Source organism: Oculatella sp. FACHB-28, from assembly GCF_014696015.1.
GTDB lineage: Bacteria > Cyanobacteriota > Cyanobacteriia > Elainellales > Elainellaceae > JAAUTN01.
This window is the reverse complement of sequence record NZ_JACJPJ010000054.1, coordinates 1-57,017: the sequence shown is the minus strand read 5'-3', so window position 1 is coordinate 57,017 and position 57,017 is coordinate 1. Positions and strand designations below refer to the sequence as shown.

The 57,017-nt window shown below is 50.0% G+C and carries 53 protein-coding genes (1 of these 53 running past the window's edge); 19 read left to right on the top strand and 34 right to left on the bottom strand.

The window, feature by feature from the left end; all coding sequences use genetic code 11:
• Window positions 1-425: the 5' portion of a Tic20 family protein gene (locus H6F88_RS11080; protein WP_190642811.1), read on the bottom strand. The gene continues 67 nt to the left of window position 1, outside the view; the window shows 425 of its 492 coding nt (coding positions 1-425); the start codon lies at window positions 423-425; the stop codon falls past the left edge of the window.
• 124 nt (window positions 426-549) lie between these two features.
• Window positions 550-747, bottom strand: coding sequence for a hypothetical protein (locus tag H6F88_RS11075; RefSeq protein ID WP_190642810.1), 198 nt, complete (start codon window positions 745-747; stop codon window positions 550-552).
• Between the two features lie 275 nt (window positions 748-1,022).
• Here H6F88_RS11075 and glyA point away from each other — a divergent pair, with 275 nt between their 5' ends.
• The 6 genes from glyA to larE all read left to right on the top strand — a co-directional run bounded on the left by glyA (window position 1,023) and on the right by larE (window position 7,180).
• On the top strand, window positions 1,023-2,309 hold the full coding sequence (gene glyA / locus H6F88_RS11070; protein WP_190642821.1) for a serine hydroxymethyltransferase: 1,287 nt from the start codon (window positions 1,023-1,025) through the stop codon (window positions 2,307-2,309).
• Between the two features lie 837 nt (window positions 2,310-3,146).
• The gene (locus tag H6F88_RS11065; RefSeq protein WP_190642809.1) at window positions 3,147-4,190 is read left to right on the top strand and encodes an MraY family glycosyltransferase; all 1,044 of its coding nucleotides are present in this window, start codon (window positions 3,147-3,149) and stop codon (window positions 4,188-4,190) included.
• A gap of 12 nt (window positions 4,191-4,202) precedes the next feature.
• Window positions 4,203-5,483, top strand: coding sequence for a competence/damage-inducible protein A (locus tag H6F88_RS11060; RefSeq protein ID WP_190642808.1), 1,281 nt, complete (start codon window positions 4,203-4,205; stop codon window positions 5,481-5,483).
• Window positions 5,484-5,576: 93 nt separating this feature from the next.
• Window positions 5,577-5,750: a hypothetical protein gene (locus H6F88_RS11055; protein WP_190642823.1), complete on the top strand. Its 174-nt coding sequence runs from the start codon at window positions 5,577-5,579 to the stop codon at window positions 5,748-5,750.
• A complete protein-coding gene (aroQ, locus tag H6F88_RS11050; protein WP_190642807.1) occupies window positions 5,734-6,237 on the top strand; it encodes a type II 3-dehydroquinate dehydratase in 504 nt (167 codons plus the stop codon). Before H6F88_RS11055 ends, aroQ begins: the two co-directional genes overlap by 17 nt.
• Before the next feature lie 118 nt (window positions 6,238-6,355).
• Window positions 6,356-7,180, top strand: coding sequence for an ATP-dependent sacrificial sulfur transferase LarE (gene larE / locus H6F88_RS11045; protein ID WP_190642806.1), 825 nt, complete (start codon window positions 6,356-6,358; stop codon window positions 7,178-7,180).
• Here the strand turns inward: larE and H6F88_RS11040 are convergent.
• The 6 genes from H6F88_RS11040 to H6F88_RS11015 all read right to left on the bottom strand — a co-directional run bounded on the left by H6F88_RS11040 (window position 7,171) and on the right by H6F88_RS11015 (window position 11,077).
• Window positions 7,171-7,644, bottom strand: coding sequence for a DUF202 domain-containing protein (locus H6F88_RS11040; RefSeq protein WP_190642805.1), 474 nt, complete (start codon window positions 7,642-7,644; stop codon window positions 7,171-7,173). The genes larE and H6F88_RS11040 overlap by 10 nt on opposite strands.
• A gap of 5 nt (window positions 7,645-7,649) precedes the next feature.
• Window positions 7,650-8,141, bottom strand: a complete 492-nt coding sequence (locus H6F88_RS11035; protein WP_190642804.1) for a YajQ family cyclic di-GMP-binding protein — start codon at window positions 8,139-8,141, stop codon at window positions 7,650-7,652.
• A 42-nt stretch (window positions 8,142-8,183) separates the two neighbouring features.
• Entirely contained in the window at window positions 8,184-8,603 is a 420-nt protein-coding gene (locus tag H6F88_RS11030) for an MAPEG family protein (protein WP_190642803.1), read from the bottom strand.
• Between the two features lie 8 nt (window positions 8,604-8,611).
• Window positions 8,612-9,115, bottom strand: coding sequence for a DNA recombination-mediator protein A (locus H6F88_RS11025; RefSeq protein WP_190642802.1), 504 nt, complete (start codon window positions 9,113-9,115; stop codon window positions 8,612-8,614).
• 104 nt (window positions 9,116-9,219) lie between these two features.
• Window positions 9,220-9,927: an FHA domain-containing protein gene (locus H6F88_RS11020; protein ID WP_190642801.1), complete on the bottom strand. Its 708-nt coding sequence runs from the start codon at window positions 9,925-9,927 to the stop codon at window positions 9,220-9,222.
• Between the two features lie 271 nt (window positions 9,928-10,198).
• Window positions 10,199-11,077: an alpha/beta hydrolase gene (locus H6F88_RS11015; protein WP_190642800.1), complete on the bottom strand. Its 879-nt coding sequence runs from the start codon at window positions 11,075-11,077 to the stop codon at window positions 10,199-10,201.
• Between the two features lie 321 nt (window positions 11,078-11,398).
• Here H6F88_RS11015 and H6F88_RS11010 point away from each other — a divergent pair, with 321 nt between their 5' ends.
• On the top strand, window positions 11,399-11,809 hold the full coding sequence (locus H6F88_RS11010) for a peptide chain release factor 1 (protein ID WP_190642799.1): 411 nt from the start codon (window positions 11,399-11,401) through the stop codon (window positions 11,807-11,809).
• Window positions 11,810-11,811: 2 nt separating this feature from the next.
• Here H6F88_RS11010 and H6F88_RS11005 read toward each other — a convergent pair whose 3' ends face one another.
• From H6F88_RS11005 to H6F88_RS10975, 7 genes are all read right to left on the bottom strand, one after another.
• Window positions 11,812-12,696, bottom strand: a complete 885-nt coding sequence (locus H6F88_RS11005) for a hypothetical protein (protein ID WP_190642798.1) — start codon at window positions 12,694-12,696, stop codon at window positions 11,812-11,814.
• Between the two features lie 248 nt (window positions 12,697-12,944).
• Window positions 12,945-13,103, bottom strand: a complete 159-nt coding sequence (locus tag H6F88_RS11000) for a hypothetical protein (RefSeq protein WP_190642797.1) — start codon at window positions 13,101-13,103, stop codon at window positions 12,945-12,947.
• Window positions 13,100-13,582: a hypothetical protein gene (locus tag H6F88_RS10995; protein ID WP_190642796.1), complete on the bottom strand. Its 483-nt coding sequence runs from the start codon at window positions 13,580-13,582 to the stop codon at window positions 13,100-13,102. The genes H6F88_RS11000 and H6F88_RS10995 overlap by 4 nt, the downstream gene beginning before the upstream one ends.
• Window positions 13,554-13,949, bottom strand: coding sequence for a hypothetical protein (locus tag H6F88_RS10990; RefSeq protein WP_190642795.1), 396 nt, complete (start codon window positions 13,947-13,949; stop codon window positions 13,554-13,556). The genes H6F88_RS10995 and H6F88_RS10990 overlap by 29 nt, the downstream gene beginning before the upstream one ends.
• Before the next feature lie 72 nt (window positions 13,950-14,021).
• A complete protein-coding gene (locus H6F88_RS10985; RefSeq protein WP_190642794.1) occupies window positions 14,022-15,029 on the bottom strand; it encodes a hypothetical protein in 1,008 nt (335 codons plus the stop codon).
• A 229-nt stretch (window positions 15,030-15,258) separates the two neighbouring features.
• A complete protein-coding gene (locus H6F88_RS10980) occupies window positions 15,259-15,855 on the bottom strand; it encodes a zf-HC2 domain-containing protein (protein WP_190642793.1) in 597 nt (198 codons plus the stop codon).
• 201 nt (window positions 15,856-16,056) lie between these two features.
• A complete protein-coding gene (locus H6F88_RS10975; RefSeq protein WP_190642792.1) occupies window positions 16,057-16,713 on the bottom strand; it encodes a sigma-70 family RNA polymerase sigma factor in 657 nt (218 codons plus the stop codon).
• Window positions 16,714-16,984: 271 nt separating this feature from the next.
• On the opposite strand from H6F88_RS10975, the gene H6F88_RS10970 reads away from it, so the two are divergent.
• Window positions 16,985-17,155, top strand: a complete 171-nt coding sequence (locus H6F88_RS10970) for a hypothetical protein (RefSeq protein ID WP_190642791.1) — start codon at window positions 16,985-16,987, stop codon at window positions 17,153-17,155.
• Window positions 17,156-17,207: 52 nt separating this feature from the next.
• Here the strand turns inward: H6F88_RS10970 and H6F88_RS10965 are convergent, their stop codons facing one another.
• Both H6F88_RS10965 and H6F88_RS10960 read right to left on the bottom strand, forming a co-directional pair.
• Window positions 17,208-18,251, bottom strand: a complete 1,044-nt coding sequence (locus tag H6F88_RS10965) for an isochorismatase (RefSeq protein ID WP_190642790.1) — start codon at window positions 18,249-18,251, stop codon at window positions 17,208-17,210.
• 286 nt (window positions 18,252-18,537) lie between these two features.
• Window positions 18,538-19,533: a DALR anticodon-binding domain-containing protein gene (locus tag H6F88_RS10960; RefSeq protein WP_190642789.1), complete on the bottom strand. Its 996-nt coding sequence runs from the start codon at window positions 19,531-19,533 to the stop codon at window positions 18,538-18,540.
• A gap of 288 nt (window positions 19,534-19,821) precedes the next feature.
• Here H6F88_RS10960 and H6F88_RS10955 point away from each other — a divergent pair, with 288 nt between their 5' ends.
• Window positions 19,822-20,514: a Crp/Fnr family transcriptional regulator gene (locus tag H6F88_RS10955; protein WP_190642788.1), complete on the top strand. Its 693-nt coding sequence runs from the start codon at window positions 19,822-19,824 to the stop codon at window positions 20,512-20,514.
• A 295-nt stretch (window positions 20,515-20,809) separates the two neighbouring features.
• Here H6F88_RS10955 and H6F88_RS10950 read toward each other — a convergent pair whose 3' ends face one another.
• The 4 genes from H6F88_RS10950 to H6F88_RS10935 form a co-directional block, all read right to left on the bottom strand.
• On the bottom strand, window positions 20,810-21,889 hold the full coding sequence (locus H6F88_RS10950; RefSeq protein ID WP_190642787.1) for a substrate-binding domain-containing protein: 1,080 nt from the start codon (window positions 21,887-21,889) through the stop codon (window positions 20,810-20,812).
• Window positions 21,890-21,985: 96 nt separating this feature from the next.
• Window positions 21,986-23,413: an ABC transporter substrate-binding protein gene (locus tag H6F88_RS10945; RefSeq protein ID WP_190642786.1), complete on the bottom strand. Its 1,428-nt coding sequence runs from the start codon at window positions 23,411-23,413 to the stop codon at window positions 21,986-21,988.
• 29 nt (window positions 23,414-23,442) lie between these two features.
• Entirely contained in the window at window positions 23,443-24,948 is a 1,506-nt protein-coding gene (locus H6F88_RS10940) for a serine/threonine-protein kinase (RefSeq protein WP_190642785.1), read from the bottom strand.
• A 12-nt stretch (window positions 24,949-24,960) separates the two neighbouring features.
• Window positions 24,961-25,980 carry a LysR family transcriptional regulator gene (locus H6F88_RS10935; protein ID WP_190642784.1) on the bottom strand — a complete coding sequence of 340 codons (1,020 nt, stop codon included), beginning with the start codon at window positions 25,978-25,980 and terminating at the stop codon, window positions 24,961-24,963.
• A gap of 233 nt (window positions 25,981-26,213) precedes the next feature.
• Between H6F88_RS10935 and H6F88_RS10930 the strand changes: the two genes are divergently transcribed.
• From H6F88_RS10930 to H6F88_RS10905, 6 genes are all read left to right on the top strand, one after another.
• A complete protein-coding gene (locus H6F88_RS10930; RefSeq protein ID WP_190642783.1) occupies window positions 26,214-27,146 on the top strand; it encodes a hypothetical protein in 933 nt (310 codons plus the stop codon).
• 23 nt (window positions 27,147-27,169) lie between these two features.
• Window positions 27,170-27,655, top strand: a complete 486-nt coding sequence (locus H6F88_RS10925) for a 2Fe-2S iron-sulfur cluster-binding protein (protein ID WP_190642782.1) — start codon at window positions 27,170-27,172, stop codon at window positions 27,653-27,655.
• 94 nt (window positions 27,656-27,749) lie between these two features.
• Complete coding sequence (locus H6F88_RS10920) at window positions 27,750-28,226, top strand: phycobilisome protein (RefSeq protein ID WP_190642781.1); 477 nt, start codon at window positions 27,750-27,752, stop codon at window positions 28,224-28,226.
• A gap of 264 nt (window positions 28,227-28,490) precedes the next feature.
• Entirely contained in the window at window positions 28,491-29,039 is a 549-nt protein-coding gene (locus H6F88_RS10915) for a GNAT family N-acetyltransferase (RefSeq protein WP_199313771.1), read from the top strand.
• Window positions 29,040-29,640: 601 nt separating this feature from the next.
• The gene (locus tag H6F88_RS10910; protein WP_277882160.1) at window positions 29,641-31,251 is read left to right on the top strand and encodes an NAD(P)H-quinone oxidoreductase subunit 4; all 1,611 of its coding nucleotides are present in this window, start codon (window positions 29,641-29,643) and stop codon (window positions 31,249-31,251) included.
• 183 nt (window positions 31,252-31,434) lie between these two features.
• Window positions 31,435-32,076, top strand: a complete 642-nt coding sequence (locus tag H6F88_RS10905; protein WP_190642780.1) for a hypothetical protein — start codon at window positions 31,435-31,437, stop codon at window positions 32,074-32,076.
• Between the two features lie 6 nt (window positions 32,077-32,082).
• Here H6F88_RS10905 and H6F88_RS10900 read toward each other — a convergent pair whose 3' ends face one another.
• From H6F88_RS10900 to H6F88_RS10880, 5 genes are all read right to left on the bottom strand, one after another.
• Complete coding sequence (locus tag H6F88_RS10900) at window positions 32,083-33,021, bottom strand: COP23 domain-containing protein (RefSeq protein ID WP_190642779.1); 939 nt, start codon at window positions 33,019-33,021, stop codon at window positions 32,083-32,085.
• A gap of 74 nt (window positions 33,022-33,095) precedes the next feature.
• Entirely contained in the window at window positions 33,096-35,216 is a 2,121-nt protein-coding gene (locus H6F88_RS10895; RefSeq protein ID WP_190642778.1) for a protein kinase, read from the bottom strand.
• A 128-nt stretch (window positions 35,217-35,344) separates the two neighbouring features.
• Window positions 35,345-38,935 (bottom strand): CHAT domain-containing protein, encoded by a 3,591-nt coding sequence (locus tag H6F88_RS10890; RefSeq protein WP_190642777.1) that lies wholly within the window; start codon window positions 38,933-38,935, stop codon window positions 35,345-35,347.
• Window positions 38,936-39,074: 139 nt separating this feature from the next.
• Window positions 39,075-39,359, bottom strand: a complete 285-nt coding sequence (locus tag H6F88_RS10885) for a WGxxGxxG family protein (protein ID WP_199318551.1) — start codon at window positions 39,357-39,359, stop codon at window positions 39,075-39,077.
• A gap of 139 nt (window positions 39,360-39,498) precedes the next feature.
• On the bottom strand, window positions 39,499-39,804 hold the full coding sequence (locus H6F88_RS10880) for a WGxxGxxG family protein (protein ID WP_190642775.1): 306 nt from the start codon (window positions 39,802-39,804) through the stop codon (window positions 39,499-39,501).
• A 754-nt stretch (window positions 39,805-40,558) separates the two neighbouring features.
• On the opposite strand from H6F88_RS10880, the gene H6F88_RS10875 reads away from it, so the two are divergent.
• A complete protein-coding gene (locus H6F88_RS10875) occupies window positions 40,559-41,326 on the top strand; it encodes a YebC/PmpR family DNA-binding transcriptional regulator (protein WP_190642774.1) in 768 nt (255 codons plus the stop codon).
• Here H6F88_RS10875 and H6F88_RS10870 read toward each other — a convergent pair.
• The 4 genes from H6F88_RS10870 to H6F88_RS10855 form a co-directional block, all read right to left on the bottom strand.
• Window positions 41,309-42,190 (bottom strand): DUF928 domain-containing protein, encoded by an 882-nt coding sequence (locus tag H6F88_RS10870; RefSeq protein ID WP_190642773.1) that lies wholly within the window; start codon window positions 42,188-42,190, stop codon window positions 41,309-41,311. The genes H6F88_RS10875 and H6F88_RS10870 overlap by 18 nt on opposite strands.
• Before the next feature lie 30 nt (window positions 42,191-42,220).
• A complete protein-coding gene (locus H6F88_RS10865; protein WP_190642772.1) occupies window positions 42,221-42,982 on the bottom strand; it encodes a DUF928 domain-containing protein in 762 nt (253 codons plus the stop codon).
• 115 nt (window positions 42,983-43,097) lie between these two features.
• Window positions 43,098-43,886 (bottom strand): DUF928 domain-containing protein, encoded by a 789-nt coding sequence (locus H6F88_RS10860; protein WP_190642771.1) that lies wholly within the window; start codon window positions 43,884-43,886, stop codon window positions 43,098-43,100.
• Between the two features lie 467 nt (window positions 43,887-44,353).
• The gene (locus tag H6F88_RS10855) at window positions 44,354-46,990 is read right to left on the bottom strand and encodes a chloride channel protein (protein ID WP_190642770.1); all 2,637 of its coding nucleotides are present in this window, start codon (window positions 46,988-46,990) and stop codon (window positions 44,354-44,356) included.
• A 470-nt stretch (window positions 46,991-47,460) separates the two neighbouring features.
• On the opposite strand from H6F88_RS10855, the gene H6F88_RS10850 reads away from it, so the two are divergent.
• Complete coding sequence (locus H6F88_RS10850) at window positions 47,461-50,355, top strand: GAF domain-containing protein (RefSeq protein WP_190642769.1); 2,895 nt, start codon at window positions 47,461-47,463, stop codon at window positions 50,353-50,355.
• A gap of 15 nt (window positions 50,356-50,370) precedes the next feature.
• On the opposite strand, the gene H6F88_RS10845 is transcribed toward H6F88_RS10850, so the two are convergent.
• Entirely contained in the window at window positions 50,371-51,333 is a 963-nt protein-coding gene (locus tag H6F88_RS10845) for a GGDEF domain-containing protein (protein ID WP_190642768.1), read from the bottom strand.
• Between the two features lie 354 nt (window positions 51,334-51,687).
• Between H6F88_RS10845 and H6F88_RS10840 the strand changes: the two genes are divergently transcribed.
• Window positions 51,688-52,998: an FAD-dependent hydroxylase gene (locus H6F88_RS10840; protein ID WP_190642767.1), complete on the top strand. Its 1,311-nt coding sequence runs from the start codon at window positions 51,688-51,690 to the stop codon at window positions 52,996-52,998.
• Between the two features lie 216 nt (window positions 52,999-53,214).
• On the top strand, window positions 53,215-53,871 hold the full coding sequence (locus tag H6F88_RS10835; protein ID WP_347277690.1) for a MotA/TolQ/ExbB proton channel family protein: 657 nt from the start codon (window positions 53,215-53,217) through the stop codon (window positions 53,869-53,871).
• 118 nt (window positions 53,872-53,989) lie between these two features.
• Here the strand turns inward: H6F88_RS10835 and H6F88_RS10830 are convergent, their stop codons facing one another.
• From H6F88_RS10830 to ispE, 3 genes are all read right to left on the bottom strand, one after another.
• Complete coding sequence (locus tag H6F88_RS10830) at window positions 53,990-54,712, bottom strand: TrkA family potassium uptake protein (protein ID WP_190642765.1); 723 nt, start codon at window positions 54,710-54,712, stop codon at window positions 53,990-53,992.
• Window positions 54,713-54,730: 18 nt separating this feature from the next.
• A complete protein-coding gene (locus H6F88_RS10825) occupies window positions 54,731-55,075 on the bottom strand; it encodes a DUF3082 domain-containing protein (RefSeq protein WP_190642764.1) in 345 nt (114 codons plus the stop codon).
• Between the two features lie 179 nt (window positions 55,076-55,254).
• Complete coding sequence (ispE, locus tag H6F88_RS10820; protein WP_190642763.1) at window positions 55,255-56,214, bottom strand: 4-(cytidine 5'-diphospho)-2-C-methyl-D-erythritol kinase; 960 nt, start codon at window positions 56,212-56,214, stop codon at window positions 55,255-55,257.
• Window positions 56,215-57,017 lie beyond the last annotated feature (803 nt).

Here is a 57,017-nt window from a genome sequence, read left to right as displayed (position 1 = left end):
TGAATAATGGAGTAAACAACTGCGGCAATCATGCCAAAGAAAATGACGTTATAGACTGTTTCAATAATCAGTCCGCCACCTAGACCTGAACCAAACAGGCTTAAAATAAATTTGCACAAAACTAGAATGATGTCTAACAAGATCGCTTGCATTGCATTGAACCGGATGAAGTGGTTAATGCTTTCGTTCCTGACTACAAGCAGGAACAAGGCAAAGAATACGATCAATCCACCAAATCCAAATAAAGCCCTATCTATGGTGCTGTAAACTAGCAAGATTGGAGTTAGGGGCAGAAGAATTACTTCAAGTGCAGGAAACTGCCGGAAGAAATATATACCAAAAGCTAGCCCATCAATCAGGGGCAAAAGATAGGGCAGACAAGCGAAAAAGCGATCCTTGGGGTTAGTGGAGCCACGCCAGCTCATGTTTTGCTCTCCTCAAATTGGGGCTACTTTCTTACATTTCTACACTAAGACCAGGATAGCGCAGTCGCCCAGTCAACAAAAATCTGTCCAAGCGGGTACTTGGAGTAGGACAGGGCTGATTCAATCACTCAATGTTCGCAATTCGGAACCCCATTTGACACTCAAATTGAGCGGGTTGACTGTCAGTCAACTTACCAAGAGAACGACCGCACAAAAGCTGACCTTGCTGCCAGCGAGGTTGCCCGGTTTGACTAGCCATCAAGCAAGTTTGACAAACTTGATGGGGAGAGAGCAGTTGATTTTCCATCAAGATGACTAGCATGAAGCACCTACCTTAAGCGGGTAAGCCTAGCCCACTAGCTCTAATCTTAAGCTACTCCTTTGGAGGAGTTGTCAAGGGTATTACATACTTTAACGAGTCCTTAATGAAAAGACTTGAATGGCTGATCCAACTCATGAAGTCGATGCAGTGAAGCGTTATGATCATTAACTCGGGATAAATTTAGCTTGTGAATTGTGAGCAGCCAAGAACGGTTGATCATCAATCCGGCTACCGTGAATGAAACTGTGCTGAATTGTGGATTTGGGGGTTTGTCTGTGACTCAAGCTGTAGCTAAAACGACCGTTCAAACTAATTTAGATTTTGTAGAAAAAACCGATCCGGCGGTTGCTGGCTTGATTCAGAACGAACTCCAGCGCCAGCGTGATCACCTAGAACTGATTGCGAGTGAGAATTTTACGTCTCCCTCAGTGCTGGCTGCTCAAGGTTCCGTATTGACCAACAAATATGCAGAGGGTTTGCCCCAAAAGCGCTACTACGGCGGTTGTGAATTTGTTGATCAAATCGAGCAAATTGCAATCGATCGCGCAAAAGAGCTGTTTGGTGCAGCCCATGCCAACGTCCAACCTCATTCTGGCGCACAGGCAAACTTTGCGGTTTTCCTGTCCTTGCTAGAGCCAGGTGACACAATCATGGGCATGGATTTGTCTCATGGTGGGCATTTGACGCACGGTTCCCCAGTCAATGTGTCGGGCAAGTGGTTTAAGGTGCAGCACTACGGCGTTAGTGCAGAAACAGAGCAGCTTGACTACGACCAGATAAGAGATCTGGCGCTAAAACATCGTCCTAAGCTATTGATTTGCGGGTATTCGGCTTATCCACGAGTGATTCGGTTTGACCAGTTCAGGGCGATCGCTGACGAAGTTGGGGCCTTGCTGCTAGCCGACATTGCCCATATCGCCGGATTAGTCGCAACCGGACATCACCCCAATCCACTACCCTATTGCGATGTCGTCACCACCACCACCCATAAAACGCTGCGTGGACCACGGGGTGGCTTGATTTTGACCCGTGATGCAGAACTGGGCAAAAAACTGGACAAAGCTGTCTTTCCAGGTTCTCAGGGTGGGCCACTAGAGCATGTGATCGCAGGGAAAGCCGTTGCCTTTGGTGAAGCCCTTCAACCTGAATTCAAAACCTACTCAGCTCAAGTGATCCGCAATGCTCAGGCAATGGCAACGCAACTCCAGGAGCGTGGATTTAAGCTAGTTTCAGGCGGCACTGACAATCATCTAATTTTGGTTGACTTGCGCTCTGTCGGCATGACGGGTAAGCGGGCAGACCAACTTGTAAGTGGAGTCAACATTACGGCAAACAAAAATACGGTGCCCTTTGACCCAGAATCACCTTTTGTCACGAGTGGACTGCGACTTGGCTCACCTGCAATGACCACTCGCGGCATGGGTACACCAGAGTTTACCGAAATCGCTAATATTATTGCCGATCGCCTTTTAAACCCAGAAGATGAGGCAGTAGCTCAAAACTGCCGACAGCGAGTTGCAGCCTTGTGCGATCGCTTCCCCCTCTATCCCCACTTGGGCTAATTACCTAGCCAAGGTTGCTTTATAAAGTTGATTTTTCGTGTTCAATGCTCGAAAAATCAACTTTTTTTATTTAAGTTTTTAAACACATCTCAGGGGTTGAGAAAGCCACACCTTGTGTCAAGAAGCCCCATTGGAAAAGAAAATTGAAAGCCTGCCTCTTTGCAAGAACGATGCTCTTAACTCTACAAAGAGCTTTTGTTAGACAAGTCGTCACCCTGAGTTCAAAAAATGGCATTGCTGATTTGATGTATGAAATTCGTAGAGTCATGCATTGCCATGACTCTACAGAGGGAACTGAGATTCGCGAATCATACCTGCATTCAGCAACGCCCAAAAAATATTTCTCGCAACTTTTCCTATTAATTAAACGAATAGCAGTTAGCAAGTAAGTCCAGGTAGAGTTGCTACTGATGTATACAAGCACTGCACTACAGATCGAGTGAATGCTCGATTGTGTAGTCTCATATTGAATATTGGAATAACTGCTGCTGAAGCCAGGATTTAATTGCTTCGGTATCACGATTAAAACAATAAATCTAGGCGAAAACTTGCTGAAAACATATTCTATGTCTGGCTTTGAGAAGCATTAAACTAATGCCTCGGCAGAATTCTCAAAGCCCTAAAATTAAAGTTCTGAAATTCTACGGCTCAGAACGTTTAGCTATATCGCTGCTCTCATTTCAGGCGGATTGCAAGTATCCGGTCATGAATCAATGTAAGAGCACTTACCTTGAGATGTCACAATCATCTTAGTCAAAGCCCTAGCATTGAGCCGACAGTTCATGTAGACTCTGCCTGAAACTTAGTTTTGTCTGCACCCTATCTTATAGTTATCAGATGCCTCCTCAGTTATACCACCTGGCTGCGTTCCTGGTTTCGGCTGTGGTTGTTCTTATTAGCACGCCGATTGTCAAAAAAATTGGACTCAAGAGCGGGCGCGTAGACATGCCGGGTGGACGCAAAGTTCACCAACGACCAATGGTACGCTTGGGCGGAGTTTCCATATTTCTAGGAGCGCTAGTGGCGCTGCTAACCATTTGGGGGCTGGGCGGATTTGGCTATCTGCCACCCGACAAAGAATACGAAATTTGGGGCGTTACCGTTGGCGGTTTGGGCTTTTTTCTAATTGGGTTAGCCGATGACCTATTTGGTCTACCTGCAGTGGTCAGGCTGTTGCTACAGGCGATCGTAGCAGGCTGTGCTTGGCAAGTAGGGGTCCAAATCGATTTTCTCACCGTGCCCTTCCTGGGGTTAGTCTCTCTGCCCGTTTGGATTAATCTGCCCATTACGATTATCTGGTTGGTTGGCATGGCCAACGCCATCAATTGGATTGATGGGCTCGATGGGCTTGCAGCAGGAGTCTCCGGGATTGCCGCCGTCGTCATGCTGGTCGTCAGTCTCTTCATGAATCAACCCGCCGCTGCTTTGATTGCCGCCGCCCTTGCCGGGGGTGCTCTGGGATTTCTCCGCTATAACTTCAATCCAGCCCAAATTTTTATGGGCGACGGGGGGGCTTATTATATGGGCTTTACCCTGGCTGGCGTAGGGGTAGTCGGGTTAGTCAAGAGCGTTACTACAGTTGCTGTCCTCTTGCCCTATCTCATTTTGGCAGTGCCAATTTTAGATATGTCGGCAGTCATCTTGGACCGTTTACGTCACGGCAAATCTCCTTTCGTTGCAGACAAACGCCATCTGCACCATCGCTTACTCAACGCGGGGCTTTCTCATCGGCTAACGGTTCTATTTATCTATGCACTGACACTTTGGGTTGGCAGTTTAGCGCTAGCCTTTTCTAATATCCCTAGTGGGGTTGCTTATGCAGTTGGGGCGACTGCACTGCTCAGCTATATGAGCTGGCAAGTTAGAAAACATGCCCGTTAGTAGGTGAACTTGATGAGCCATAGTGCCGAAACGAATAGTGCCGAAATTATCTGTGTGGGCACAGAGTTGCTGCTGGGTGAAATTCTCAACAGCAATGCCCAATTTCTGGCCCAACAGCTCGCTCAGTTAGGGATTCCTCACTATTACCAAACGGTTGTGGGAGACAATCCGCTGAGGCTACAGAAGGTACTGGCGATCGCCTGTGAGCGATCGCGCCTTCTGATCTTTACAGGTGGCTTAGGTCCAACTCCTGACGACCTGACCACCGAAACCCTGGCAGACTTCTTTGAAGTTCCTCTCATTGAGCGTCCTGACATTCTCGAAGACATTGCTCGTAAGTTTGCTAGTCGCGGCAGAGTCATGTCACCTAGCAACCGTAAACAAGCACTTGTTCCCAAGGGCGCAGAAATCTTACCCAATCCCTGGGGCAGCGCTCCTGGAATTATCTGGCAGCCCCGGTCTGGGCTAACCTTGATGACCTTTCCTGGTGTTCCCAGTGAAATGCAGGCAATGTGGCAGCAAACTGCCGTTCCTTATCTTCAAAGCCAGGGATGGGGCAAGGAAATTATCTACAGCCGCACATTGCGCTTTTGGGGCATTGGCGAATCAACTTTGGCTGAAAAAGTGGTTTCCTTTTTTGACCTAAAAAATCCGACCGTCGCTCCTTATGCCGGAAAAGGAGAAGTCAGGTTGCGAGTTTCTGCCAAAGCCAGTTCAGAAGCGGCAGCACTGGAACTGATTGAACCCGTCACTCAGCAACTTCGTGAAATTGCTGGGGCAGATTATTACGGCAAGGATGACGATACCCTTGCTGTGGCAGTTGGCAAACTGCTTCAGGATGCTGGACAAACTCTGTCGGTAGCGGAGTCGTGCACAGGGGGTGGATTAGGACATCTGCTGACATCAGTTTCGGGCAGTTCTAGCTACTTCAAGGGAGGAGTCATCTCTTATGACAACCAGGTCAAGGTCTTGCTGCTGGACGTTAACCCAGAAGATTTAGCGCAGCACGGGGCAGTAAGCGATGTTGTCGCGAAGCAAATGGCGCTAGGAGTTAAGCAGCGTTTAGCGACCACTTGGGGACTCAGCATTACGGGAGTTGCCGGACCAACGGGCGGCACAGAAGAAAAACCTGTAGGCTTGGTTTACATCGGCTTAGCCGGACCAGATGAGCAGGTCGAAAGCTTCGTTTATTCCTTCGGTTCACAACGCAGCCGTGACTGGATTCGCTGGATTAGTACCTGCAATGCGCTTGACCTGCTGCGGCGCAGGCTCTTGATCCCCAGCAATCCTTAACAAATAATTAACCGACTTGATCATTCTGAAAGATTCGTTATGATCAAGGTGAACACTTTACGTTGACTTTATTTAAGCTAAGACTTTCTTGGCTTGATTAAGTTCCTGGTCTACGGCGAAGGAGCCTTTGGGTTAATGGATTACATCGAAAACATACTGGACAAGCTGAAAGAGTGGGCACGCAGGCTAATTGATGCTCTGTTAGGCCCAGAAGCTGAGCCTGAACCCGAACCCATTCCAATTCCTGTTAATGACCGCCGCCGATAGTCGTGAACCTTCTGGGTTAAGTGCCTCTTCAGAATCAAGCGCTCAATGGTTGAGCATTTTAGTTCTGCATGGCCCTAATTTGAACCTTTTGGGTAAGCGCGAACCAGGCATTTACGGGCATGAAACGCTGGATGGCATTAATCGCTCTCTAGATCAGGAAGGGCGATCGCTCCAGGTAAATGTTTCGAGTGTCCAGTCTAATCACGAAGGTGTACTGATTGACGCGATTCAGGAAGCGCTAGGTGAGCATCACGGTATTCTGATTAATCCTGGTGCGTATACCCATACAAGCGTTGCTATTCGAGATGCGATCGCGTCTGTCTTGCTACCAGTTGTAGAGGTCCATCTTAGTAACATTTACCGACGCGAGGCTTTTCGGCATCACTCTTACATTGCACCAGTGGCAATTGGGCAAATTAGCGGTTTTGGAGCTGACAGCTATCGTCTGGGGCTTCATGCGTTAGTTCACTACCTGAGACGGAACTAGTACTCAAGTTTTTACAAAAATTCGTTACGCTGGAGAAAGGCTGAGTGTTAAACCACTTGGTCTTTTTGATTTTGAGACCGTTCAGGACGGGACGGTGCGCTACTGGCATGGAGGAAAGATGCTGACAGAAAAACTTGAGCAACTCAAAGCTCTATTTACCGAAATGGGACAAGCGCTAGTTGCTTATTCTGGTGGAATTGACAGTACGCTGGTGGCAAAAATTGCCTTCGATGTGCTGGGCGATCGAGCCTTAGCAATCACAGCTGAATCTCCCTCCTTATTGCCCGAAGATTTAGAAGATGCCCGAATCCAGGCAGCAGAAATCGGCATCGCCCATCAGGTGGTACAGACTCATGAGATGGACAACCCCAACTACACCTCGAACCCAGTCAATCGCTGCTACTTCTGCAAAAGTGAACTGCACGACACACTCAAACCCCTAGCACTCAAGTGGGGCTATCCTTACGTGGTAGACGGTGTTAATGCAGATGACTTGTCAGACTATCGTCCCGGAATTCAAGCAGCGAAAGAACGAGGAGCGCGATCGCCCCTAGCAGAAGTCGGTGTGACCAAAGCCGAAGTTCGCGAACTCTCAAGACTGCTGGGCTTGCCCTGGTGGGACAAACCTGCCCAACCCTGTCTTAGTTCCCGGTTTCCCTATGGTGAAGAGATCACCGTTGGCAAACTTCAGCGAGTTGGCAGATCTGAACGCTATCTGCGCAACCTGGGGTGGCAAAACCTGCGAGTGCGTTCAGAAGCGGATACTGCCCGCATTGAGTTGCTGCCTGATCAAATCAAAGACTTTGTCTTGAAGACTGATTTACCAACTCTAGTTTCTGCCTTCCAATCCTATGGATTTCTCTACGTCACGCTTGACCTGGAAGGCTATCGCAGCGGTAAACTTAACCAGGTTTTGCAGCCTGAACTTCTGGCTCAAAACTGATTGATGATATTGGCTAATTTTGAAGAGAAATAATCAGCAGGAGCGACCCCACTTTGAGAATTACGAGCTGGGTCCGGAGGGGGCTGTCGCCATAGGACAAAAGGAATGCTGAGCAGCCCCAAAATTAGCACTGTGCCTGCCGTGAGCCAGACCATCAAGCGACTAGGGCGATAGTCTGCTTGTTCAATTTGCCAGAATACCTGGTTGTAGCGCCACACGGACAGGACGATTACTACCAGTCCAACAACAACCAGCGCGATACCGAGAGTTTGATAGCTAAATATGGAACAGGCAGCAAGTCCGTCCTCAACAACAGCAGTCTGTAATTCTCGCAGGAACAAGCCAAATCGAGCGATCGCCAGCCCAAAGCCAATCAAGGCGATCGCCGTTCTCAGCCACGCCAAAAAAGTTCGCTCATTTGCCTGATGTTCTCGCTGGCGATCGATCTTGGGTTGCTCGTTCACACAGATCAGCGATAGTTGGTAAATTGCAGTGCGACAGGCAAGTCTTCCTGCTTTAAACGCTGAATCACTGTCTGCAACTCATCCTTAGATTTAGCAGAAACCCGTACCGCATCACCCTGAATTGAAGCCTGAATTTTATTAAACTCATCTCGAATCAGCTTTGAAATCTTTTTGCCAATTTCTGCACTGATTCCCTTTTTCAGCTTGATTTCCTGACGCACTCGGTTACCACTGGCAGATTCGATTTTGCCGTAATCAAAAATCTTCAGCGGCAGATTACGTTTAGCAGCTTTAGTTTGCAGCAGCGTATGCACAGCCTGAAGGGTAAAGTCGCTGTCAGTGTTGATGACGATCGCCTCATCACCCAACTCCACAGTCGTTTTAGTGTCTTTCAAATCATAGCGACTGCCGATTTCCCGCACAGTCTGGTCAATCGCATTGACCAATTCTTGGCGGTCAAAGTCGCTGACAATGTCAAATGAATACGTAGAAGCCATGAGTAAATTGAGATAACTACGAGAACTACTAACTATTAACTTTTAGCTAACTTTTAGCAGACTCATCACCATAAGCGTAGTAATACTAGCGGAACCGACAAGAAACATCAGCGATCGCAGTAACGGCACGCTCACAATATAGAAAACCGAGTAGAAGAAGCGAGCAGCCAAATAGGCGATCGCCGCTCCAACGACCAGGGTTGAATTCAATTCCGTTACATACGCCATTAGCGCCGCTGCTGCAAATAGCACAAAAGACTCAAAGGAATTTTGGTGTGCCCAGGTTGCTCGCTGTGCCACCGCAGGCAGCTTATCAAACATAGCCCGTGGTGCAGCCATGTCATACCCTGCTGACAGCCGACCGTATGCCACAACTAAGAAAGGCAGATAAACCAAGATAGCTGCCCCAGCGATCGCATAGAGCAGCGTCGTAGACACAGGTAACTGTTCTAGAAAAGACATCACGCAGGCTAGTCAAAGTAAAACAACGTCACTAGCTTACGCTGATCTTCAGCATCCTGGCAGGTTTTTAACAGCGTATGGCTGTCATGAAAAGCAAAGCAAATAAGCTGCTGGCAGCGTGACACGATTTCCTGATTACAGACGGCGCTGGCTTCTGCTAGAGATAGCGTGTCATTAGCAGGATTTTCAACCAGGTGCATGACCTGATCAAGCTGATCACGAGATTCACGGGGTTGACGACTCAAGCTCTGAGGTAAAATCACCGTCAGCAAATTGGGGTCGGCCCGCATCGCTCCACGAATTGCAGCGGAATTAGTGCCTGTAGCGCCAGAGGTAAGGAGGCGATTACCCGATAGCACCAAGGCATAACTCATCAACTCAATCAAATGCTGATGAGTAATGGGTACATGACGCGACCCTAGCACCGCAATCCGCTTTGATCCAGCTTGCTGAATCGTTGCCAGCTCTTGCAAGAATTCATCTACGTTGGGCAGATCTACTGATTGGCTCAAAGACGGTATTGGGCTGAACGACCCAGCTATTTTAGCAGGTGTAGCGTGTCATCGAAACTTACCTTTAAGCTGAGAGAAAATTCTCAGCACAATCACAAACTCCACTACATTGAGAATTTGTCTCTCATAAAGGTCATAGTTTCTTCTAAGGCAGTGACCGGAGGACGCTTTACCGAAGTTAAATCAGGTTTACCAGCACAGTGCGCGCAATATTGGGGTTGCCCTGAAGGCAGCGACTCTGCCAAGCTGAGCCGTTCTATCATTTCAGCAGACAAATTTTCCATGGATTGGCTTTCATTTCCACTTAAAAAAACGAGCGTTAGACTTCCTAGCCGAACGCGATCGCCATCTTTGAGCAAAAGGCTCCGTTGCACCTTTTCCCCATTCACATAAGAGCCATTACTGCTATTTAAATCAGTCAAGTAGAAGCCTTGATGGTCAACGTATCGAATCACAGCGTGACAGCGGGACAGTCGCTTATCGGCGATCGGCAAAGTCACCTGACGAGAATCGCGACCAATAATCCAGGTATTTTGAGGCTGAGAGAGCATCTGTGTAGTGCCATCCCGCAAATTAGTTGTTAGATAAATTTGGCGATTTAGCACCACTCCCTGAATGTAGGGAAACATCATTCCTGGTAAAGCACTACCTCTTGAATTCTCCAGGTTAAGAATTTCATCCAATAACCCTCGATGGTGTTCATAGAGCTTTAGAAACAACTGATACAGCCCTAGACGCTGCTTCAATTCTGTATTCTCTACGGTATCTAATAATTCTGATGAGTATTCGGCTAAAAAATTTGCGTTAATCATATCTAGCTTGTGCTGGCTGGGCGTAAAAAGTCTCACTGTCCTCCTTCTAATGGCTGAAGCGGGTGAGGACAGTGACGAGTAAGCTTGACGAGCGTTAAGACCTTGTGGGGATGCCCCTGATCTGACTAATCATTCCATTCGTAGATGCTCAACTAAACTGAGGTTCTGTGAGCACCAAACTTAGACTAAGACCTCTCTCTGCTGGAGATAACCGCAAAATTACGATCAAATACAGAGTTGCAGGCATTTCGGGTAGTGAGATCTACGGAATTTAGACTTTGCGCAAAAAGCTCAATAGCTCTCGGTTCACGGTTTGAGGAGCTTCTTGTTGAATCCAATGACCACAGTGAGGCACTAACTTGATTTGAAGAGGAGCATTGACAAATTGACTGATGCCTTCAGTTAGGGTCTGACTCAGCAAAAAGTCGTCTTCGCCCCATAACACTAAGGTCGGGACGGTAATTGGATCAGGCGATCGCCCCCAATTACGAAACCAAATCTGGGGAGCCAGCCATTGGCGGTAGTGGTTAATCGCTGCAGACAGGACACCTGGTTTTGCTAGAGCTGCCCGATAAATCTCGGTATCTTTAGCAGTGAATGCACCTTTACGGATCGCCTGCTCCTGAAACAGATTTTTGACAAAACTCTGTAAGTTCTGCTGAATCAACCACTCTGGCAATCCAGGAATCTGAAACGCTAAAACGTGCCAACTGCGCCGCAGTTGATCCAGATTGCTGACCATTTCCTGCATGAAGTGCTGCGGGTGAGGTGCATTGAGGATGGCAAGGCGATCAAGGTACTGGGGAAACTTTTGGGCCATGTGCCAGGCGATCGCCCCACCCCAGTCATGTCCCACGACGTGTGCTCGTAAATAGCCCAATCCTTCGATCAAGCCGCGAATATCGGCACTGAGCGTATCCAGGTCGTACCCACTTTGAGGTTTGTCGGAATCGTTGTAACCACGCAAATCGGGCACCACCACCTTAAAATGGCGTGCCAAAGCTGGAATTTGATGTCGCCAAGAGTACCAGAATTCTGGAAAACCATGCAGCAAAATGACTAACTCCCCTTCGCCTTGAGTAACACAATGTAAGCGAATCCGATTTGTCTCAATGAAGTGGTGCTGCCATGCAGAACTAAGTGCGGTCATAGAAGTTGAAGAGAACAGAATATTAGGTCTTTTTCGCTACTGAAGCCTAAATCTCCGGACTACTTGCATGACGCTGGCAGACCAGAGCAAATCTGGAATTCTAGCAAGTTAGCTGCTTTCGGCAGTTGAAAGTTAGCAAAAGCAGATGGTTATGAACAATACGGCTGTCAGTGCTGTCAATATTGTTACATCTCACAGCCTACTTCTGATGATATTCAGAACTAGCTACAGCATTGTCACTAAAAAGCATCGTGGTAAACTCAATCTCAAATCTCAACCAGAACTCGGCTCTGAGCTTAAAATTCTTCTATCCCTTCTTCCATGAGTAATCCGCTTCGGAGACTCAAATTTCTGCCCTGGTTGCCTCTTTTTCAGGTAGCTGCATTGGCTACAGGTTTAGCTTTTGTTGTAGAAATTTTGTTAATTGCAGGAACCCAATTCTCTCCTATCGCTGAGACGTTGGAAATCCTATTTCAGCCGCCGCTCGCTTTATTCGTTTTACTTGCGGCTGCAGTTGGCTTGGGAGCATTGGCTACCCTAATTTTGGAGCGCTTTCACCAAAGAGTTGTAATTAACACGTCTGTGCTTTGGGCACTGATCTTGTGTGTCATGGTAATGCTGATGGCGCGATCGCTTCTACAACTTCCTGTCCTTTTTCTTGCACCAGATTACATGACCTTGATGGGAGTTTTGCTGGGTGTGTTCTGGCAAGGAAAAGCATACTGGCGGTGATACTAGCTACCAGAATCAAGCTCGGCTTCTTCTGGTAAATCTAGATCCAAGATGGCATCTACGGTTGACGGGCTAGTTGCGTCGTCTAGAGTAGTTGTGGCGACCTCAGGATCGGGCTGAGCTGAATCTGGAGTGGAAGTGGGTGCAAACGTCGGGGGAACTTCCTGGGCAAACAGACGGGCGATCGCCTCTTCTTCGGCAATTTCTTGAGGTGGTTGGCTAGCAGCAACTTCGGGTTGAGTTGGAGGCATTTGGACTGGCTGAGGTCTAAGACGATCCGCTTCAATGGCGCGGGCGATTGCCAACAGCCGCCGTTCCTGATCGCTGGAAATGCGGTGCAGATTATTGCCTAACCCTGGAGCATCCCACTTGCTAGTATCTGGATCAAGGAAGGAGCGAGTTCGTGCCCAAAGGACTGCATCTGAGCCGCGCATTCCCATCTCGTGCGCCTGTTCCAGCCAGTCAATATAACCTCCTCTGCTCAGAGCCGCCCTTGGGGCTTGATTTGCGAGATCAATGCCGTTTAGTCTTTCCTCTAAGGTCAATTCGAGATTGCGGGCGATCGCCTTCTGCTGTAGGACCTGGGCTTGTTGTCGCAACCTTGCCAGTTGCTTTGCATCTGCTTCTTCAGGTGAACTCGCTCCGTGCTGGTAGGAAAAACTGCCCAAATTCCAAACGCCATTACCCGGATCAACGTGCCCATAGTAAGCGGGGTTGCGATGTCCATCTGGGTTGCGGGTGCCTTCTGCGCTACCGACTGCCCTGGCAACCAACGAATCAGACCCCCCCTCAAACAATCTGGCTTCTATGTCTTGTTCTTGATTAGGGAGTGTAGGAGTGGAAGAGAGAGCAGAATTAGGGGTGAAATTGCCTGAACTCGCTGCCAATTCTGCTGAAGGAGACGCCTGTGGAGCAGGAGCTACAGCAGGAATGTCGAAGCTCAGATCCGCAGGCTTGATGGGTGATTCAGTTGAAATAGCTTCAATTTGCGGTGGCGCATCTGAAACGGGTTGGGGAGGCGGCGGTAAGGTGTTCGTAGCCTGATCTGAGACTCCAACTGGTATTGCAGTTGCCTGAGCTGGAATTTCTAGCGGTTTTACCTGAGGTGGTGCAGTATCAACAGGAAGCGCTGATGCTACAGCAGGCGCTTGCTCGACCCTTGGCTTAGGTGAGCGAGATCAAAGCTGAGAGCTAAATCATCTGCCCGAGCAGCCACACCGTTGGTTAGCGCAATTCCAACAGAAAAAGGGGCGATCGCCACCCAGCGCAACAAAGACTTACAGAGGGTTTTCATGGTTTTTTCAAGGTTCGCTCCAGGATGTCTACGGCGGGCTCAACGAGTGCCCATCTGCCATCAGGCTGTCTTCTTAGTGCAGCGAACTGAAGATATTCACCCGACCCAATCACTTCTCCCTGGCTGACTTGCCCTAAAGTAGGACGCTTTAGCCCACATAGGCGAAACAGGTAAGCCGGAATCTGAGGTGTAGAAAAAATGACACATCCTTTGACATTGGGTTGAACTCTGCCGTCGAATGGGGCATAGACCGAATCGCCTTTCAGCTCAATTGAGATATCGCCCAATCCGCCCAATACTCGGTGTCCGGCGATCGCATCTCCAGGTGCTAACTCCCAGTCCTGGTAAATCTGAATTGCTCGGACCTCTTCTGTAGGACGGTTGGTACAGCCCGTAACCGATAGCAACAACGCTAGCGCCAAGCCAACTTGTTTAAGTTTGCCGATAAACTTACTGATGGCTAAACTGATACCCCGCATACTCATCGTCCTCGTAGAGAATGACCAGCCAGGTCTGAGGGTCAAATTCAAGAGGATACGCTTCTCGTTCGGCCGCAACGCCAGCCCGAACTTCTAAGCTCGGCAATTGGCAATAAGGCTCTTCTAGAATGTCTCGAACTCTTGCTTTTGGATCTCGCTCTGGCACGATGAGCAGTTGAAGCAGTTGCTCTCTTGATAGCGCAACCTCTGACTTCACGCTGCTCGGGCAGACTTCACCCTTACTGCTACTGGAACTGCCCGAAGGAACCATACCGCGTACATCTATCAGCAGCCCCACAAGCGCAAACATCAGCCCGCCTGCAAGCAATGGTTTTAGAGTAGATCGTTCAGAATCATGGTGCTTCATCTTGTCCCTCAACTTCTAGAAACAAAAAGCAGGACAGCACAATTAAGAGCCACGCGCCTAAGAAGATAGGTATCACAGCAGCCTTCCCCCAATTAGCAAACCAGCCATGACGAGAAATAGACGGTAACCCCAGATCGATCCGGTTTCAGGAGAAACAGCAATTTGGTAGATGGCGATCGCTGCTGGCGTTAGAATTAGAGCCACGATTGGCAGCCACAGCCCTGGAAATGATGCCAGCACTAGATTGATTCCCACTCGCGCGATCGTCGAGCCAATCACCCAGATCACTGCATCTGGCAAGCTAAAGGAAGGTACTGCTACAGGTGCAGCGTGATTTCGGGAAGCTTTGGAGGCTTTACGGCGACGAGCAATCAACTGGCTGGTCAGTTTGGAGAGTCGTTGCCACAGCAGTTTTCCCCAGACTCCAGCCATTTCAAGAAACAATTCAGGTTCGGCAGCGCGACGTCTTGACACACCAACATGCTTTTGAGGTGAAGCAGAACCCGGTCTGCCTGCTCGGTAACGTAGCGATTGAGCCATCAAAGTTGCTTCTCGCTCTGCCTTAAACAAATCGATTGTTCGCGTCGTGATGATGAACGCCCCGTTGGGTTCTCGCTCTACACAGGGCACTACTTCTGTTAAGTATTCACAAACAGGAATTTCAGATGAAAATTCCTCTGCATCTTCTGGAAGGGTCTGGCGATCGCGCTCTAGCCTTTCAGCGATTGCCCTGAGTTCTAGAAGAGCTGCCTCTTGCGCTATAGAGAGTTGATTAACTCGTTCAGCCTGAGCTTCTAAGCGTTTAATTTCTTCAGCGATTTGCTCTGCAGACGTGACACGAGGTGGCTTCAGGTTTAGCTGCTGAATCTGAAGCTGGGAAGCCGGACGTTGCGGCAGTACTTCAATGGGCACAGAAAAGTTGTCAGGTCGACTACTTGCTAGAGTTGCTGAAGCAGAACCATTCCTCTGAGGAACATGAACTTGGGACGGAGGAGAATACTGATAAGCTGGTTTACATCCGCTCTGAAGCGCCTGAAGCTTGGCTTGAATGGCTTTAATTTCTGCTTGCGACTCTTTCATATCAGCTCCTTTGGGGTACCTGACTACTCTGATATTTGCTGATGCCTTAGAATTAGTACAAGTGTACTATAAATAAACTCTTTTGCATCCCCCTAGCAAAATTTGTGGCAGCCGTATTTTGGGGTAGGTTTTCCCTGCTTCAGCCCAACGAAAAAGAAATAGAGGGAGTGACCCACAGGTCACTCCCTCTATTTCTTTTCTATTAAGTTGTAGTTAAACAATCCGTCTGTTAACGGACATCATCATTGTTCAGATATGACCTAGATTCGTAGGGTTTGTCTCCCCCGTTCACATCAGGTGAAGAAATTGGAGCTTTAGGAATCTCGATGACCGGACGGTCTACAGCAATCATCAGCGCAGTGGTAGAAACATCAGGGACATCGGGAAACTCAGCAACCTGTGGTGCAGGAGATTGGTAACCCGGAGAAAACACGTTCGATAGTACACCCACAAATGTTGCGGCGATCGCCACCCCTGCCCAAGCCAGAGCTATTTTGGGTCGGCGGCTCAGCCGAGAAAAGACCTGTTCCGCAGCTTGTTCTGCGGATTGTTCGGGAGCAGGGATGGGAAGAGACTGCATTCCCTGACGCAATCTTAAAAGACGGCTATATAGGCGCTGGACTGTTGGATCATTCTGTAACCAGCCTTCAACCTGGCGACGCTCCGCCGCAGTTACTTCGCCATCCAGATAGGCACTCAGCAGCTCAAAGCGATCACGCTTTAAGTTATCTAATGCACCCAAGGGCTGCTGATTGTCCATTCCATCCACCACATCACGGTGTGACGGTTGATTGGAATCGTTACGAGCACCAAAATTAGAGGTCATTTTCAGATTGGAAAGTCAAGTACCAGGTCATACGTAGCAACGAAATCGAGCAAGTGACTGACGTAGTGGCAAACGATGCTCATCTAGTCAGATCATAGGTTAAGTGGCTTGAAACAAGCACCAACCTGAAGCAAAATCATTAATTCGGCGTAATCGTCTCTAACCTGGTCCATTGCTCATCCACCTCCTCAATTGACCTTGTTATCGACCATCAAGATAATTCTGTAACTGATACTGTAGCCGCTGACGCGCCCTAGCAATCCTAGATTTTACGGTTCCTAAAGAAACGCCTGTAATCTCGGCGATCTCTTCGTAGGCCATCCCTTCAATTTCCCGGAGTACAATTGTGGTCCGAAAGACTTCGGGTAAGTCGGCGATCGCCTCGCGCAACTGGTCATAAAACTCGCGAGTGATTAAATCTTCTGCTGGCCCAGGATCATCCGAGGCAATTTCCCAATCCATCTCACCATCTTCCACAGACCGAGGTGCATCAAGAGACAATGGACTGCTGATGCGCTTACGTTTGCGGAGTTCATCATAAAACAGGTTGGTTGCGATACGACTCAGCCAACCGCGAAATTTAGAGGGTTCTTGCAATCGGCGAATATTTCGATAAACCCGAATCCAGACTTCCTGAGCCAGATCTGCGCGATCTGACCAATCAGGAGCCAGATGGTATAGCACCTTTTCGACGTGGGACTGATAGCGGCGAAGCAGTTCAGCGAAAGCGGCTTTCTCAGGGCGTAACCCAACTTGACATTGCAGGATCAGGTCATAGTTAGAGAGTTTTTCAGCTTGCACTGGAACTTGAGGCATTGCCCCAGCCACTGACCAAGATACGGGAAAAGGATGACTCATCGGCAACGCTTGACTATGAGAGGTTCCGTCTTTTGATGACGCTGGCATGTCTGAGAAGTTCCCACAGATACTGCATAAGGTTTACTAGGCTGCAAATTCGCATCAGGTCTTTTTCAAGTTTGGCTGAGCGGTACAGCTAGGAGTTCACGACTCAGAGTGTCTGAGAACTGAACTGATCAGAAGGTTTGCTCATCCTAAAACTTCCAGAAATTTTAAGCTTTAGTTTTGAGTTTTCCACCTGAAGCAGCTTAACTTTATCGTCTTCAGCCAAATGGCTGAGCCAATCTGTGGGACGGTTTTTGATCTGCACACTGATCAAGCTTTGGCTCTGGCTCTAGTTTTGAGCGATCGCCAATACTCTATAACTAGCTTCAGCACGGTGATTGAGGCGCTGATTCACAAAAGCTTTATTAAGATGGCTGGCACCCTATCGCAACGATGAACCTCTTAATAAGAGGACTCAAAGTGAACTTTGCAAGTTTCCCAAAAAATGCTCAAGTTAAATTTAGTCCAACCCAAACCTCAATCGGGTCAGTTGACTTAACAAGGTGCATTCCGGCTTCTGCAAACCGCTGAAAGGCAGACTCTCCCTGCTCGGTGAAGTCAACCACATCAGGTACCACAACTGGAGACGAACAATCTTCTAGCAGGTATACTTTGCTTGCCAAGGCTGGATCAGTTGCTTGAATTTCAGTTAATAAATCATCGATCGTCCAGGCAACACAGTGGCTTTTGGCTTGACCTGCGATCGCGATCGCATCAAATTTCAGCAGCTTTTGTAGAAATTGAGTGTTTTTCTGGGCGATCGCTCGCTTTTCCTGGTCCTCCAGCACCTCAGGCTGAAGCACCGAATAGTTTTCTGTCAGAGGATTGCTGCCCTTGATTTCCAGGTTGGTTTGGCTTTGACGAGCTAAATTGTGAAAAAAACAAGCTTCCTCAAACGCAGACACCAAAGCGTGCCCCACTCCGCCCAGCATGGAATGGTAAGGCCAAATCGTCAGAGGATATTTACCAACTAAATCAAGCTTGCGAACGTAATGCAACGCATAGTTTTGTAGTGCGGCGTAGTCCATCTGCACCACTCCATGAGCAATCGCTGGATTAACCTGCCAGACTCCCTGCTCCACATCCGCTAGGGAAATCATCGTCATTGCGGGCGGGTGCTCCCCCGCCTGATTCACCCAAAACACCGCATGAAAAATTTGAGTTGCAGTGTGAGTGTCCATCGTCGGTGCAATTTCGCTAATTACCCCCAAATTGCGATAAATGAATTCACATAAGCGCACGTTGTCCTCCACGGCACCCATGCCTGATCTGCCGCCTACAAATAGCTCAAACCCAGGAATACAAAACGTGTTTTGGACATCGATTGCTAGCAGACAAATTTTTGTCTTGTCATCCACAGCAGATTGCAGTTCGTGCTGTCTTGCCCAACTTGCAGCCTCTTTTGCCCGATCCTGATAGGGAACGCGCCACACTTCTCCTACCTTTGCTGAGTCAAAGTGTGTGGGAATCGGAAGTTGGGTTTTAGCACTCATCGTCTTCTCCTGGTTTTAGGATCTTTTGAAGCTACGTAGAATGAAGTTTATGCAAATTAGCAAAGTGGGCGTGGGGAACTACTTCCCCACGCCCGTTCTACTTATATTCGATCTAATCAAATACAAAAAATCTTGGAGACCTTAAGAAATCAGAAAGGGCATCGACGACTGACCGTGTTTCGTCTCGATGCCCTTGCTGGTTCGCTCCTCACACTGACATAACTCTAGCAGACCCCCTCCGATTTGTCATTAGTTTGAAGGAAATTTCACAACGGTGTGACACGCTTCACAACTTCATAGGTGCACAAACATCTAAGCCTTCTTCTAGTAAAGCTTTTAGAACAGCTTGAGTTGCCAGTACGAGTCCTAACCGAGCTTGAGCTAATTCTGGTTCAGCGGTTTTAATCTCTGCAAAGACACGACAGGCGGCGTGGAATTTGATGAAGTTTTGGCTAAGGTTTTCGCCTACCTTCAGGATCGAGCGCTGAGAAGGTGCATCAGAAAGTGTATCTACCGTGGCTACAAGTTGAGAAATGAGCTTGTGTTCAGCGGGGTGTTGGAACCGCAGTAACTGCCTTGAATCGAGCCAGGGAAAAGGTTTCGGTGTTAAAACAGACTCCAACTGAAATTCACTAAAGCTACATTCAGATGAATTTTTTGACAAACTCAGCAGTCCTACTTGTTGAGCCAGATAAATTTGAGAACAACATCGCGCGTGAGCGTACTGCAATTCAAATAACCTGGTAGCATTACGCAAAAGTTGGTTATCATTTTCATGAACATTTTTCTGCCTAAGGCGATCGCCCAGGCGAATAGACCGTTCAGTTAGGATTTGTAGCCAGCTAGCCAGCCCCAAGTCACTGAGTTGCAGATGAATCCATCCTGAGGGGACAACCTTAACAGTGAAGTTGCGCCAAAGCGCATCAGACAAAGGTTGATGGACTATAGCTTTGTCTCCAACAGCTTTTATTGAATTGGTTAAATACGCACTGATTGTCTGAGCATCGATTGTTTGAACAACGTCCACTGATTCACCTGGTAGCCTTGAGAGCTTTAGAGCGATCGCGGATACGTACTCAATCTCAGAAGTGCCTCGATTAATTCGGTTGAGCGGAACAGTTTGAGGCTGCTCTATATCTTTAGATAGATAGCCTTTACAAGATAGATCCGATACCTTGTCTCTGCGTATTATTTCCTTCGACAAACGAATAGCTTCTTGTATTTGCCTGATCAAAATTGGCTTTAGGGCGATATGTGCAATATCGGTCGAGAGCAATTTCACTGCAATCTGTTTGTTACTTACGACACACAGGAGCTTTCCTTGTTTGCCTAATAGCAAAATTTGTCAAAAAAAGCTCACTTTCATAATAAGGAGTAGTTCTGTAGTTCAGTCTGCGTCATGCAATAAGAGGACCTACGTATTTTTCCCTACCTGGATAGGGTGAGATGAAGTTAAGCTTGGCTTACCCTGTTGGCCAATTTCGGTTTGAGGAGTTGAGTCCAGCCCCCTAGCGCACTCAATTCATAAATGATTTCCCAGAGTATTCACTGATTCTTCGAGCTTCCGACTATGTACTCAGTATCCTCACAACAACCCGAGACAGCCCGTCCTTTCCTCACTTGGCAAAGAATTTTGGACTGGGCTCAAGAACATTATCGCTGTCGGACTTTTGCCAAGGATGAGAAGATCCCGGCTCGACCTGGACTCCTTTATTTAGTTCAACGAGGAGCTGTGCGATTAGTGGGCGAAGCTCAGGTGAGCGCAACTGCCAGCAACTCTTCTCGTCTGCCCCGAATTAATTCTGAAGAAGCATTCTTAGGGTTTGTGGGTGCCGGACAGCCTTTTGAGATTGTGGCTCAGTCGCCTTTTACATTGCAGAGTTTTGCCCATGTTGACAACACTGCTGTGATTTGGATGTACTGGCACGACCTGGATAATTGGCCACATTTTCGCCGTGAAGTGCTGGATGCTTTTCGCTATCAGCATCAACGCAAGCTTTTGTGGCTAAGTACGCTGGGGCAGCGTCGCACCATTGACCGCCTGTTAGGGTTTTTGACCCTGCTAATTGAAGAGTTTGGTGAACCTTGCGAGGAGGGATATTGTCTGCCTTGGGCATTGACTCACGCTCAAATTGGTAGCGCCATTGGCTCAACTCGGGTTACAGTAACCCGCTTGATGGGTAAACTCCGACAGCGATCGCTAATTCGTACCTATGGCGACAATTTACTTTGTTTGCCTGCTGAATCTGTTATCCAGCGATAAGCCAAACATTGCTGTAGCCTCGCAGGCTCGGACAAAATAGCTAACGTGAGTTCGGGATAAGAAATCGTCAGAACCCCTGATTTTTCGTACCTCATTTCGTTGCAGTGAATCAAGCTATTGTCAGCAAGGTCCACAGATGCAATTTTTCTCAATAAACAACCTTATTGAGAAGAGCCTACAGCAATACCCTTTGCCTAAAGCCTTTTATACCAAACCTTGCAGCGTTTAGCTTAACCCGAACTCACGTTAGCTAGGAGCGCCTCTGCTGATAGAAGGGGCGCTTTTTTTGCCGTCTTTAACGAATTCGGACAAACCCAGACTCTTCAATTAGTGCCTGCCCTTGATCAGTGAGCAGTAAATTGGCGTAAGCTTCTCCAGCTTGCTGATCAATTTGACCGTTTTGCTTAACCACAACAAACAGTCTGCGGGTAATGGGGTATGCACCAGTTTGAAATGCATTGGAGTTGAGTTGAGTCCGCTCAGCCGAGCCGCCACATTGAGAACCAACAATCAACGGCTCAACGTAGGGTGCAACAAAAGAATCGCCAGAACGGGCACCCAAGGGAAGGGGCTTCACTGTGCATTGACCTACAATCTCCGGAGCCGAGGCATAGTAAATTCCACCTAGATTAGTTGAAACTTCTCGCAGGGCTTGCGTGGTGGTGTCGATAAAGCTGATATTGCTGCCAAAATTTTGTCCACCCAGAATGTTTGCGACAAAAAATTCTACGGTGCCACCATCGTTGACCCGACGGGAGTAGGGGGTGATGGGTAGGTTAGGGCCGCCAACCTGGCTCCAGTTTGTAATTTGCCCGGTATAAATATCTCTCAGTTGATCCAGAGTTAGCCCAGGAAGGTTGAGGTTAGGGTTGACGGCGATCGCCATCCCTTCCAGTGCTACCGGAATTTCTCTCAAGGTAAAGCCGCGCTGTTCTGCTTCTTGATACTCTTGGGGATTGAGAGAACGCGAAGACTGAGCAAACGTAAGCTGATTGTCGAGCAGCATCCGAATGCCGCTAGCAGAGCCAGGTGTTTCTCCTAAAGGAGGGTTGGTGTAGCGCAGTTGATAGCCAGACCAAACACTCTGAATTACCGGATCGATCTGCCCACGAATAGGTGCCCAAGTTGTGCTGCCACCATAGCTAAACAAACCAGAAGGAACGTTGGGCACTCCTGCAAAATTGTCTGCAACAGGGACAGGCGGCGGTGCAGACGACGAACTGGAACCCGATGTGGAAGAACCTGGAGTTCCTCGCCCAAGCAAATCGCCAACCCCAGAACTGGAGCGGGTAAACCACCAAGCGCCAGCGCCAATCAAGCCGATCGTGATCAGCAGAGAGAGGATCAAGGCAGGTGTCTCGTTCTTTTGAGCCATAGTTGCTGAGGTGCGATCGCACACCCTTTATAGTTCTACAGAATAGTTCTATAGATTTAAGGCTTGATTAACCGATTTGAATTGTTGAAGCAGTCGCTACTGCACAGGCACGAAATCGTAACCATAACCAGAACGAGATCCTGGTTCAATGATCACAAGCTGCTCTGCCTGATTGCGATCGCCCGATGGCAAAAACCGAATCGTACCCGTTGCGCCCTCGGCCGCAAAGTTGCTAGCACTTAGCGTTTGTTCAATACCTTCACGGGTCGGGTTACTTTTCAGACCCGCAACTAAAGCCTGCGTTGCGTCATAGGCCATAGCTGTTCGCCAGTTAACATCGCCTCCCCAGAAGTTTCGAGAAGATTGAACAAACGCTGCTTGGGGGTCCGAGAGAATGTGCCAGGGCACTGCAACCACCATATCAACAGCAGCTTCTCCACCTACCTGAAGCGTCTTGGGATTGTAAATACTATCTCCACCGAGCAAGCGCAATTGCCCACGATTGACCGTTACGACTTGCAGCGCTTGATCAAGCGTAGCCGTATTAGCAATCAAGACTAAAACTTCAGCGTCCTGTGAAGCAGCTTGTTGAAGCGTATCTGCGGCGCTAAAAGCGGGGTCAGCCAGGTCAAACTCTGCCAAAATCTGTCCGCCATCCCCGTAAAGTGCCGTTGTGAATTCATCCTTGAGTGACCGGCTGTAGTCACTCTCAGAATTAAAGTAAATTGCAGCATTTTGAGCTTGCAAGGTGTTGACCATGTAGCGAGAAAGCGCTGCAGCAGTAAAGCGATCGCTAGGCACCGTACGAAACACATAGTTACCAACTTCTGAAAGCTGCATTGATGTACTCGTGGGCGAAATCATTACCAGCCCAGAATTCTGATAAATTTCTGCCGCTGCCAGCGTAGCCTCACTACCAAAGTGCCCGATCACACCCAACACCTCTGAGTTTTCTGTTAGCGCTTCAGCAACCTGTCGGGACACCTGGGGGTCGTTGTCATCATTGGCGATCAGCACCTTTAGCGGCACACCGTTGATGCCACCTGCCTGGTTGATTTCAGTTTGAGCCTGAGCAACACCCCGAAGAATTTCTAGAGCTGGATTTGCAGAAGTTGCTGCTGGAACCGGAACGGCAATGCTGTAAGCGGTCTGATCGCCGATCTGAGCGTTGTTGAGATAGATCAATGCCTCCGGATCGTTTCGATTAGCTTGGAGCGCGGCTTCTAGATCGGAAACGGCCTGCTCAAAGTTACCGGAGGCGATCGCTTCCACGCCTGCCTGTTTTTCAGGCGATGTCTCCGCAAACAAGACTCTTTCTCCTGAACTCAGGCGCTCTTGAGTCGGTGTATTGCTTGCATTTTGAGGAGAATCAGAATCACCATTTGCCGCTGTTGGATTTTGAGCTCCTGGAGTGAGCGATCCTGGAGCTAACCGATTCAACACCCACCAGGCTCCACCACCAAGCAGCGCTAATGTCAGCAACAGAGACACAATTAAAACAGGGGTTTCATTTTTCTGAGCCATAGCAAGTTCGCACCTCTCCTACATGTCTCTTAGATGAAGCGGGACAGCAGCGCATAAATCAGGCGGAAAATAACCGTAATAGCGATCGCCAGCAGTCCTACCAACCCTGCCAGAATGATCAGGGTTGAAAGCGATTCTCCTGTTCGCAGCACCACAAAGGCAACCACCGCTAGCGTCACTGCCCCAATAATCGGCAAGTCCCATCCTTCGATGACGCGACGGGTTTGAAGCAAGACTAAAACGGCGATCGCCAATAGCGGTAACCCAGCACTGAAGAGCAAAGACCCAGAAAAGCTATAAATGGCGATCGCCAGCAGCCCTGCTTCAAAGCCAGTAAATCCAGCGCCTCTAATCAATTCCAAGGTCGAAAAGGGGCGTACAGCAGGCTGCATTCCGGGTTGAGCAGCCGGGCGCATCGCGACAGGAGCGGGTGTAGGCGCAGGTGCAGGGGATGGCGCAGGCGCAGGACTAGAAGGGGGGGGAGGGGGTGCCTTCTTGCCAGCAGCGGCTGATCCAGATGAGGGAACTGGGGGTGGCGGAGGCGGGGGGGGGGGTGGAGGCGGTGATGCAGGTCTGGCAGTTGGGCCGGCAAGCGCTTCTAGCACCTCATCCGCCGACTGAAAGCGCTGTTTAGGAGACTGCAGCAGCATTCGGTTGAGGATCGCTTCCAGGCGATCGCTCACCTGAGCATAGGCTCGCCACGTCCATTCGTTGCCATACGAGTCATACAGTTCATCGGGTTGCTTTCCCGTCAACAGCGTAATGCAGGTAACGCCAAGCGCGTAGAGATCAGTCGCTGGATAAACCACGTTACCCGCCATTTGCTCGGGTGGCGCAAAACCCATTGAGTAAATTCCAGTTGAGGCCTTGCCTCCTTGAACTGCGGCGGCTGAAGTCAGCTGCTTGACCGCCCCAAAATCTAGCAAAAACAGCCGACCGTCCCGGTGGCGCATGATGTTAGAAGGCTTGATGTCACGGTGAATTGAGCCGTTGCTATGAACAAACCTCAGCACCTTGAGAATTTCGGTCAGCACTTCCAAGACTTCTGCTTCAGAGAACTGTTTCTTTTGCTCCAGTTCCCGCTCCATGTCCTGCCCATCGATGAACTCTTGCACCAGATAAAAGAAGCGATCGGGCTTATTAGGAGTGCGACTGGGTACATCTAATTCAAAAAAAGCCAGCAGATCAGGAATCTGAGGATGTTTATTGCCCAATTCCTCCAAGACCTCGCCTTCCCGCTCAAATAGCTTTTGAGCCATTTCTAGCTGGGTCGGACTGAGATCACCCGCAGGCTGAAATTGCTTCACCACACACTGGCGCATTGCAGGCGTGTAGCGATCGCGGGCCAAATACGCAGCCCCAAAACCACCCCTGCCCAGCAGCTTTAGCGGTACATAGCGCCCCACCAAAATCAACGGCATCCCGCAGGCTGTGCAATATTTTTGCTGCACTGTCTTCAGCGTCGCGCTGTTATCCAGGTCAGCAAAATGGTTGGCGGGTCGAGGGCAAACTGGACGGGTGCAGTGGACTTCCATAAACCTCGTGACTTACTTTCCCCCAGGCTTGGAGGTGGTCGCCTCCAATGAGAGCGGTTCAACCGGCTCAGCTGCATCTTGATTAATCCTATCGTCTACCGCAACAGGCTTATGGCTGGCAAACTGCGGCAAGATCTCTTTAAAGAAAGCCTCTGCCGCCTTAGAGCGATAGCGATTGGGATTGATAATCACCGAAAGTGTGCGATTGACAACCACATCTTCAATCCGAGCGCGATGCAATACGCCCATTTGCAGCTCTTTTTCGATCGCTGAGATTGATACAAAAGCAGCACCTAACCCAGCCTGAACTGCATTCTTAATTGCTTCAATCGAATTTAGCTCCATTTCGATCTTGAGGCGACGAGTTTCGATGCCGCAGCGCGTTAAAACTTGGTCAATCACTTTACGAATCGTGGATTGAGAATCGAGGGTAATGAACTGGAGTTTATAAAGATCTTCTTTTTGCACAGTGCTCAAATGGGCAAGAGAATGCAAAACAGGTAAAATCAGCGCAAGTTCGTCTTCTGCGTAGGGAATAATTTCTAGCGAGTCCTGTAATTCAGGAGGCACTTCACCGCCGATAATGGCCAGATCAATCTGCCCATTTGCTACGCTCCAGGCAGTGCGGCGAGTGGAATGGACGTGAAGCTGTACCGCTACATCTGGGTAATTCTGCCGAAACAAGCCAATCATGCGGGGCAGCAAATACGTTCCTGTAGTTTGGCTTGCCCCCACAATCAAGGTGCCACCTTGAAGATTCTGTAAATCTTCGATCGCTCGACAGGTTTCCTGGCACAGCGTCAAAATCCGATCGCCATAGCTGAGCAACAGATGCCCCGCTTCGGTCAACTGTGCCCGCCTGCCACCCCGGTCAAACAAAGGCACATCCAACTGTCGTTCCAGGTTTTGCACCTGAAGGCTAACGGCAGGTTGGGAAACATAGAGACTATCAGCGGCACGCTTAAAGCTTCCCTCGGCAGCGATCGCCTTAAGAATCCGCAACTGGTCCAAAGTAAAAGGAAGGTCAGACATGAGTGCTAAACCTGAAAGGAGATAAGGCCCAAAGGCTGAGAACGAATAGACCGATTAGGAAAATGGGACGGTGGAGAACCATAATGGATGGATATCTGAGTCGGTAAGCAAGTCACCTGATAAGCAAATCACCTGAGTTGATCAAAAATCACAATGAGCAGATTAGCCCTCCCTGGATTACCGTTTGGCATATGCCGCACTGAAGTAAACAACTTATTGCTTAGAGCGTCCTTATGAAGCGGGAGGTTGTCCAGGACTTTCTGAATTTACCAGGAATTGCGGGAGTTGCCCTAATGGATGGGCGATCGCGCCCGTACTTTTTTGGTGTGGATCAATCCCTTAACTTTCAGCAGAAAGAGGCCCTGGCTCAAGGCATCCAACAGGTTGTAGAGACAACCCCAGCAGACTTTGAATTCTTTGAATTTCAGTTTACCGGGCATCAAGTCTATATCTACAAGCTAAATCACGGCATTATCCTTCTAGTTTTAACAGGGAGCAGTCTGGTTTACCCAGCTTACCTACAGGCGGTTGAACAGCTAAAAATCGAGCTTCAGGAAGACATCGCCAACACGATCGCCACCTTTCGTCTCTTAGCTGGCAACATCACCTTATCCAACCAAAACTACTGGAAACAGCGTCCTGAGGTGAACGCGGCGGCTGAAGGTCAATCCCCTTCAGGGTCCACTAAACTGGAATCTCAATTTAAAACCCACACTAAAAATGGCACTCCGACCCCATCGTTAAACTCAGCTAACAAACATCTAGATAGTCCTCCTACTCAAGCGCAATCTACAGCTTCTGCCCCTCTCACCTCCCCTATAACCGACCAGATCAACCTCAAAGAATTGTTGCTGGCGCTTAACCACCTTAGTCAGTTCACCACTCAATATTTAGGCACAACCGTCGTCAACAACTACTGGAAATCTAGCCGCCCTGCCGTGGAATGGCTGAACAACTTTCAGATTGATCGGTCTGCTCAAATTACCTTCTCAGCCTCTATTGCCAGCTCCGACTTCATCACCATTAATCAACATCAGTACATTCAACAGTGGGTATCTGCCTTTATCGAACGCTGTGCCAAAGTAATCCGTGATTTCCCCCTCATCATTCGGCAAGCGGCACTCGATGATGAACAGAAAAGGCTCTTATTAGCGGATAAAGCTTAATTATTCTTCAAGGAAGATTCACCATGGCAAAAGTGGTCAGGCTAGAACCGATCGCCCAGGAAACCTCTGTTGAAACCAACGGTAATTTGCTGTCTGTCTTGATCAACAAAGACCTGGACGTGTTGCGGGAATGTGGTGGTCGTGGCATGTGTGCAACCTGCCATGTCTATGTGACAAAAGGAATGAACGCACTCACCCCGATCAACCGTCGAGAACAGCGCACCCTGGAAGTCATCACCACCTGCAAAACGAACTCTCGGCTAGCTTGCCAGGCCCGGGTCATGGGCAACGGGGTGGTTGTAGAACTACCACCCGGTATGTATATCAATTCCTTACAAGACATTGAAGCGCTGATCGGGCGACGTGCTGACCAGGATTTGCTTCACCCGATTACAGGACAAGTGCTTGTTGAGTCAGGCAAACTAATTACTCGCTCTACACTCAAGCAAATTGCAGATACCACCAGCTTTAAGCTAGGGCAGTACTTCTCACACACAACCGATGCTTAAAGTAAATAACAACTGTTGCTGAGCAACAGTTGTTATTTACATTTCAAGCTAGGGAATTCTTGATAAAAGTTAACCGACTGGAGAGTGAGCCGGAATGTTGAGTCAACTGGAACGCCTGAGCTTGAATGTAGATGGTCGGTATGCTGCAGACGACGAACTTCAGTTTGTCAGCGACTATGTCCAGTCTTTCTATTTAAGAGTTGAAACCTATCAAAAGCTTCAGGCGGCAGAAGCATCCATTGTCCAGCAGGTGCAAGCGCGAATGCGGGCGATCGCCCCTGAGCTGCTGAAGAACGGAAATGAAGACCTCAGCGCCAAGTGGAAGCGCGACACGATTCGCGTTTTGCGTTATTCAGCCATTGCCATGCTGTTAAATGACCCTGATAGCTTGCGCGATCGCCTCTTGGTCTGGATGCAAACCATCATGCGGGCTTTTGGCGCTCAACGAAGCTGCGACATGACCTACCGGATTATGCAAGAAGTTGTCAAACAGCACCTCACTCCCATTCAAGCCAGCCTCTTCTGCCCTATCTTGGAACTAAATCGTCGCTCACTGGGAGTGACGGCTTAACTTCAGCAGTTTTAAGCAGTTTTAGAAAAATCAGTTTTTAACCGGAGGTATAGCCTTGCTATGCTTCCGGTTTGCTCTTTAAAGTTTAATTTTTAGGCAAGGCATAACTCACTAATAACGTTTCTCTAAAAGGAGGCTACAGATGGAAGGGCAACTCGCGGAGTGGAGTGCCCTTCCATCTGTAGCCCTAATTTTTGGAATTGGTATATACAGGTAAAGTATGTAAGTTCTGATAGTTTCTAAGTGAAGTAGGGATAGAAGCAATTGGACGAACAGCCCAGACAGAACATTGAGGTAACGCGAACCTACCTGCAAATGACTCATCCTGATGATCTGAAACCTGCCAGGATTGAGGAGGATTTTCAGAACTCTGTTGAGCGTGCGCGAATTGAACGGGTGGTTGACTGTCCTGCTTCTTTTTATCGCTATTTCTACACAGAGGTAGGACGCGAGTATTATTGGTGCGATCGCCTCCCCTGGAGCAATGAGCAAATTCTTACCCATCTAAATCAAGCTGGTGTATCCGTCTGGGCACTGTATTGTGACGGCGCACCTGCTGGATTTTTTGAGCTAAAACAGCACCCCGATCGCTCCACCGAAATCGCCTACTTTGGGCTACTGCCAGAATTTACCGGGCGTGGACTTGGCAAGCATTTACTCACCTACGCAGTTGAACAAGCCTGGAGTATGAACCCCGATCGGGTCTGGCTACACACTTGCACCTTAGATTCACCTGCGGCTCTCCCCAACTACCTCAAGCGCGGCTTCCAACCTTTTAAGCAAGAGCAGTACGTCACTTCTATAGAGTCGTAGAGATATTAGTTGGACCGAAGCCCCTGGCAGATACGCTCCTATTGTTTGGTTGGCGATCGCTAATCCGACTAGGAGAAAGGGGCATAGGAATTTTATAGAGTTTTCACCACTCAGCAACCTCACGTCGCGAACCTGGTAGCCACCTTAATGCCCCAGGCTACCAGACTTTTGGGAGTATTCTTTGCCTCAAGCTTGCTTTACGCGGGCTTTATAGAGTGACATCTTTAGTGACAATCATTAAAAATCTGCAATAAACTAGTACCGAACTTTACTTTGCTTAATAAAACTGGGGTATCATCGTAATTGACTAGGTAATTGTTCTTACCGGATCTAATTTTCCAGTGTTGACTCGATCTGTCAAGGATAACTTCGTGGAAGTCCTGCAAGGTTACAGCCTCTTGATTTATAGGTTCGCGATACCTGCCATCTATCTGCTCTGTCGTCTTGGGCAGAGCCATCTCATCCAGGAGCGCCTGTTCTCTTCCCGCTTCCTCACTTCAGCTAAACGCGCTTCTTTACAGATCGAGCCTGTGTTGCTCTGTAGCAAGCCTACTCTGCAACCCGAATGTCCTTCACGCTTAGAACTTTTGGGTAGGCTCTCATGATGAGTACTGAATTTCCTTGGTTAACAGTCCTGATTCTGTTCCCCCTTCTAGCATCCCTGCCGATTCCCTTTCTGCCCGATCAAGAGGGCAAGGTGGTTCGCTGGTATGCGTTGGGAGCAGCCTTAACAGAATTCGCGCTGATTATTTACACCTTCTGGCAGCATTACGACCTTCGCAACCCAGAATATCAACTGGTTGAAACCTATAGCTGGCTTCCTCAAATTGGGCTGAACTGGTCTGTTGCAGTAGATGGGCTGTCGATGCCCCTGGTTATCCTGACGGGTCTGATTACGACGCTGGCGATCCTGGCAGGCTGGCAGGTGAAGCACAAGCCACGCCTGTTTTTCTTCTTAATGCTGGCGATGTATAGCGCTCAGATTGGCGTTTTTGTCGCTCAGGATCTCTTATTCTTCTTCATCATGTGGGAACTGGAATTGGTTCCGGTTTACCTGCTGATCTCGATTTGGGGTGGTGAAAGACGCTCCTATGCAGCGACAAAGTTCATTCTCTACACAGCAATTGGGTCGCTGTTTATTCTGCTAGCCGCCTTTGCGATGGCTTTCTACGGAGATAACTTCACTCTCAACATCTCTGAGTTGGGGATGAAGGATTACTCCCTAACCTTTGAGTTGTTGATTTACTCTGCCTTCCTGGTCGCCTTCGGTGTGAAGTTGCCGATTTTTCCCTTCCACACCTGGTTGCCCGATGCTCACAGTGAAGCTCCTGCCCCAGCATCAATGATTTTGGCGGGTGTCCTGTTGAAGATGGCTGGCTATGGGTTGATTCGCTTCAATATTGAGATGCTGCCCAATGCCCATGTCTACTTCGCTCCAGTGCTGGCCGTTTTGGGTGTGGTCAATATTATCTACGCTTCTTTGACTGCCTTTGCTCAGACTAGCTTGAAGAAGAGACTCGCCTACTCCTCGATCGCTCACATGGGGTTTGTCCTGATTGGTATCGCCTCTTTCACCACGCTCGGCATCAGTGGCGCAGTGCTGCAAATGGTGTCGCACGGTTTGATTGCAGCGGCTCTCTTCTTCCTGTCGGGTGTAACCTACGAGCGGACTCATACCCTGGCAATGGATAAGATGGGCGGCATGGCGAAGAAAATGCCACTGGTGTTTGCCTTTTTTACCGCTGGCTCTCTCGCCTCTCTAGCGCTTCCTGGAATGAGTGGCTTTGTGGGTGAATTGACGATATTCCTTGGCTTCACCACCAGCGATGCTTACAGTGCGACCTTTAAGGCAGCGATTGTGCTGCTGGCAGCGGTGGGTGTGATTCTCTCACCAATTTACCTGCTCTCGATGCTGCGGGAAGTCTTCTACGGTTCTGAGAATGTCGAGCTAACCGCTAAGTTTAGCTTTAGCGATGCTAGACCCCGTGAAGCATTCATCGCGCTCTGCCTGCTCGTCCCAATTGTGGCGATCGGAGTTTACCCGAAGCTGGCAACGCAAACCTATGATGTGAAGACCGTAGCAGTCGCAACGCAAGCAAGAAACGTGCTACCGCTAATTGCTGAACAGCCGATTCGCATCTTTACGCCTCCCTTCTTCGCACCGCCGATTTTGGGCGCTGAAACGAAGGAACTGGCTAGCTTGGCCGAATAGTCCCTAGCAGTTTAGGCAGGACAGTTAAACGAGATAGAGTGAGCCGGACGTATCTAGGATATGTCCGGCTCACTCTATCTTTTAAAGGGCAAGGTTTTCTAAAGACTTGTGAAGCAGTTTGATTAAAGCCTTGCAGACATCCAGAATTCTCGCGGTTAGACTTGAAGTGAAAGACGTTCAAGCATGATGATGCGACTGCAACTTTTTGGGCGATCGACACACTCCCTTTCTTGCCTAGTTCTAGCTGTTGCTCTAAGTTTAGGGTTACCGCTAAAGGCGATCGCAGTTGAGCGAGAAACCATCCTTTCCCTGATTCAGGACACTGCACCGCCAGACTTGCGATTTTTGCAGCCAGAAGCCGTTCCAGCAGACGGTTCAGTTATTACTGCGGATACCGTTTCTCAAACTGACCTGACTCTTCCTAGCCTGTGGTGGGCAGACGAACAGTTTGGCGGCAAATTGCTGAACAATTGGTTTGCTTTCACAGGCAGCAATGGCGAAACGCGCCGAGTAGACCTGATTGTCAATCAGCAAATCTGGAGTCTTTACAATTACCTGGAGCGCTATACCTTTATCAACCAACTGGGTACTGCTGCGCAAGAATTTGGCTACAGCACCAGAGTTTACAATCAGCAGCAAGAACCTTTAGCAGCTTATATTTGCGAGTTTCCAGTGGCTGAGATTGATGCTCAACGGTTGGTCAGCCCAGATGATTTGCCCGAGGAGTTGCCTCAGAGCGACTGTGCCATTCTGCTTGACTCGTTTGGGCAGGGTGGTTTGACTGGGCAAACTAACCCGTTTGAGCGCTTCACCACCCCCCAATAGCGAGAGTTAGCGCACGGTGTAAGTGTAGTTGCCCTGCCCCGTTTCGTCGTAAGAGTTGGCGAGAATTCGGTAAACTCCGGTTGTGGGTAGCGTGACGGTGATTTGAGAGTTGAGGTTGTCTGAGCTGATGTCGTCGTTTTCGGCAACGCGATCGCCATTTGGCCCTAGCAAAATCAGATAGGTATCAAACTGACTACTCTCTAGCGTGATGGTGACAGTCTGACCTGCTGTACCAGAGAGAAGGTGTTCTTTAAACAGAGAGCCATCGCTAAGGACTGGTCCACCCGCGACTAAAGAACCCTGCCCCTGTAAAAGGTAATTCCCTGTTCCCGTAGTAGTGGAGTTGTAGGGAATGGTGCTGATGGGTGCCTGCTGTTGATTCAGTGCGAGAAACGTTTGACGAGCCTGGCTGTCACCGCGTCGTGTTTGGGCAGAAAATTGGCGATTACACTGCTCTCTCGTAATGCCGCTAGAGTCGCCCTGGACACCTTGGCGAAAAAGATTTTCTTCAAACGCGGGAATAAACAAACAGCCCTGGAGTTCGTTCTGAAAAGTCAGCAGAATGTTTTCGGGGTCACAGATGCCCCGCTGTTGATCCTGCGTGTTTCTCGAAAGGCACATGACTGGCTCGTTATTCAGGTAGCCAAAAGTTGCGTTTGAGAAGGCAGATGCACCATCTCTAACAAAAACTCGTTGAAATCGGGCAGAAATGACCTGGCAGCGCACCTCAGCTGTGTAGGGTGGGGGTGCCCAGGCAGACGTAAAGGTAATGAAGTCAATAACTTGCCCATTCCCGGCAGCAACCATGACCGGGGGTTCACGGCTTTCGTCACAGTAAAAGCCTGACCCTGTTTGTGCCTGAACGGGCTGACGTAACCCTGGCAGCAGGGAAATTGTTGCAGCCGAGCCAACCAGTAAAGCAACTAGGAATTTAGCTAATTTCATGGATATTTATTCTAGTTCTAAAGGTGAAGAATGAGGGGGAAAAGCTAAGAATGAGGCGTCTCGAATTCGCCTATTTACAGACAAACTCCACTGGGGCAATCTGGATCGGTGAAAGTGGGAGCTTGGGGCTGAGGTTGAGGTTGGGTCGCAGGACGCTGACGCTGCGTTTGAGAGCGGCGCTGGCTGGTTTGGCGTTGGCGGGGTTGGGATTGACGTTGTTCAGCAGCTCTTTGCTCAGCCGCCCTTTGCTCGGCTGCCCTTCGCTCAGCGGCTCTTTGCTCGGCTGCTGAGATTTCGGTGTTGGCTTTTTCTACGAGGGGAGCTGCTTGCTGTTTCCAGTATTCGTTGGTAATTTTTTCGGTTTCGGCGATCGCCGCCTGCCATGCACCCTGATCTACCGCTTCTTGGGCAGTTTTCAGCAACCCCTCATCGGCTTCCCATTCCTGATTCCAGGAGACAATTTGCGCCTGCGCCTGCTCATAGATTGAGCTAGTTTCAGGAATTGCCCCCGCCATTGCTACGGCGTTTTCTAACTTTCCACCCTGATATTGCTCGGCTGCCAGTTCTAGAATTCGCTCAGACCACTCACCTACAAGGTTCTGAGACTCCTCATGGGCAGAATGACCTTCAGCAATTTCGCTGGCGGCAAGAATGGCATCTTTGAGTCGATTGCTTGCTGCCAATGCCTGAGCCTGTGCTAACTGGCACTCTCCCAAAAGCTGTTGGGCCTGTGCGTCCCCAGACAGCGCCATCGCAGTGCGAACGCATTCCTCGTGGTTTCCTTCCATCTTCAAGGAAGTAATCTGATCCAGAGCAAACTGGCGCTGAGACTGGTTGTAGTAATTCAACCCAACAACGGTAGTGGCGATCGCCGCTGCCACTCCTGCTCCCACCCCTAGAAACTTCCAACGGAAGCGAGGAGACTGCACTACCGTACCCTCAGAGGGGGGAGAAGCCACAGTCGGCGGCACTTGCACCGGAGGAGAAGGCGGCTCCGTTAGGGGAACGGTTGGCGGTGAAGATGAGGAGGCAGCCCGAACCGACGCACCCAGCATCCCTTCAACCTGCATACCAGGGGGTACGGAAGGAGGCGCAGTCACGGGCACCGTTGGTGCAGAGGAACTGGGTACTACGGGATTTGGGGAGGACTGAGCAGAAGCAGGGTCAACAGACACCACTTCAGTCTCAGGAACGCTGCTGGCAGCAGCTACGGGAACTGCAGCTGAGTCTGGTTCGGGAAGCGTTGGCAGTTGCAGATTAACTTCCGTTGGGGGAAGGGGAAGTCCCGACAGAGAGACAGGAGCAGTCGGAACGGTCATTATTTCAGGCGGCTGAGTTACAAGCGAGGGAGCGACACGTTGAGATTCGGTGGATGCCATCAGTGGCTCCAGTGCCCGCATCACTTCTTGCGTAGTCTGGTAGCGCTGGCGGAAGTCATAACAGACCATACCATCCAAAATTTGACTAAATTCAGGACTGACGTTAATTCCGTCTCTCCAAACGAGTTCGCCTGTTGTTGGGTCGTCTCGCAACTCAGTTGGATACATTCCGGTCAATGCCTGAATGCCCATCATGCCAACGGCGTAAATGTCGCTACATAGACGAGGTTTACCGCTAAGCAGTTCGTTGGGCGCGTAGCCCATTGTGCCTACCGCAACCGTTAGCATGGTCTTGCCTTGGGAAGTTACGACCTGAGTGCTGATTTGCTTGACTGCACCAAAGTCGATTAGCACCAGCTTGCCATCGCGCTGCCGCCGCCGAATGTTGGAGGGCTTGAGGTCGCGGTGAATGACCTGATGCTGATGGACAAAGCTCAGGACTTCGAGGATGTCCCACACCAGCTTGATTGCGTCTACCTCTGACCAGCGCTTGCCCAGCAGCAGTTCACGGCTCAGATCATGCCCTTCGATGAACTCCTGAACTAGGTAGAAGTCTTGCTTTTCTTCAAAATGGGCTAAAAGCCTAGGAATTTGACCATGATTACCCAGTTTGTGCAAAATTTTTGCTTCGGATTCAAACAGCCGTCGGGCAACCTGTAGCGTTAGCGGGTCAGTGAACTGCGGCTTAAGCTGCTTGACGACGCAAAGGTTATCTTCGGGGATATACGCATCTTCTGCCAGGTAAGTTTGACCAAAGCTACCGCCCCCCAGGTGCTTAAAGATCCTGTAGCGACTTCCAACAACTTGACCCAGCATAAAAATTCAGTGTTTTTGTCTATCAAATTAGCACGAAGCAAATCTGTCCCCAGACATAAATACAAGCTGCTCGATGAATTTTCCATAAGGATTTGGCAGCAACGGCACCCTAAAGCAGCAATAGTGATTCACCAAGGATTACCAATCATCGTAAACGCCGCCCAATAGTAGGGATGCGACAGCTCACGACTGCTAATATCCAGGCTGGCAGACGGAAGGTTTAACCCTTCAATTCCCTCCAGTCCACGCAACTGTCCATCTTCCAGATACACCTCACCTCGCGCCATCGCAATTTGTGCTTGCCGTAGGGCTTCTGCCTTAATGGGAGCAGTGCTTAGCGATTGATAGAAGCCTGTCATCAAAGCGGCTGTTCCAGCATCACTGACATACCAGAGACTTGCAACCGCAGTTTTTACTCCTGTTTGAACGGCTAGTCCGGCAAAACCCAGTTCTGCCTGTTCATCTCCCAGGGCAGTCCGGCAAGCACTCAGCACCAGCATTTCTACAGCGGGGTCATTCCAGCCAAGCTGCCGCACCTGATCCATTCGCAGCTTGTCATTCCAAAGCTGAATGTAGGAGTCGTTGACTAGACCACCTACAAAGTCGGCATGGGTTGCCATGTGAATGATGCCAAAGGGCTGCTCGGTGCGGATTTGTTGCAGGTTAGCGATCGTAGCGTTGTCGTTGAGAAAGATTCTGCCGCGCCAGAGGTTTAGCACAACGGTGGAAAGCTCGACGGGCACAGCAGGCAATGGGGTTTGCCCCTGGGTGCTCTCAGAAACGCCCATTGCCAGCATTTGAGCATCTTTAATATCGACATAGCGAGTATCGGTCAGGCTCAGACTAGGCATTAAACCGACGCTGTACTGTTCGATCAGGAATTGCTCACCGTTGTGCAGGGCGGAAAAGGGGAGCGATCGCAATCCTACATCTGGCAAAAACACCAGATTGTTGATTTCCTGAGCCTGCAAAGCGGGCTGAATAGGGACAACAAGCCACTGATAAAGCTGTTGAGCCGATGTTAGATAGCTGGTGCTGCGGGTACGGCGAGGGTTGGTCACTTCCCCACGAAATGTCTGGGCAGCAGCTAAAACTTGAGCACGAGTGGCTTCTGGGACTCGTCTGCGCGTTAGTCCTGTTTTGGTAATCACTACTAGTTCCAGCTGGTCGCTGTCTTGAGGGGTATAGTTCCCAGGCAACAAACTCAGCGACTCAGGCACAAAACTGACATAGATAAACGCAGGTTTGGCTCCCGTTGCGTCTTCAATCTCCTGCAAAATTTCTTTTGCTTCGTCGAGCGACCGAATTCGAGTATTTTCCAATCCCAAGTAGTTTTCAAACTCCTGGGTAAAGTTTTCTTCCAGAGGGGCGATCGCCGTATCAATAGTAACGGGCGATCGGCTGACAATTTCTGGTGTTGGGTTGGGAGGGTTGCGGGGAAGGAGTTCCTCTTCGTTAAAGGGTGGAGGAGTGGGCGTGGGCGTAGGGGTTGGAGTCGGGGTGGGCGTGGGCGTGGGGGTTGGAGTCGGAGTGGGAGTCGGGGTGGGCGTGGGAGTTGGAGTCGGAGTGGGAGTGGGTTCAGAAGTGAGTACTTGGATGTTACCCAGCACGAATTCGGTGCCAATGATAGGTGAATTGGCGGCAGTTAAGGTTGATTCGCCTGTGGTAATGGCACCCGCAGTGCCATTGGTAGGGTTAGCAGTGCCGATGGTGAAAGGAGTTTCGGTCCTACCGCCATCGTGCTGAATGCTGATAGAGCCACCCCCCCCTAAGCCTGACGTGGAAATGCTGGCGTTGATTTCATTGCGATCGCTAAAACTATCCAGCACCCGAAACAGCCGCCCTGCGGTAATGTTTACCGTTCCGCCTGTTCCCTCAAAGCCTTGAGCGTTAATTGTATTCACCCGAATCGCACGGACTGCATTCAGCGTCACGTCGCCGCCATCGCCGCCGCTGGAGGTATCGATATTGCCAAGCAGCAGGTTTGCACCGGAAATGACTAAGTCACTGCTATTCGTATCGAGCGTATCATTCAAGTTCATGGCGAAGGTGCCTACGCCATCTCCATCGGCATCTGCTCGAAACTGAATCGTGCCCAATTCAAAGGTGCCAAGGCTGAACAGGGTAAGAACACCGTCTGAAAGCGACTCGATCGTAATGTCATTGGTTGCTTCTAGCTGAAGATTGCCAGAGGCGGCTGCATTTTCTATTGCTGTTTCAGAAATGGTGAATGATTCATTGGGATTGCCATCACCCGCTAGGACTACGCTATCACCCAGCAGTTGAGCATCATCGTCAGCGCCATTGCCTGCCACAATTATGATGTTTAACGGGTCGAGCAGCAAAGTGCCGACTTGCCCATTAGCCGCGCTGGTGTTGACAGTACCTCTAAAAATCAGGTTTTCGTGACCCGACACCTCAACAAAGCCACCATCGCCCGAATCTCCCCCCTGAGCGCTGATGCTGCCGTGAAATGCAGCGGTATCATTTGCCCAAACGATGACTCGACCACCATTTTCGCTCTCCTCGGCATTGGCGTTGATCACAGAGTCACGATCAATCAGAGTGCGTGAGGCAGTAGGGATGCTGCCCTGCCCCTGATAGTCGCCGCCGATCAGTACGGTGCCACCGCCACTGCCAGAAGCATCTACGTTGGCTTCTATCAGTCCGACGACATCGCCCAGGACTTGAACCGTGCCGCCAGGTTGACCGGGAGCAGTTGAGGAAACGTCTAGGCTACCGGAGGCGATCGCCACTCCTGCCTGATTGGGAATTTGAATACCAGAGCCAACTAGCTCAACTTCACCATTGCGATTGAGCCGCAACCCAGTTGCATTGCTGGCACTTCCACCCGTGAGCAGTTCTGGTAGCGAAGCAGTTGGCAGCGTCCATGAGGTAGGTTCACCAGACTGAGGATTAGCTGTAACAGGTTCGATTTCGACGCTAAGCAAATGACCTGCTTGGCTCAGCCGTACCCGATTTGCGCCAGAAACTGCGGTTAGGGCAATTTGTCCCGCAGGTGCAGCAAGTTCTCCTGTATTAGTAACGGTGCCACCTAGTAGCGTCAGGGAATGCCCTTCAGAAACACTGAGGTTACCTGCATTGGCGATCGCCCCCGGTTCCGTCATGGTGAAAGCAAACTGAGTTGGCGCACCAGTCAAACTGGTGTAATCATTTGCCCCTGAGCCGTTAAACCAGCCTTGCTCAAACCCAATTGCGTTGGCGGTTGTGGCGGTAAACGAGGCAGGTACATCCAACCGTGCATTGGCCCCAAATAGGATTCCAGCAGGATTCATCAGATACAGGTTTGAGTCGCCACCCGTGACCTGAAGCAAGCCGTTGATTAAAGAAGGATCGCCGCCCACCACCCGTGCCAGGATGTTTTGAATCGTTGGGTCAGAGCGAAATAGGGCAATTTCATTGGGGCTTAGCCCAAACCGCTCAAAGCTCTGGAATAAATTGGCACCATCTTCTGAAAGCTGCCCGCCGCGAATAATGTAGCGATCGCCATCAATCCTAACGCGAGTTCCCGTCCCGTCATTGGCAGGCACAATAGACTGAGCTGCGGCTGGGGTAGCCACTGTGCCGACAATGAGCAGCGTTCCTACACCAAACGTTCCTACGGCAAAAGCAACAGAGGGGAGAGGAAAGGCGATCGCACCACCCCGTGTATGTTCCTGACCAGAAGACAGCGAAACACCCGGCGTAGAAGAAATCATAGCGGTGCCTGAAAGCTGAGTAACCGTTACTACAAAATACGCCAGCCCTGATTAAGATCAGAGCTGGCGATATCAAAACTTAATTCGGTTACAGTCCCAAGCTCAAGTTGGGAGGATTTTGAGCTTGAGAGCGATACGTCTACTCGCGATATCCAGTACCAGTTGTACCAGTTGTACCACTTGCGACATCTGGCTCTCGATAAACTTCAGTGGTCTTGCGTTTGCGGAACAGATTTGCTACACCAATCAATCCGAGTAAACCCAACCAGCCCCAGTTGTTTGCGTCATCACTACTCTCTTGCAAAGGAGTGGTGTCTAGAGTGGGGTTGTTTGATTCGGTTTGAGCGAGCGCAGATGGGACAACGGGCACTAGAACTAGGCTGGCTGCTAAGATACCAGCTTTCATAATCTTAGAAAAGTCCATGCTTTTCATATTCACTTCCTTCATTTAGAGTGCAAATTTCTATCAAAAAAATTTTCAACTGTCCTGATGGCGGCGGGTCTTAGGAATGTTCTAAGACCCTTATTCTCTTATCAGTCCAATTCTTACCGCCTAATCTGGATTAGTAGCGTGTAGAAGAAGTCCGGCTTACTTCGTCAGGTTCGCGGTAACGGGTAGTGTGATCATCATCTTTGCGAGCCAAACCAGCCAAGCCGATCAGACCCAACAGACCCAGCCAACCCCAGTCAAAGTCGCGATCGCCTTCCACTTCCGTCTCAGTGCCTTCCACTTCCGTCTCAGTGGTTGTTGTGGTGCCATCAACCGCAGGAGCATCTTGCGCAAAGCTAGGCGCACCTACAGACAACACAGTCAGGCTCAGTCCTAGTGCACTGGCTCCAGCCAATTTGGCGAAATTGGAAAGTTTCATAGTTAAGTATCCTCGCTAATTCTCATTTGTTAAGGAGATCTGGCAGTGCAACGACTGCACGTGTTCAATCAGTTGTTGACGGCTTGTTAAATCGTTTGTTTTAGCTATTCAACAACCATGTCTCTACAGTATTCGTTTGTCTTCAAGACTTGAATCAACCTAGAGCGATAAACCCGGATCAAGCCTAGTCATCCTGCAGAGATAGAGGATTAGCAGAGACGAATCTATTCCAACCTTTTCAATAGAATCAGCCTTAGAAGAATCAATCGACTTAATTCCAATTCTTGTACATTCAAAAAGCCGAAACCTTTGATTCACTGAAGTTTTGGCTTTAAATAAAAATGAGAAACGAATTTAGAAATATTAGAAATACTGGGGTTCTGTTCTAGAAATAGGAAGCTTTGGGTTAAGACTTTGAAAAGACATAAAAACAGATATTCTCAGAAAATACACATTTCTAAACATTCTTTGGTTGCGGACTAATCTACGAATTCTATAGATTCTTACAGCAGCCTCAAATCGGTTGTAAGTGGAACCAAGAATAGGAGAAATATAGCTTTGGCAGCCTCTATGAAATTAGAGTTTTTTCGATGCGGCGGTCAGGAATCAGCCCCATGAGTGCAACTAAAACGTATAGCAAGCGAGCGAGCCTTGAGTTCTACTACTGCGGTAGATAGGGCGCAATCTGACACACACGCAGCAGGTTTACTATTCTAGGTTTGGACGTTATCTCACAGCATGAACTGATTAGCGCATGGCAGGACACAGTAAGTGGGCAAATATTAAGCGGCAAAAAGCCAGAGTAGATGCGGTGAAGGGCAAAACCTTTGCCAAGATCTCGCGGGAGATTATTGTGGCAGCCCGGAGCGGAGTGCCTGACCCTGATGGTAATTCTCAGCTTCGCACGGCAATTGAGAAAGCAAAAGCGGCTGGAATTCCCAATGACAATATCGAACGGGCGATCGCTAAAGGCTCCGGCAAGCTAGGCGCAGATGCAGATGCGCTGGAGGCAATTCGCTATGAGGGGTATGGGCCGGGTGGCGTAGCTGTCTTGATCGAAGCATTTACCGACAACCGCAACCGCACTGCCGCCGACCTCAGGGCCGCCTTTAACAAAGTAGGCGGCAACTTGGGAGAAACGGGCTGTGTCGGCTGGATGTTTGAACAGAAGGGCGTTGTCACCCTGATTGGGGAAATTGATGAGGATGAGTTGCTAGAAGCATCGCTGGAAGGCGGAGCAGAATCTTACGAACTGGTTGAGGTCGATGAAGCAGCGGGGGCTGAGGTCTTCACGGAACCCATCAACCTGGAAACCCTGAGCCAAGTTTTACAGGAAAAAGGCTACAAAATTCAGCAGACCGAACTGCGCTGGATTCCGCAAAATTCCGTAGAAGTGACTGACTCTGACCAGGCGCGATCGCTGCTCAAACTAATGGATGCGCTAGAAGACCTGGATGACGTGCAGTCTGTCAACGCTAACTTTGATATGGCAGATGAACTCATGTCAGTCAGCATGGTCTAACGGTTCATCAGCAACAGCCCCTAGCCCGACTGATTCCAATAAATTGCGCCAACGGGCTGCCGCTGCTTCGTCTTCAGGATTGGTGCGGCGCTGCTCGGCGATCGCAGACAGAGCATCATGCCAGAGTCCGGCAGCAGCATAAATGGAGGGGCGATCGCTCTCTGCTGCTGCCTCGATTTCAGCTGCCAGATCAGGGGCAGGCTCAACTCGATGAAGCCAGCCTTCGGTGTAGAGGTCGGCTGAGCGATCGGCTGAATCGCAAATCAAAGAGAAAGACCAGCGGTATAGCGCATCCACTTCTAAGGGCGGCATTCCAGCATGGGCGGGTAACGCTAGGCTAACAATTCCCGCTTCACCGGTAATCTGCAATATAGTGCGATAAATCTCGTTGTCTGCCTCGTCAAACAAGACCAGCTCTATTGCCTCTGCTTGATTTGAGGGAACCCGCCAGAACAGCGTCGGATAGCCCGACAGCGTTCTTCCGTAGTTGTCCATTGGCATTAAGGCAACCAGTTGCGAGTCATCCAGTTGTGAGTGATCGATGCAGTTACCGCTGCCCCTTGTACCACCTGCCTCACGCCGACCCGGCAACCCTGGTGCAGGTGGGGTATATCCTCCAGGTGCAGGTCGAGCAGATGGGCTCTCCAGTTCAAAACCGGGCTGGTCGGTTGGGGGTGCGTCTGTCCCAGACGGACTCCCGAAGTCTCCTGCCCGTGTGCCGCCATCCCCTAAACGCTGAGGTAACCCCCGCTCTGGTGGAACGTACTGCTGCGCCAAGGCTGACGGCAAACCGCTATTGAGCAATAGCCCTAATGTCGTCAGGTAAGCCGCAATGCGAATAAGTCGAGGGCGATCGCAGTGCATAGGGAACACCGAATAAGGAACTGTAGAGGGTTAGGGGCTAATGCCCAGATTGCTGCTGACAGGCTGGCTGCTGACCTGCTCACAGCAGGGGACGAATGGCTGATCTGCCACTTTTGCTAGCTCCACCGAGTCAAGCAGAGTTCTCCAGCCTCTCATGAAACTGGCGTTTTGAGGATTGGCGCGACGCAGCTCGGCGAGGGATGTAAGCGCATCGTGCCAGATGCCAGCGGACGCATAGATAGTGGGGCGATCGCGGAGCGAGGCTGTTTCTAACCGAGCCAGCAGAGCTGCTTCTGGCTCAACCCGTTGAATCCAGCCCTCAGTATAAGGATCACCTGATCGATCGACATCGTCACAAATTAGGGAGAAGTACCAGTGATAGTCCTTCCCGACTTCTAGGGGTGGCATCCCGGCATTTTCAGGCAGGCTCAGGCTAATCACCCCTGATGCACCCGTTACCTGAAACCGAGTGCGATATAGCTCATTGTCGTTCTCATCTAACAGCACAAACTCCGCTGCTTCGGGCTGCACATCAGGAATGTACCAAAAAAAAGTTGGATACTCCGCAATCGTTTTACCAAAGTTAGTGTCAGGCATGAGAGCTGTCAGACGCTGGCTGCTGCTGAGGCAATCTCCACGAGTGCCCCCTCCTTCGCGACGACCGGGCAAGCCACGCTGAGGAGGAATGTACTCTTGAGCTAGGGTCACTGTGGGCAGGGCAGCCAGCCATATTCCTACCGCCAGCATGAGAGAAACAGGGAAACGGTTAAGCAAAAAAAGGGGGCGATGCATGACTCTTACTTCTCAGAACGGTTTTGTTGGCTTATCGGTGTTTTGAGCAGTCTTGATCAAGTCGGCAGAATGCATTGAGTGCGCATGGATAGAGCCACTGGCAATGCTAGCGAGTTTATTCGCTCTGGGCAGTAGTGCAGCACTGAGCAAAGGCAGCTTCAGCGATGTGATTGAGTCCAACCGAGTTGAGTAGAGTTGACCACTGAGTTGTAAAAGTTTGGCTGGTGGGTGTAGTGTGCAGCGCAACCAGGCTGGCGAATGCGTCATACCAGATGCCTGACTGGGCATAGAGGGCAGGAAGTTCTGCTGGAGTGGCATTTGCCAGGGCAGTTTCTAGGGCAGCGGTAGGTTCAACGCGCTGAATCCAGCCGTCCATGACGCGATCGCCAGAACGATCGCCTAAGTTGCAGGTTAAGCCAAAGCTCCACTGATATGGTTTGCCAGGTTCCAGAGCAGACGCGCTATCAGCAGGCAGCGTGACGCTAACCACATTAGCGCTGTGACTTGGTTGAAAGGTGGTGCTGTAGACTTCGTTACCTTGCTCATCCAAAAGCATAAAGTCGGCTGCTACGGCTTTCTCGGCGTAAAGCTGAGGAATGTAGAAGAAAAAAGTAGGGCGTTCTGAAGTGGTGTAGCCAAAATTTTCAGCCGGAGTCAGAGCAGTAGGCAATTCTTCTACCGATGACTGGGAGGAGGATTGGGTTGGGTTGGCTACCGCTAACTCATTCCAGCAGCCGCGGGTACCCCCTCCTTCTCGCCGTCCTGGTAAACCCACATCTGGAGGGTTGTATTCCTGGGCGATCGCCATCAAAGGAAATCCTCCCACTACTAAGCCGAGTGAAAAAGCACAACAAATCGTGACGAAGATTGGACGAATTTTAGAATTCAGATTTAATCGGTACATGCTAATTCCATCCTATGAACACACAGGGATCGTTTGATGCAGATGGTTTGTTCGAAAAATAAAGATTGATAATGACTGAAGCGATCGCCACAGAGTTGATTCACACTCCCAGTTGATAAAGTTGGGGCTACAACTTGGAGACGGTGCAACGTCTGGGCTGTGAGGATTTGCCTAGCCTTCCGAATTAATGGATAGCGGTTTAATAGGTGACTCAACAACGGCCTCGACGACTCACTATATTTATATCTGCCCCCGTCTGAGCATCAGAACTAGTACGGAGGTGCTTGTTCTATAGATTCAGAGTATTTGCTTTTGTTTCCGTACTAATTTCATCCGTCTCATTCACCTAACTGAGGGTATCAGCAGCGATAACCGTCTTATGGCTCCGATTCCTATTTAAACGCGGATGTTTTAAGTTTCCGGTTTAGCCCGATGAAGATTAGATAAACCAAATACCTATTTTCCTGCTAAGGCTGAGCAGCGATCGCCCCTCTAACCAGAACGATGGTGCGATCCCCATAGCGGGCGATCGCCTCTGGAATATTGCCCTTAATTGCCTGCTGTAACAAGCCCTCGCGACTTGCTCCTAGCACAATCACATCGCAGGCATCTCTGACCGCCAGATGCAGGATGGCTTCTGGGACTGAATGTCCCCAGGCTGGGCAAGCCACCACAGGATAATGCACCTGGCTGCTCAGTTGCTCTACCGCCTGATGCAGCAGCACATTGTCTTCCGCCGAATCTATTGAATTAAATACCTGACAAATTTCGACCGTAGGGGAAGGGCTAAGTGTCGTTAGTGCTGGCAATAGCCGCAAAGCCTGCTGGGAGTTTGGTCCGCCTGCAATTGGCACCAGCCAGTGGTCAAAAGTTCCAGCCTTGCTGAGCTTGATCACCACAACATCGCAGGCAGCCTGTCGCACAACCGTATCTACTGCACTGCCAAACACCCGCCCCGGCGTAGCGGTAGTTCCCTTCCAGCCCATCAAAATCAGGTCGATGTGACGCTCCTTAATCGTCTCCAGCATTGCCTGCGCTGCATCATGGGCAACCCGAATTTGAGTATGAATCGGAATTTGCCAGTCTCGCCCCAGTTGTTCAGTTTGGCGCAGTAAGCGGCGACTGGTGGTTGTCCTGACCATTGTTTCTGCTGGAGAACTGCCGCGCGGCACGATAATCACTTGTAGGCATTCCAGTTCATAATCGCGATCGCGAGCAATGGTTGACGCAATTTTAAGCAGCAACGGAGCCGTTTGGGGATTACTCAACGGTACTAGTAGCCGCCCCTTGCCAGTAGCGGGCGATCGCGTCTGATAGACCACATAGGAAGGTTCTGGCTGCGGACCAAACTGCCGGGTTTCGCCATTAAGCTGGTCAGACTCCGCCCGAATAATGTCAGCGCGAGTGATGATGCCAACCAGCTTAGGACCTTCGGTCACCGGTAAGCGGCTGAGCTTAAACCGATTCAGCAAATAGAGTACGTGGGTGAGCGGATCAGACGGGCTAACCGTGACAGGCTGAGGGGTCATGATATCTGACAGAGTCGCTTCCTCTAGGGCAGAGGGACGACGGGATGGGTCTGCTAGATCGCTCTGGGTGACAATTCCCACGAGCCTGCCATCATCGACAACCGGAAAACCGCGATGGTGCGATCGCGAAAAAGCCTGCACTGCCTCGCTCAGCTTCATCTGGCTAGATAATGTCTCAACCCGCCGCTGCATTAGCGTGGCTGCAGTTAGGTCAGCCCACGGACCAGTATTTGCCGTCACCGTTTCTAGGTGAATGCCATTCCAGGCTAAGAGGCGGCTATAAAGCGATCCCCCAGCAAGGCGATCGGCAATCAGGTAGGCGATCACAGAGCCGATCATCAGCGGCAGCACCAGATTAAAGTCTGTCGTGATTTCAAAAACGATGACAATCGCCGTAATCGGACCTCGTGTAATGGCGCTAAAAAAAGCACCCATTCCTGCTAACGCATAGGTGCTGGCAGGACTGACCCCAACGGGAATTCCTAGGGGAATCCCAATCAGCGTTTCTAGCCCCTGGGCCGAGAATCCAACCAAGTATCCCAAAGCTGACCCCAGCACCAACGATGGCGCAAAAAGTCCTCCAGGGGCCCCAGAGCCGTAAGCGACTAGCGTCAGGACAAATTTCACCCAGAAAACCAACAGCGTCACCTGCCAACCCGCCGCTCCAGTACTCAAAAAATCTTGCAGTCCCGTGTCATCTCGCACAGCGGGAGGCAGGAGCATTCCGACCAGCCCAGTAATCAATCCAGCCAGCCCAACCTTCAAGGGCAATCCCAAGTGCAGGGTACGGCGGTAAAAGCTCAAACTGACAAAAATGCCCTGACTAAACAACGCACCTAGCAACCCAGCTAGCAGCCCCAGAACCAAAAAAAAGGGAATGTCTTGCAGCGAAAAACTGACATGAACCTCATTACCCGTGACGATTGAATTAAGGCTGAGTCCTTGTCCACCCAAGAGCCGCGAGACAACAGCTCCAATAAACGAAGCCAGAATGGCAGTACCCAGCGTCAATCCAGAAAAATCTTGCAGGAATTCCTCCACCACAAACAGCACTCCGGCGATCGGGGCATTAAAGCCAGCCGCCAGTCCAGCGGCCGCTCCTGCGGCCAAAAGCTGCCTGCGATATTCGGGTGAAGTAGGAATCCACTGGCTCAGTTGAGCTGCAAGTGCTGCACCAATCTGCACAGTTGGACCTTGACGACCCAGACTTAACCCTGACCCCAGCGCCAAGGTGACGCTGATTAGCTTGACGATCGCCACTCGCAGGTTGAGCGGAATGGGAAAATTTGCTAGTGCCGCTTTTACCTGTGGAATTCCACTACCTGCGGCTTCTGGGGCTAGACGCTCGATCAGTAAACCCGTTAAACATCCGCCTCCAAGACCCACCAGAGGCAGCATCCAGAGAAACTGATTGGAAAGGTCAATTCGCCAACCGCCCAGCCAGCTAATTCCTTGCTTGAGCAAAACGGCTGCCAAACCGGAGACAAGTCCAATGACGCAGGCTTCAAAGATAGCGAGACGCTTTGACCCGACCAAAATCTGTCGGAATTGTCTGGGAACGGAAAGATGCCACATCGGCGGGTAGATGAAGGACTAAAAGGGAAGAACGAGCGATGCCGGAAAATTTAATTTTCCTTAAGCTTGCGGATCAGAAACTTCGCACAGCTTGTATACATATCAAAGAGGCAAATTTTCATAAAAACACTCTACCTTCTGTTATTTTTGTTTACCTTATTTGATTGCGAGTTGATTTCAACTGTTTTAGCGAGCTTGTATTAAGAGTTTAGAGGGGTTTACTACCTGGGTTGCTACCGGATCTTGAGATGTTTAGAGTGTTCTTTAATCAGTAGAAACTTTACGGCTCGAAAGTCTATCTTGACCTGAGCGGTTGGGAGACAAATTTGCTCAGGTGGGGGCATCTGACTCGTAGTTATCGCTTCAGTGGTGGTTTGGGGTGCTGAAATCACTGAAAGAGTCGCTGTGAGCTGTTTGCAAGTTTCACAGAAGTTGATTGTGTTCCTTGTTGTCACCAATAATTGCAGCCGATGGCAGCACGATTGCTTGATGAATCTGCCAAACTTACGGCCTTGTTTCGGTATCGGATTTTAGATACTGAACCAGAGGCTACGTTTGATGCGATCGCCCGTCTGGCGACTCAAATCTGCCAGGTGCCGATCGCCATGGTCAATTTTCTGGTGGACAATTACTATTGGTCAAAGTCAAGCATTGGGCTAGAGTTGCCCGTTAGCCTGGAGCAATCGTTTTGTGCCCATGTGATTCAGCAAGCAGGGATGCTGATCGTACCTGACATGCTGGCAGATGAGCGGTTCAGGCTATATCCGCTGGTAGCTGGGCATCCTCACATTCGGTTTTATGCAGGTGTGCCGCTGATTACTCCAGAAGGGCTGGCCATCGGCACCTTATGCGTTATGGACTGGGACGTGCGATCGCTCAGTCTAGAGCAGCAAGAATCTCTGCAAACCTTGAGCCAGCAGGTTGTTGCCCAACTGGAACTGCGGCGCAAGTCAGTAGAGCTAGAGGAAGCGATCGCCAACCAAACTCAAATCGAAAAGACCGGCGAAACCCGTTCTAAGCGTAAACTGGCTCGCTTGCTGACCAGCATTACGGATGCTTTCTTCACGCTCGACCATAATTGGCGGTTTACCTATCTCAATCCTCAGGTTGAAAAGGCGCTGTTTAGAACTCGAAGTGAACTGTTAGGGCGACGCATTTGGGATGTGTTTCCCGAAACAGTCGGCTCCGTATTTGAGCAAGAATATCGGCGATCGATCGCCCAGCAAACTCCCGTACACTTCGAAGAATTCTACCCGCCTTTAGGAAGCTGGTTTGAGGTGAGGGCATTTCCTTATCAAGAAGGACTGTCCGTTTACTTTCGGGATGTGACGACACGCAAACAGTCGGAGATGGACTTGTTGCAGCGATCGCACCTGTCTGAGTTTATTGCTGCGATGGGGGTACTGCTGGCGCAAGGCGGGGCGCTATCCGAAATTTTGGGGCGCTGTACCGAAACCACGATGCAGTATCTTGATGCCACCTTCGTTCGCATCTGGACGTATAACGGTGAGGCAAAACTGCTAGAGCTACAGGCGATCGCCGGACAGCATTCCCACGTCGAAGATTTTTATAGCCGTATTCCTCTAAGTATTTCCATCATTGGCTTTATCGCTCAACTCCGTCAGCCTTACCTGACCAATGATGTGCAAAACGACGTATGCATCGGCGCACGCGACTGGGTGCAGCGCGAAAACCTGGTTAGTTTCGCAGGTTATCCCCTGATTGTTGAAGATCGTCTGGTCGGCGTAATGGCTTTGTTTTGTCGGCAACCGTTGAGCGAAGCGACCCTCAACACCCTTGGCTGGATCGCCAACAGCATTGCCGTGGCGATCGACCGTATCTGGGCGAGAGAAGCCTTGATGAGCCGCCGAGAAGCGTTGTTGTTTCGCCTAGCTAGCCAAATTCGGGAGTCGCTCAACCTGGATGTGATTTTGGGGACAACCGTAAGTGAGGTGCGATCGCTCTTGCAAATCGATCGCTGTCACTTTCTCTGGTGCTGGATGAACGACGATCGCCCCAGTCTGGTTGTCACCCACGAATCTTGCAGTTCTAATTTGCCTAGCCTGCTAGGAGACTGCCCACCTGAAGAGACTGTCCCCCTGGCGGTAAGCATCCTAAATCTACAGATGATTCGGATTGATGATGCCACAAAGGAGTTAGAAAGAGACGCCGAGGTACAAGAGCTACTCAATCGTGGCATTATGGCGCAACTGCTGGTGCCGCTAGAAACGCAATCTAACCAGCTAGGCGCGATTGTCTGTAGCCACAGTCGCGCTCATACCTGGAGCGATAGCGAAGTGGAGCTGCTCCACGCTGTCGTAGATCAGGTGGCGATCGCCATTGAGCAGGCAGAACTCTACGCCAAAACCCGCGCTGCCGCCTTTGCCGCTGAGACTCAAGCGAGACAACTGACCGAAGCTCTGCAAAACTTACAGCAAACCCAGTCTCAGCTGATTCAGACCGAGAAGATGTCGAGTCTAGGGCAAATGGTGGCAGGCATTGCCCACGAAATTAATAACCCCGTCAACTTCATTACGGGCAATCTGGTTCATGCCAACAATTACACCAAAGACCTGCTGCACCTGATTCAGCTTTATCAGCAGTACTACCCTGACCCAGCACCCGAAATTCAAGCTTTGATTCAGACCATTGATATTGAGTTTGTCGCGGATGACCTACCCAAGCTGCTAGCCTCTATGCGAATCGGGGCAGATCGAATTCGCCAAATTGTGCTTTCTCTCCGCAACTTCTCACGCCTGGACGAAGCTGCAATGAAGCCCGTCAACATTCACGAAGGCATCGATAGCACGTTGCTCATCTTACACAATCGGTTCAAGGCTTGCGGCAACAGTACAGGAATTCGGGTAATTAAGAACTATGGGGTGCTGCCGCCCGTGGAATGTTATGCCGGACAGCTTAACCAGGTCTTTATGAACATTCTGAGCAATGCGATCGATGCCCTAGAAAGCCAGCCCGAACCCAAAACAATTACCATCCAAACTGAATTTACTCCCGACCTACCAACAGCCAGACTATCTGAATCCGGAGCTGAGATAATGCTGGGACAACCAGTTGCAACTCAGACGGCTCTGACTTCTAGCATTGACACAGAACATAATATTCGGGGAATGGTTACAATCCGCATTCAAGACAACGGCGCAGGAATGACCCCCAATATTCAAGAGCGCCTGTTCGACCCTTTCTTCACAACCAAGCCCGTAGGACAAGGAACGGGGCTAGGAATGTCGATTAGCTATCAAATCGTGGTGCAAAAACATGGTGGACATCTTGAATGCCGCTCTGCTCCGGGTCAGGGCACAGAATTTATCATTCAGATTCCTTCTTCTCCCAGAAACTCCTTGTAAAGCGTGAATTGGTTGTTAGACGTTTTCTGCGTCAAAGATTTTGTAACAGGTTTTACCAGATTCTTTAGCGCGGTGCATTGCGACATTGGCATAGTGCAACAGATCTTGCGGCTGATCGTAGCCGTTGCTGAGGGCAATCCCAATACTGGCGGTCACAAAAACCTCATGCCTGTTGAGCGTAAACGGCAGCATTAACCGTTGCTGAATACACTCAACGACCGAAGTAGCCTCACTGATATCGCTAATGTTGTCCAGCAGAATGGCAAATTCGTCATTCCCAAAATGACTGGCGGTATCACCGAGATGCAGGCAATTTTCTAGCTCCTGAGCAAACTGACACAGCAGATGATCGCCTGCTGAGTGTCCCAGTTGGTCGTTGGTCAGCTTGAACTGATCCAGGTCTAAAAACATCACTGCAAATAGACCGTTTTGCCGCTGCACTCGCTCAGCGGTGTAGGTTAACCGCTCAAGAAAAAGAGTGCGATTGGGCAATCCGGTCAGCCCATCGTGCAAGGCACTGTGCAACAGTTGAGTTTCTGTTTGCTTGCGGTTGGTAATGTCTCTGCTAAAGACAGCTACCCCCGTAATTAGCCCACTGCGATCGAAGATTGGATTAAAAGAAATATCAAGGTAAATAGAAATATCGTTCAAAAAATAATAGTGCTCAGCATCAAAGCGATCGCCCTTCAAAGCGCGGTTGTAGTAGTCAATCCATAACGTTCGTTGCTCAGCAGGCAGGCAATCTATTGCATTCATTCCAGGAGCAAGTTCTACATCAAATGCAAGTAAAAACAGTTGCTTAAACGCCAAATTGAGCGTCAACACCGTGTAGTGTGAATCCACAGACCAGACAGCATCCTGAGTACTTTCAATTAAATTCAGTAGATTTGCTTCGTTTTGACGCAGTGCTTTTTCGGCTTTCTGAAGTCGCTCTACTTTCGCCTGCAAAAGCTGATTGATTTCCTCTAAGTCTGACATTTTTCTTGCCTCTGGATTTGCGATTGAATAAATAGCTCATTTGCAAGCCGATATTCCAAAGCTAAAAACCAAAGGTGAAGAAATTGGGAAGGAAGCTGAGATTTACTGGAGCTTCATGGAAGGCTGCCCTTTATAGCGCTGCGCCCATACTTTAGGACAAGTTTTTGTGTAGAAGCTCCCGCGCAGTTCACGCAAAAACGTTTTAATCAAGGCACGTAGCGCCATACTTTTCCTAGCTTCCCCAATTCCCTCAACCAGGTGGACTAGTGAGGGCGATCGCGTCAGAATAAGGAAGGTATAACTACTTATTTGTTTGACTTAACTTGTTCGGCTTGATTGATTACGGTTTGATCAATGGTGTTAAATTCGCTTCCATCTCCGGCTTCGCTTGCCTCTGGTCATAATTCGTCTCACCCGTTTGAACTTCAAACTGGGCTTCAAACTCATCATTGCGATCGCCTCTCTGTAGACTATGACCTGGCGATCGTGGGTGGGGGAATTGTGGGGCTGACCCTAGCCTCTGCCCTCAAGCAAGCGGGGCTAAAGATCGCACTCATTGAAGCACAACCTCGGACTGCTGGACTCGAGCGGCGACGGGCATATCACATCACGCTGACCTCCAGCAAAATTTTTGCCGGGTTAGGGCTCTGGGCGCAAATTCTGCCCCAGATCACCACTTTTCGCCAAATTCATCTTGCCGACGCTGACTATCCGGCAGCAGTGCAGTTTCAACCTCAAGATTTAGGGACTGAGGCACTGGGCTACGTGGCAGAACATCGGGTTTTGCTGCAAGCTCTACAGGAGAGCCTGGAAGATGCAGAACAGGTAAGCTGGCTCTCCCCGGCAGAGGTCTTGTCCGCAGACTATCAGCCCGATTGCGTTACACTGACCGTCTCGATGCAGGGAAAGGTTCAATCGATTAAAACGCGGCTGCTGGTCGCAGCCGATGGAACGCGATCGCCCATGCGCCAGCAGGCAGGCATTGGCACTCACGGGTGGCAATATTGGCAGTCGTGCATTACCGCAGTGATTCAACCTGAAAAGCCACACGGCAACATCGCCCGCGAACACTTTTGGGAAAGCGGCCCGTTTGCTACTCTGCCACTTCCCGATAACCGCTGTCAGATCGTTCTTACGGCTCCCCATGCTGAAGCAAAAGCCTTCATGAACCTGAGCGACGCTGAGTTTTTGGCAGAGCTAGACCGCCGCTATGATGGACAACTGGGACAGCTGACCCTGGTGGGCGATCGCCTCCTATTTCCGGTGCAGCTGATGCATAGCGATTGCTATACACTTCCCCGCTTAGCGCTAATCGGGGATGCAGCCCATTGCTGCCATCCCGTCGGCGGGCAGGGGTTGAACATGGGAATTCGAGATGCGGCTGCCCTGGCTCAAGTTTTGCAAAGGGCGTATCAGCATGGCGAGGACATCGGCACGTTACGCGTCCTAAAACGCTACGAACGCTGGCGTTGGCTAGAAAATTTAACCATTCTCGGTTTCACTGATCTGCTCGATCGCTGTTTCTCAACCAACTGGGCACCTCTGCGACTCAGTCGGCGACTAGGACTGCGGGTCATGCGTGCTATTCGTCCCCTCAAATGGCTAGCACTCCGACTCATGACGGGATCAAGCGGACGCTTACCAGATCTAGCAAAACCTTCTTAACCATTTACTCCAGAGCACCAAAATTTTCAGATTTCCAATCCCCAATCCCCGCTATGATTTAACCTTGAGTTGATCTTTTGCTTACCTCATTAAAGAGTCTCCAGAGCGATTCGGATATTCTAACGGGGGAAGTCAAGTCTATTAAGAATTTGGAAGTAGCGTTTCTGCACCACCATGTTCCCAGTCCTTGAAACCGTTATCAAAGGCGGCCCAGTCATGGTTCCTATTGTCGGATTGTCGGTCGCGACGATCGCCTGTGCGCTTGAGCGCAGCTGGTTTTGGTATCAGCTTTTGAGCCAGGAAGACCGGATTGTACATGATGTGCTGGATGCAGCCCGCTACGATCTGAATGAGGCTGGAGCGATCGCTGAAAAAGCGCAAACTCTGCCTATTGGACGCTTCCTGCTAGCGCCTTTGCGACTGAGAAATCCCAGCCCTGAAACTTTTCGTCTAGCAATGGAAGCAACAGGCGATAAAGAATTTGTGCAAATGCGAAAGGGTGACAAGCTTTTAGAAACGGTGGTTGCGGTTTCGCCGCTGCTGGGACTGTTGGGTACCGTGACGGGCTTGATTGGCACGTTCAACAACCTCAATATTGGCGGTGGCGGCACTACCCAGCAGGCAACCGCAGCCGCAGCCGGAATTGGGGAAGCGTTGATCACCACTGCGGCTGGAATGGTTGTGGCAATTTTGGCGTTAGCGGTTTTTCGGGTGATGGTGTCGCTTCAGGCGCGGCAAATGGACTACTTTTCGGAAGTGGGCAATGAGCTTGAGCTAATCTATCGTCAGGTCTGGTATGAGCCTGCGATCGCCGATGAAAACTACGTCCCCGCTGCTGCTATATCGGGTCGCCCTATCGCCGACGGCAACTAAGCTCTAAACTTCAGCTATGTGATTTAACGATCGTCGCCAAACTTCCCAACTGATAGAAGTTGAGCTAACTCCCATGCTAAATTCGCAAACGCATTCTCTCAGAAGATCTGGTGCAAACCTACGTCAGAGCGCTGGATGAAGCAACTTCTAGAGTTGGAAGACGATTAGTGCAAAGGCCCATGAAGTCGATCATCTTGTGAACTAAATCAGGTTTAGTCACGACGAGAATTGTTGAGCCAGCTTCCAAGACCGTGCTGCCATTTGGAATGATCAAATCAGCACAGGAATGGCACTGGTAGCCAATCATCAATGAGCCTTTGGGGAAGCTGGGGTCTTGAGCAACGTGGGCAACGGTACGCCCGGTAATGTAGCAGTTAGCCGGAACCGGCAGTTTTAACACTTCTACCTGCCCCTGCTCAAAGTGCATCATCGACTCCACTTCGGGGTATTCGATCGCATTTGCCATTGTCGTGACAGCCAGGTCAATCGTGCTAATCACATGATTGGCTCCGGCGATGCGGTAGGGTTCAAAGAAATCCTGTTCGCTCATTCGCACGACGATGTGAGGCACCCCGTAGTGCTTAGAAAGCGTCACCATCGCTAGGTTCAAGGCATCGCTGCTGAGCGTTGCTGCGACTGCATCGGCTTTGCGAATTCCGGCTTCTAACAAGACCAAGGTGCTGACCGCGCTGCCCTCAAAGGCCATTACGCCAATTTTTTCACGAGCAAATTGGCAGGCAAGGGGATCGGTGTCAATGATGGCAACGGTATGCCCCATCTCTAACAAGTTTTGGGCTAAACGTAGCCCCATCATGCCAGCGCCACCAATGAGGACATACATGTTGATCATCTCCTAAACTTATTCTTTGTTTGATAGGGAAGGTTGGCGCAATTGTTGAATTAAAAGCTGAATTCCTAGAGCAATCAGTCCGAGGGCGGCGATCGCAAAAATTGCAGTCGCTAGTGTGCTTAAGCCAATGACCAAGGTTCTCACTGCAACGGCAATGTTAGTTGCTGTCACGCTGCTCGTGGGCAAGGGTTTTGCGGCAAGCCCTTGAATGATCGCTTGGTTGAGCAGGTAGAGGAGAAAAGCAAGCCCCCCTGCAATAATCGCCCCCGTAAAGCAGCGCAACGGTGTAGGCGGAGTTTCACCCGCAGAGTTTTTATTTTGCTGAGAAGAATCTGGTGAAGGTAGGTCTGCCATAGTGCGTTTGTTATGTTCTACAAATGGTAGTTTTCAAATGATATCGAGCGAGAGCAAAAAAGATTTCGCCCTTACAATTTGCTACTCACCGGGTGTATCAGTGCAGCATGAGGTAGACAAATTTTCTAACTTCCCCGCAATTCTTGCCCGAATGCTACGCCCTTCGAGGATTTACAAGATCAAACAATTTGAATGCCGCCAGCCCTAAACTGCGTCACCCAGGTTTGTAAATCCGGATCAGGCAAAGCAGCCTGAATCTGCTGTTGCAAATGTTTTGCCTCTGCCTGTGACTCAGCCAGGGCAAAGACCGTTGGACCCGACCCTGACATCATTGTCCCTAACGGATTGAACTGCTGTATCGTTTCTCGCAACTGAGCCACCTGCGGGTGGGCGGGCAGGACGACTTTTTCCAAATCGTTGTGCAACAGCTTACCGATTTTGGAACTGTCATGATGCATAATCGCAGCCACAATTTCACCCGCATGGGCACGCTGCTTTGGCGTAGTCGATGTTCCGACAGCGGAACCCGTTGTGGAAACAGGGCTATAGGAATCGCCAAACTGTTTACGATAGGTCTGGTATGCCCAAACCGTCGAAACGCTAAGACTGCGGTACTTGGCTAGCACCGCATAAAGGGAGTTAATGCTGGGCAGCGGTGAAAGCTGTTCGCCTCGTCCGGTGGCGATCGCCGTCCCTCCTGCGATGCAAAACGGGACGTCTGACCCCAACTTTGCGGCCAAATCCTGTAGCTCGCCTTGAGTCAGTCCTAACCCCCAAATCAAGTCAAGTCCCACCAGCACGGCTGCGCCATTGGTCGAGCCACCCGCCAACCCAGCCCCAACCGGAATGTGCTTGTGAATCGTGATATTTACTCCGCCATACTGCTCAAATGCATTTGGGAACTCTGCTGCCATCAGCAAGGCCGCTTTGTAAGCCAAATTGCTCTCATCAGCAGGCACTTCGGGATGATCGCAGTGCAGCCGAAACTGATCGACTCCATTGGCATTGAGATCGATTCGATCTGCCAGATCAATTCCCTGGAGAACCATTGCCAGCTCATGATATCCATCAGGGCGATCGCCAATAACTTCCAGGTAAAGGTTGATTTTAGCCGGGGCAATCAGGGAGTAGGAGCGCATTGGAAGGATGAGGGATGAAGGATGAGGACGTGATACTAGTCTATTGTCTATCGCGATGGGTGACTAAGGACTAGTTGATTTGCGCTCTTGACCTCATACTGTATTCCTTGTGGTCCACCGACTAGAGTGTGTCATGGCTCGTAATGGAGCTGTTATGCTGCGATCGCCACGCCGAGCAGGGTGAATCTTACAGAGCCCTGTTTAATGGCCGTTGAAGCTGTTGGAGTTCCTCAATTGACCGCCCTGTCACACGAACAATAATTTCAATTGGCAGTCCTTCTCGCAACAAATTGTTAGCAATGTCTCTTTGCTTTCTTACCGCTGCTGCTTCTTGAATAGACTAATAGCTCACTGACTTCTGTATGGAGAAGTGTTCCGCAAGGAATCAGCAGGTATCGTCGCACATGGATGGCTTGTACAACTCGTGATACCCACCTGATTTTGGCTTAAATTTAACTAAATTCTGATACTTTGCTAAACACTCAACGGCATAACGTTCGCAATCACCGGACGCAGACAAACTTTGCAAATTAACCAACCATATTGAAACGTTCCGGTGCAGTGCGATTGTTATGCGGTGTTTCTACTATGAGGTCCGACGGGGGCGACGCGTCCCTGGCTAACATGGCGCTTCGCAAATCTTCTTCCCGCACCCGGACTTCATGCACGTCGCTCATTTCGATTCCTCTCCGAAAAGATCAAGAACCGCTCGCCATGCGCGCTCAGTGTGTTTTGGGTGATAGCCGACACCTGGCACGGTCGCTTGAACATGCGTGAGCCCTTCGGCCGGCGATCCATCCGAA

Bases quoted from the DNA above. Each gene is read 5' to 3' on its own strand.
- H6F88_RS11075 (WP_190642810.1), bottom strand. From the start codon at position 747: ATGCTAGTCATCTTGATGGAAAATCAACTGCTCTCTCCCCATCAAGTT.
- H6F88_RS11065 (WP_190642809.1), top strand. From the start codon at position 3,147: ATGCCTCCTCAGTTATACCACCTGGCTGCGTTCCTGGTTTCGGCTGTG.
- H6F88_RS11060 (WP_190642808.1), top strand. From the start codon at position 4,203: ATGAGCCATAGTGCCGAAACGAATAGTGCCGAAATTATCTGTGTGGGC.
- aroQ (WP_190642807.1), top strand. From the start codon at position 5,734: ATGACCGCCGCCGATAGTCGTGAACCTTCTGGGTTAAGTGCCTCTTCA.
- larE (WP_190642806.1), top strand. From the start codon at position 6,356: ATGCTGACAGAAAAACTTGAGCAACTCAAAGCTCTATTTACCGAAATG.
- H6F88_RS11035 (WP_190642804.1), bottom strand. From the start codon at position 8,141: ATGGCTTCTACGTATTCATTTGACATTGTCAGCGACTTTGACCGCCAA.
- H6F88_RS11030 (WP_190642803.1), bottom strand. From the start codon at position 8,603: ATGTCTTTTCTAGAACAGTTACCTGTGTCTACGACGCTGCTCTATGCG.
- H6F88_RS11020 (WP_190642801.1), bottom strand. From the start codon at position 9,927: ATGATTAACGCAAATTTTTTAGCCGAATACTCATCAGAATTATTAGAT.
- H6F88_RS11015 (WP_190642800.1), bottom strand. From the start codon at position 11,077: ATGACCGCACTTAGTTCTGCATGGCAGCACCACTTCATTGAGACAAAT.
- H6F88_RS11010 (WP_190642799.1), top strand. From the start codon at position 11,399: ATGAGTAATCCGCTTCGGAGACTCAAATTTCTGCCCTGGTTGCCTCTT.
- H6F88_RS11000 (WP_190642797.1), bottom strand. From the start codon at position 13,103: ATGAAAACCCTCTGTAAGTCTTTGTTGCGCTGGGTGGCGATCGCCCCT.
- H6F88_RS10995 (WP_190642796.1), bottom strand. From the start codon at position 13,582: ATGCGGGGTATCAGTTTAGCCATCAGTAAGTTTATCGGCAAACTTAAA.
- H6F88_RS10990 (WP_190642795.1), bottom strand. From the start codon at position 13,949: ATGAAGCACCATGATTCTGAACGATCTACTCTAAAACCATTGCTTGCA.
- H6F88_RS10985 (WP_190642794.1), bottom strand. From the start codon at position 15,029: ATGAAAGAGTCGCAAGCAGAAATTAAAGCCATTCAAGCCAAGCTTCAG.
- H6F88_RS10980 (WP_190642793.1), bottom strand. From the start codon at position 15,855: ATGACCTCTAATTTTGGTGCTCGTAACGATTCCAATCAACCGTCACAC.
- H6F88_RS10975 (WP_190642792.1), bottom strand. From the start codon at position 16,713: ATGAGTCATCCTTTTCCCGTATCTTGGTCAGTGGCTGGGGCAATGCCT.
- H6F88_RS10970 (WP_190642791.1), top strand. From the start codon at position 16,985: ATGGCTGAGCCAATCTGTGGGACGGTTTTTGATCTGCACACTGATCAA.
- H6F88_RS10965 (WP_190642790.1), bottom strand. From the start codon at position 18,251: ATGAGTGCTAAAACCCAACTTCCGATTCCCACACACTTTGACTCAGCA.
- H6F88_RS10955 (WP_190642788.1), top strand. From the start codon at position 19,822: ATGTACTCAGTATCCTCACAACAACCCGAGACAGCCCGTCCTTTCCTC.
- H6F88_RS10950 (WP_190642787.1), bottom strand. From the start codon at position 21,889: ATGGCTCAAAAGAACGAGACACCTGCCTTGATCCTCTCTCTGCTGATC.
- H6F88_RS10945 (WP_190642786.1), bottom strand. From the start codon at position 23,413: ATGGCTCAGAAAAATGAAACCCCTGTTTTAATTGTGTCTCTGTTGCTG.
- H6F88_RS10940 (WP_190642785.1), bottom strand. From the start codon at position 24,948: ATGGAAGTCCACTGCACCCGTCCAGTTTGCCCTCGACCCGCCAACCAT.
- H6F88_RS10935 (WP_190642784.1), bottom strand. From the start codon at position 25,980: ATGTCTGACCTTCCTTTTACTTTGGACCAGTTGCGGATTCTTAAGGCG.
- H6F88_RS10930 (WP_190642783.1), top strand. From the start codon at position 26,214: ATGAAGCGGGAGGTTGTCCAGGACTTTCTGAATTTACCAGGAATTGCG.
- H6F88_RS10925 (WP_190642782.1), top strand. From the start codon at position 27,170: ATGGCAAAAGTGGTCAGGCTAGAACCGATCGCCCAGGAAACCTCTGTT.
- H6F88_RS10920 (WP_190642781.1), top strand. From the start codon at position 27,750: ATGTTGAGTCAACTGGAACGCCTGAGCTTGAATGTAGATGGTCGGTAT.
- H6F88_RS10910 (WP_277882160.1), top strand. From the start codon at position 29,641: ATGATGAGTACTGAATTTCCTTGGTTAACAGTCCTGATTCTGTTCCCC.
- H6F88_RS10905 (WP_190642780.1), top strand. From the start codon at position 31,435: ATGATGATGCGACTGCAACTTTTTGGGCGATCGACACACTCCCTTTCT.
- H6F88_RS10900 (WP_190642779.1), bottom strand. From the start codon at position 33,021: ATGAAATTAGCTAAATTCCTAGTTGCTTTACTGGTTGGCTCGGCTGCA.
- H6F88_RS10895 (WP_190642778.1), bottom strand. From the start codon at position 35,216: ATGCTGGGTCAAGTTGTTGGAAGTCGCTACAGGATCTTTAAGCACCTG.
- H6F88_RS10890 (WP_190642777.1), bottom strand. From the start codon at position 38,935: ATGATTTCTTCTACGCCGGGTGTTTCGCTGTCTTCTGGTCAGGAACAT.
- H6F88_RS10885 (WP_199318551.1), bottom strand. From the start codon at position 39,359: ATGGACTTTTCTAAGATTATGAAAGCTGGTATCTTAGCAGCCAGCCTA.
- H6F88_RS10880 (WP_190642775.1), bottom strand. From the start codon at position 39,804: ATGAAACTTTCCAATTTCGCCAAATTGGCTGGAGCCAGTGCACTAGGA.
- H6F88_RS10875 (WP_190642774.1), top strand. From the start codon at position 40,559: ATGGCAGGACACAGTAAGTGGGCAAATATTAAGCGGCAAAAAGCCAGA.
- H6F88_RS10870 (WP_190642773.1), bottom strand. From the start codon at position 42,190: ATGCACTGCGATCGCCCTCGACTTATTCGCATTGCGGCTTACCTGACG.
- H6F88_RS10865 (WP_190642772.1), bottom strand. From the start codon at position 42,982: ATGCATCGCCCCCTTTTTTTGCTTAACCGTTTCCCTGTTTCTCTCATG.
- H6F88_RS10860 (WP_190642771.1), bottom strand. From the start codon at position 43,886: ATGTACCGATTAAATCTGAATTCTAAAATTCGTCCAATCTTCGTCACG.
- H6F88_RS10855 (WP_190642770.1), bottom strand. From the start codon at position 46,990: ATGTGGCATCTTTCCGTTCCCAGACAATTCCGACAGATTTTGGTCGGG.
- H6F88_RS10850 (WP_190642769.1), top strand. From the start codon at position 47,461: ATGGCAGCACGATTGCTTGATGAATCTGCCAAACTTACGGCCTTGTTT.
- H6F88_RS10845 (WP_190642768.1), bottom strand. From the start codon at position 51,333: ATGTCAGACTTAGAGGAAATCAATCAGCTTTTGCAGGCGAAAGTAGAG.
- H6F88_RS10840 (WP_190642767.1), top strand. From the start codon at position 51,688: ATGGTGTTAAATTCGCTTCCATCTCCGGCTTCGCTTGCCTCTGGTCAT.
- H6F88_RS10835 (WP_347277690.1), top strand. From the start codon at position 53,215: ATGGTTCCTATTGTCGGATTGTCGGTCGCGACGATCGCCTGTGCGCTT.
- H6F88_RS10830 (WP_190642765.1), bottom strand. From the start codon at position 54,712: ATGTATGTCCTCATTGGTGGCGCTGGCATGATGGGGCTACGTTTAGCC.
- H6F88_RS10825 (WP_190642764.1), bottom strand. From the start codon at position 55,075: ATGGCAGACCTACCTTCACCAGATTCTTCTCAGCAAAATAAAAACTCT.
- ispE (WP_190642763.1), bottom strand. From the start codon at position 56,214: ATGCGCTCCTACTCCCTGATTGCCCCGGCTAAAATCAACCTTTACCTG.